Origin of the sequence: Phycicoccus avicenniae (genome assembly GCF_050496545.1) — a bacterium.
GTDB classification, from domain to species: Bacteria; Actinomycetota; Actinomycetes; order Actinomycetales; family Dermatophilaceae; genus Phycicoccus; species Phycicoccus avicenniae_A.
Genome location: NZ_JBNVZV010000023.1, coordinates 1 through 56,039, shown reverse-complemented (window position 1 = coordinate 56,039; position 56,039 = coordinate 1). Strand labels below are relative to the sequence as shown.

General features: G+C 71.7%; 54 protein-coding genes and 1 pseudogene (1 of these 55 running past the window's edge). 29 read left to right on the top strand and 26 right to left on the bottom strand.

Features of this window, described 5'->3' with window-relative positions:
- From ACQZ2A_RS16905 to ACQZ2A_RS16885, 5 genes are all read left to right on the top strand, one after another.
- Positions 1-805, top strand: partial view of a DUF4397 domain-containing protein gene (locus ACQZ2A_RS16905; protein ID WP_430213475.1) — the 3' portion only. Its footprint begins 173 nt before the window's first position; the window shows 805 of its 978 coding nt (coding positions 174-978); its start codon lies beyond the left edge, outside the window; it ends in the stop codon at positions 803-805.
- The gene (locus ACQZ2A_RS16900; protein WP_430213473.1) at positions 802-1,509 is read left to right on the top strand and encodes a class F sortase; all 708 of its coding nucleotides are present in this window, start codon (positions 802-804) and stop codon (positions 1,507-1,509) included. Before ACQZ2A_RS16905 ends, ACQZ2A_RS16900 begins: the two co-directional genes overlap by 4 nt.
- 77 nt (positions 1,510-1,586) lie before the next feature.
- Positions 1,587-2,831 (top strand): carboxylate--amine ligase, encoded by a 1,245-nt coding sequence (locus ACQZ2A_RS16895; RefSeq protein WP_430213471.1) that lies wholly within the window; start codon positions 1,587-1,589, stop codon positions 2,829-2,831.
- On the top strand, positions 2,828-3,568 hold the full coding sequence (locus ACQZ2A_RS16890) for an aspartate/glutamate racemase family protein (protein WP_430213469.1): 741 nt from the start codon (positions 2,828-2,830) through the stop codon (positions 3,566-3,568). Before ACQZ2A_RS16895 ends, ACQZ2A_RS16890 begins: the two co-directional genes overlap by 4 nt.
- 47 nt (positions 3,569-3,615) lie before the next feature.
- Positions 3,616-3,924 carry a hypothetical protein gene (locus ACQZ2A_RS16885; protein WP_430213468.1) on the top strand — a complete coding sequence of 103 codons (309 nt, stop codon included), beginning with the start codon at positions 3,616-3,618 and terminating at the stop codon, positions 3,922-3,924.
- A gap of 16 nt (positions 3,925-3,940) precedes the next feature.
- Here the strand turns inward: ACQZ2A_RS16885 and ACQZ2A_RS16880 are convergent, their stop codons facing one another.
- The 4 genes from ACQZ2A_RS16880 to ACQZ2A_RS16865 form a co-directional block, all read right to left on the bottom strand.
- Positions 3,941-4,624 carry an HNH endonuclease family protein gene (locus ACQZ2A_RS16880; RefSeq protein WP_430213466.1) on the bottom strand — a complete coding sequence of 228 codons (684 nt, stop codon included), beginning with the start codon at positions 4,622-4,624 and terminating at the stop codon, positions 3,941-3,943.
- Positions 4,625-4,743: 119 nt separating this feature from the next.
- Complete coding sequence (gene galT / locus ACQZ2A_RS16875) at positions 4,744-5,862, bottom strand: galactose-1-phosphate uridylyltransferase (RefSeq protein WP_430213465.1); 1,119 nt, start codon at positions 5,860-5,862, stop codon at positions 4,744-4,746.
- Positions 5,859-6,665, bottom strand: coding sequence for a DeoR/GlpR family DNA-binding transcription regulator (locus ACQZ2A_RS16870; RefSeq protein ID WP_430213463.1), 807 nt, complete (start codon positions 6,663-6,665; stop codon positions 5,859-5,861). The genes galT and ACQZ2A_RS16870 overlap by 4 nt, the downstream gene beginning before the upstream one ends.
- A gap of 1 nt (position 6,666) precedes the next feature.
- Complete coding sequence (locus ACQZ2A_RS16865) at positions 6,667-8,655, bottom strand: beta-galactosidase (protein WP_430213461.1); 1,989 nt, start codon at positions 8,653-8,655, stop codon at positions 6,667-6,669.
- 234 nt (positions 8,656-8,889) lie between these two features.
- Here ACQZ2A_RS16865 and ACQZ2A_RS16860 point away from each other — a divergent pair, with 234 nt between their 5' ends.
- The 4 genes from ACQZ2A_RS16860 (at position 8,890) to ACQZ2A_RS16845 (ending at position 14,254) form a co-directional block, all read left to right on the top strand.
- A complete protein-coding gene (locus ACQZ2A_RS16860; RefSeq protein ID WP_430213459.1) occupies positions 8,890-10,233 on the top strand; it encodes an ABC transporter substrate-binding protein in 1,344 nt (447 codons plus the stop codon).
- Positions 10,234-10,347: 114 nt separating this feature from the next.
- The gene (locus ACQZ2A_RS16855; RefSeq protein ID WP_430213457.1) at positions 10,348-11,175 is read left to right on the top strand and encodes a carbohydrate ABC transporter permease; all 828 of its coding nucleotides are present in this window, start codon (positions 10,348-10,350) and stop codon (positions 11,173-11,175) included.
- Positions 11,172-12,098: a carbohydrate ABC transporter permease gene (locus ACQZ2A_RS16850; RefSeq protein ID WP_430213456.1), complete on the top strand. Its 927-nt coding sequence runs from the start codon at positions 11,172-11,174 to the stop codon at positions 12,096-12,098. Before ACQZ2A_RS16855 ends, ACQZ2A_RS16850 begins: the two co-directional genes overlap by 4 nt.
- Positions 12,095-14,254 (top strand): alpha-galactosidase, encoded by a 2,160-nt coding sequence (locus tag ACQZ2A_RS16845; RefSeq protein WP_430213454.1) that lies wholly within the window; start codon positions 12,095-12,097, stop codon positions 14,252-14,254. Before ACQZ2A_RS16850 ends, ACQZ2A_RS16845 begins: the two co-directional genes overlap by 4 nt.
- Before the next feature lie 456 nt (positions 14,255-14,710).
- Here ACQZ2A_RS16845 and ACQZ2A_RS16840 read toward each other — a convergent pair whose 3' ends face one another.
- The 3 genes from ACQZ2A_RS16840 to ACQZ2A_RS16830 all read right to left on the bottom strand — a co-directional run bounded on the left by ACQZ2A_RS16840 (position 14,711) and on the right by ACQZ2A_RS16830 (position 16,266).
- On the bottom strand, positions 14,711-14,977 hold the full coding sequence (locus ACQZ2A_RS16840) for a hypothetical protein (RefSeq protein ID WP_430213453.1): 267 nt from the start codon (positions 14,975-14,977) through the stop codon (positions 14,711-14,713).
- A gap of 132 nt (positions 14,978-15,109) precedes the next feature.
- A complete protein-coding gene (locus ACQZ2A_RS16835) occupies positions 15,110-15,529 on the bottom strand; it encodes a hypothetical protein (protein WP_430213451.1) in 420 nt (139 codons plus the stop codon).
- 497 nt (positions 15,530-16,026) lie between these two features.
- Positions 16,027-16,266: a hypothetical protein gene (locus ACQZ2A_RS16830; protein WP_430213449.1), complete on the bottom strand. Its 240-nt coding sequence runs from the start codon at positions 16,264-16,266 to the stop codon at positions 16,027-16,029.
- 324 nt (positions 16,267-16,590) lie between these two features.
- On the opposite strand from ACQZ2A_RS16830, the gene ACQZ2A_RS16825 reads away from it, so the two are divergent.
- Positions 16,591-16,953 (top strand): hypothetical protein, encoded by a 363-nt coding sequence (locus ACQZ2A_RS16825; RefSeq protein ID WP_430213447.1) that lies wholly within the window; start codon positions 16,591-16,593, stop codon positions 16,951-16,953.
- A 32-nt stretch (positions 16,954-16,985) separates the two neighbouring features.
- Here ACQZ2A_RS16825 and ACQZ2A_RS16820 read toward each other — a convergent pair whose 3' ends face one another.
- Positions 16,986-17,243 carry a hypothetical protein gene (locus tag ACQZ2A_RS16820; RefSeq protein ID WP_430213446.1) on the bottom strand — a complete coding sequence of 86 codons (258 nt, stop codon included), beginning with the start codon at positions 17,241-17,243 and terminating at the stop codon, positions 16,986-16,988.
- 255 nt (positions 17,244-17,498) lie between these two features.
- On the opposite strand from ACQZ2A_RS16820, the gene ACQZ2A_RS16815 reads away from it, so the two are divergent.
- Entirely contained in the window at positions 17,499-17,954 is a 456-nt protein-coding gene (locus tag ACQZ2A_RS16815; RefSeq protein WP_430213444.1) for a HEAT repeat domain-containing protein, read from the top strand.
- Between the two features lie 182 nt (positions 17,955-18,136).
- On the opposite strand, the gene ACQZ2A_RS16810 is transcribed toward ACQZ2A_RS16815, so the two are convergent.
- Positions 18,137-19,531: a DUF222 domain-containing protein gene (locus ACQZ2A_RS16810; protein ID WP_430213509.1), complete on the bottom strand. Its 1,395-nt coding sequence runs from the start codon at positions 19,529-19,531 to the stop codon at positions 18,137-18,139.
- Positions 19,532-19,736: 205 nt separating this feature from the next.
- Between ACQZ2A_RS16810 and ACQZ2A_RS16805 the strand changes: the two genes are divergently transcribed.
- From ACQZ2A_RS16805 to mobA, 13 genes are all read left to right on the top strand, one after another.
- Positions 19,737-21,296: an alpha-amylase family glycosyl hydrolase gene (locus ACQZ2A_RS16805; protein ID WP_430213507.1), complete on the top strand. Its 1,560-nt coding sequence runs from the start codon at positions 19,737-19,739 to the stop codon at positions 21,294-21,296.
- Positions 21,297-21,335: 39 nt separating this feature from the next.
- Positions 21,336-21,812, top strand: a complete 477-nt coding sequence (locus tag ACQZ2A_RS16800; protein WP_430213443.1) for a VOC family protein — start codon at positions 21,336-21,338, stop codon at positions 21,810-21,812.
- 90 nt (positions 21,813-21,902) lie between these two features.
- A complete protein-coding gene (locus tag ACQZ2A_RS16795) occupies positions 21,903-22,916 on the top strand; it encodes an acyl-CoA dehydrogenase (RefSeq protein ID WP_430213442.1) in 1,014 nt (337 codons plus the stop codon).
- Entirely contained in the window at positions 22,916-24,328 is a 1,413-nt protein-coding gene (locus ACQZ2A_RS16790) for a PIG-L family deacetylase (RefSeq protein ID WP_430213441.1), read from the top strand. Before ACQZ2A_RS16795 ends, ACQZ2A_RS16790 begins: the two co-directional genes overlap by 1 nt.
- Complete coding sequence (locus tag ACQZ2A_RS16785) at positions 24,325-25,047, top strand: glycosyltransferase (protein WP_430213440.1); 723 nt, start codon at positions 24,325-24,327, stop codon at positions 25,045-25,047. The genes ACQZ2A_RS16790 and ACQZ2A_RS16785 overlap by 4 nt, the downstream gene beginning before the upstream one ends.
- 81 nt (positions 25,048-25,128) lie before the next feature.
- The gene (locus ACQZ2A_RS16780) at positions 25,129-25,668 is read left to right on the top strand and encodes a hypothetical protein (RefSeq protein WP_430213439.1); all 540 of its coding nucleotides are present in this window, start codon (positions 25,129-25,131) and stop codon (positions 25,666-25,668) included.
- Between the two features lie 81 nt (positions 25,669-25,749).
- Complete coding sequence (locus ACQZ2A_RS16775) at positions 25,750-26,601, top strand: glucose 1-dehydrogenase (protein WP_430213437.1); 852 nt, start codon at positions 25,750-25,752, stop codon at positions 26,599-26,601.
- 144 nt (positions 26,602-26,745) lie between these two features.
- Positions 26,746-28,047, top strand: a complete 1,302-nt coding sequence (locus tag ACQZ2A_RS16770) for an ABC transporter substrate-binding protein (RefSeq protein ID WP_430213436.1) — start codon at positions 26,746-26,748, stop codon at positions 28,045-28,047.
- Positions 28,044-29,009: a carbohydrate ABC transporter permease gene (locus ACQZ2A_RS16765; RefSeq protein WP_430213434.1), complete on the top strand. Its 966-nt coding sequence runs from the start codon at positions 28,044-28,046 to the stop codon at positions 29,007-29,009. Before ACQZ2A_RS16770 ends, ACQZ2A_RS16765 begins: the two co-directional genes overlap by 4 nt.
- A complete protein-coding gene (locus ACQZ2A_RS16760) occupies positions 29,006-29,827 on the top strand; it encodes a carbohydrate ABC transporter permease (RefSeq protein WP_430213432.1) in 822 nt (273 codons plus the stop codon). The genes ACQZ2A_RS16765 and ACQZ2A_RS16760 overlap by 4 nt, the downstream gene beginning before the upstream one ends.
- Before the next feature lie 279 nt (positions 29,828-30,106).
- Positions 30,107-31,600, top strand: a complete 1,494-nt coding sequence (locus ACQZ2A_RS16755; protein WP_430213430.1) for a DUF1800 family protein — start codon at positions 30,107-30,109, stop codon at positions 31,598-31,600.
- Positions 31,601-31,613: 13 nt separating this feature from the next.
- Positions 31,614-33,071, top strand: a complete 1,458-nt coding sequence (locus ACQZ2A_RS16750) for a DUF1501 domain-containing protein (protein WP_430213429.1) — start codon at positions 31,614-31,616, stop codon at positions 33,069-33,071.
- A gap of 23 nt (positions 33,072-33,094) precedes the next feature.
- Positions 33,095-33,685, top strand: a complete 591-nt coding sequence (gene mobA / locus ACQZ2A_RS16745; protein ID WP_430213427.1) for a molybdenum cofactor guanylyltransferase — start codon at positions 33,095-33,097, stop codon at positions 33,683-33,685.
- Between the two features lie 67 nt (positions 33,686-33,752).
- Here the strand turns inward: mobA and ACQZ2A_RS16740 are convergent, their stop codons facing one another.
- The 3 genes from ACQZ2A_RS16740 to ACQZ2A_RS16730 form a co-directional block, all read right to left on the bottom strand.
- A complete protein-coding gene (locus ACQZ2A_RS16740; protein WP_430213425.1) occupies positions 33,753-35,216 on the bottom strand; it encodes a hypothetical protein in 1,464 nt (487 codons plus the stop codon).
- 72 nt (positions 35,217-35,288) lie between these two features.
- Entirely contained in the window at positions 35,289-36,578 is a 1,290-nt protein-coding gene (locus ACQZ2A_RS16735; RefSeq protein ID WP_430213423.1) for a sensor histidine kinase, read from the bottom strand.
- Positions 36,575-37,240: a response regulator transcription factor gene (locus ACQZ2A_RS16730; RefSeq protein WP_430213421.1), complete on the bottom strand. Its 666-nt coding sequence runs from the start codon at positions 37,238-37,240 to the stop codon at positions 36,575-36,577. Before ACQZ2A_RS16730 ends, ACQZ2A_RS16735 begins: the two co-directional genes overlap by 4 nt.
- Before the next feature lie 213 nt (positions 37,241-37,453).
- Here ACQZ2A_RS16730 and ACQZ2A_RS16725 point away from each other — a divergent pair, with 213 nt between their 5' ends.
- A complete protein-coding gene (locus ACQZ2A_RS16725; protein WP_430213419.1) occupies positions 37,454-38,674 on the top strand; it encodes an LGFP repeat-containing protein in 1,221 nt (406 codons plus the stop codon).
- 370 nt (positions 38,675-39,044) lie between these two features.
- Positions 39,045-40,163 carry a tyrosine-type recombinase/integrase gene (locus ACQZ2A_RS16720; RefSeq protein WP_430213417.1) on the top strand — a complete coding sequence of 373 codons (1,119 nt, stop codon included), beginning with the start codon at positions 39,045-39,047 and terminating at the stop codon, positions 40,161-40,163.
- A gap of 1,196 nt (positions 40,164-41,359) precedes the next feature.
- Here the strand turns inward: ACQZ2A_RS16720 and ACQZ2A_RS16715 are convergent.
- From ACQZ2A_RS16715 to ACQZ2A_RS16650, 14 genes and pseudogenes are all read right to left on the bottom strand, one after another.
- Complete coding sequence (locus tag ACQZ2A_RS16715; RefSeq protein WP_430213415.1) at positions 41,360-42,223, bottom strand: phospholipase D-like domain-containing protein; 864 nt, start codon at positions 42,221-42,223, stop codon at positions 41,360-41,362.
- 320 nt (positions 42,224-42,543) lie between these two features.
- The gene (locus ACQZ2A_RS16710; RefSeq protein ID WP_430213413.1) at positions 42,544-43,089 is read right to left on the bottom strand and encodes a phospholipase D family protein; all 546 of its coding nucleotides are present in this window, start codon (positions 43,087-43,089) and stop codon (positions 42,544-42,546) included.
- A 265-nt stretch (positions 43,090-43,354) separates the two neighbouring features.
- Positions 43,355-43,783, bottom strand: coding sequence for a hypothetical protein (locus ACQZ2A_RS16705; protein WP_430213411.1), 429 nt, complete (start codon positions 43,781-43,783; stop codon positions 43,355-43,357).
- 624 nt (positions 43,784-44,407) lie between these two features.
- Positions 44,408-45,205: a hypothetical protein gene (locus tag ACQZ2A_RS16700; protein WP_430213410.1), complete on the bottom strand. Its 798-nt coding sequence runs from the start codon at positions 45,203-45,205 to the stop codon at positions 44,408-44,410.
- On the bottom strand, positions 45,202-46,431 hold the full coding sequence (locus ACQZ2A_RS16695; RefSeq protein WP_430213408.1) for an Nramp family divalent metal transporter: 1,230 nt from the start codon (positions 46,429-46,431) through the stop codon (positions 45,202-45,204). The genes ACQZ2A_RS16700 and ACQZ2A_RS16695 overlap by 4 nt, the downstream gene beginning before the upstream one ends.
- Positions 46,428-46,886, bottom strand: coding sequence for a hypothetical protein (locus ACQZ2A_RS16690; protein WP_430213407.1), 459 nt, complete (start codon positions 46,884-46,886; stop codon positions 46,428-46,430). The genes ACQZ2A_RS16695 and ACQZ2A_RS16690 overlap by 4 nt, the downstream gene beginning before the upstream one ends.
- A gap of 229 nt (positions 46,887-47,115) precedes the next feature.
- Positions 47,116-47,670 (bottom strand): histidine phosphatase family protein, encoded by a 555-nt coding sequence (locus ACQZ2A_RS16685; protein WP_430213505.1) that lies wholly within the window; start codon positions 47,668-47,670, stop codon positions 47,116-47,118.
- A complete protein-coding gene (gene cobS / locus ACQZ2A_RS16680; protein WP_430213406.1) occupies positions 47,670-48,422 on the bottom strand; it encodes an adenosylcobinamide-GDP ribazoletransferase in 753 nt (250 codons plus the stop codon). Before cobS ends, ACQZ2A_RS16685 begins: the two co-directional genes overlap by 1 nt.
- Entirely contained in the window at positions 48,419-49,507 is a 1,089-nt protein-coding gene (gene cobT, locus ACQZ2A_RS16675) for a nicotinate-nucleotide--dimethylbenzimidazole phosphoribosyltransferase (RefSeq protein ID WP_430213404.1), read from the bottom strand. The genes cobS and cobT overlap by 4 nt, the downstream gene beginning before the upstream one ends.
- A gap of 106 nt (positions 49,508-49,613) precedes the next feature.
- Positions 49,614-49,997, bottom strand: a complete 384-nt coding sequence (locus ACQZ2A_RS16670) for a YdeI/OmpD-associated family protein (RefSeq protein ID WP_430213504.1) — start codon at positions 49,995-49,997, stop codon at positions 49,614-49,616.
- Between the two features lie 153 nt (positions 49,998-50,150).
- Complete coding sequence (locus ACQZ2A_RS16665) at positions 50,151-51,059, bottom strand: ANTAR domain-containing protein (RefSeq protein WP_430213403.1); 909 nt, start codon at positions 51,057-51,059, stop codon at positions 50,151-50,153.
- A gap of 178 nt (positions 51,060-51,237) precedes the next feature.
- On the bottom strand, positions 51,238-51,993 hold the full coding sequence (locus ACQZ2A_RS16660; protein WP_430213401.1) for a GAF and ANTAR domain-containing protein: 756 nt from the start codon (positions 51,991-51,993) through the stop codon (positions 51,238-51,240).
- Positions 51,994-52,429: 436 nt separating this feature from the next.
- Positions 52,430-52,975: pseudogene (locus ACQZ2A_RS16655) on the bottom strand (DUF6328 family protein).
- A gap of 321 nt (positions 52,976-53,296) precedes the next feature.
- The gene (locus ACQZ2A_RS16650; protein ID WP_430213399.1) at positions 53,297-54,025 is read right to left on the bottom strand and encodes a TetR/AcrR family transcriptional regulator; all 729 of its coding nucleotides are present in this window, start codon (positions 54,023-54,025) and stop codon (positions 53,297-53,299) included.
- 234 nt (positions 54,026-54,259) lie between these two features.
- Here ACQZ2A_RS16650 and ACQZ2A_RS16645 point away from each other — a divergent pair, with 234 nt between their 5' ends.
- From ACQZ2A_RS16645 to ACQZ2A_RS16635, 3 genes are read left to right on the top strand one after another with little or no spacing between them, the layout of a single operon-like run.
- On the top strand, positions 54,260-55,072 hold the full coding sequence (locus tag ACQZ2A_RS16645) for a mechanosensitive ion channel family protein (protein ID WP_430213397.1): 813 nt from the start codon (positions 54,260-54,262) through the stop codon (positions 55,070-55,072).
- Between the two features lie 37 nt (positions 55,073-55,109).
- Positions 55,110-55,709: a hypothetical protein gene (locus ACQZ2A_RS16640; RefSeq protein WP_430213395.1), complete on the top strand. Its 600-nt coding sequence runs from the start codon at positions 55,110-55,112 to the stop codon at positions 55,707-55,709.
- Positions 55,710-55,765: 56 nt separating this feature from the next.
- Positions 55,766-55,960, top strand: coding sequence for a hypothetical protein (locus ACQZ2A_RS16635; protein WP_430213393.1), 195 nt, complete (start codon positions 55,766-55,768; stop codon positions 55,958-55,960).
- Positions 55,961-56,039 lie beyond the last annotated feature (79 nt).

The window sequence follows — 56,039 nt, the reverse complement described above, 5'->3', positions numbered from 1 at the left end:
CCTCGTCCCCGGCGTCGGGACGATGACGGTGCGGCTCGTGCCCTTCGCCGGCTCCTCGCTGGCGGACGCCCCCACCGGGGGAGTGCCCGAGGCGCAGGCCGAGGGCACCACGCGGGTCCTCGAGCCCACGGTCGGCTACGGCGGGATCGGCGACTACCGCCAGGTGCCGGCCGGGCTGTACGCGGTCACCATCCGCCCCGTCGGCTCCGGCACCGACGGGCCGCCGGTGCTGGCCGGGACCTTTCTCGCCAAGGCCGACACCGCGGTCACCCTCGCCGCGCTGGCGCACACGCCGACCCCCCGCATCGACGTCCTCACCGACGACCTCGACCGCCCGGGCGCCGGCACGGCCAGCGTGCGGCTGCTCCCGGCCGTCCCCGACGCGGCGTCGACCACCGTCGTCGCGGCGGACGGGCCCACCCTCGCCGATGCCGCGCCGTTCGGGGAGCCCACCTCCTACGCCGCCGTCCCCGCCGGGCGCTGGACGCTGCGGGTCTCCACCGCCGGCGGCGCGGAGTCCGCGACCCCGACCACCGCGCCCGTTGACGTCGCGAGCGGCGGGGTCTACACGGTCTTCGTGCTCGCCGACGGCAAGGGCGGCGTCGCGGTCAAGCCCGTGGTCGACGCCGTCGGGCTCGGCTCGGCACCGCGCGAGGGCGTCCAGACCGGTGGTGGTGGTGCGGCGGTGGCGCCGGCCGCCCCGGCCGTGACCGGGGGGCTGGCGCTCGCCGGCGCGGGCGCGACGCTCCTCCTCGCCGTCGGGCTGCGCCGGCGCCTGCGGCCGGTGCCGGTCACCGTTCGGTGACCCCCCGGGAGCGGGTGGTCGCGCTCGCGGCGTCCCTGGCCGTCGTCGGCGGGCTGGGGGTCGCCGGCGTCGCGGCGGCCGGTCGCGAACCGGCCCGCCTGCCCCCGCCACCGACCCGCAGCGCTCCGGCCCCGGCGGCCGCGGCGACGCCGTCGACCCCCGCACCGACGGCGACGACCCCGGACGTCCCGGACGCCCAGGTGGTCCGTGACGCCGGTCCCAACGACGCCTCGCTGCCCGTGCCCGCCACCGGCACCCAGGCTCCACGGGCGCAGCGGCCGGCCCGCCTGCGGATCCCGGCCATCGGCGTGGACACCCCGCTCGTGGACCTCGGCATCGCGAAGGACGGCACGATGCAGGTGCCGGCGGACTTCGCCCGGGCCGGATGGCTGACCGCCGCCCCGGCCCCCGGCCAGCGCGGGCCCGCCGTCATCGCCGGGCACGTCGACTCCCACCGCGGACCGGCGGTCTTCTTCCGCCTCCGCGAGCTCGTGCCCGGCGACGAGGTCCAGGTCGTGCGCCGCGACGGCGTCGTCGTCACCTTCACCGTCCGCGGCTCGCTGTCCTTCGCCAAGGACGCCTTCCCCACGGACCGGGTCTACGGCCCGGCACCCGGGCCGGTGCTGCGGCTCATCACCTGCAGCGGGGAGATCGACCCGGTGAGCGGCCACTACGTCGACAACACCGTCGTCTTCGCCTCCTGAGTGCGGGATTCGGCCGCGTCCGGACGGTGGTGGATGATGGGTGGCCGAGCCCACGGCCCCCGACGAAGGAACCCCGCGTGCCCCCTGCCGCCCCCGCCAGCGACTTCCGCCCGGTCATCCTCGGTGGAGACATCACGGCCTACACCCTCGTGCGCACCTTCCACGAGGCCTACGGCGTGCGCCCGCTCGTGGTCAACATGACCGACGGCGGCCCGATCGCCCTCTCGACCCTCTGCGAGCACGAGTACGTCGCCGGCTTCGAGGACCCCGGCACGTTCGTCGCGGCGCTGGAGCGGATCGGCCGCGAGCACGGGGGCGAGGGCCGCCCGCCGCTCCTGCTGGTGGCGGCCGGCGACTGGTACGTGCGGATGATCATCGAGCACAAGGACCGGCTCGGCGCCTGGTTCACGATCCCGTACATCGACCTCGACCTGCTCGACCGGATCGTCCGCAAGGACGTCTTCTACGGGATCCTCGACGAGGTCGGCGTGCCGTACCCCGCGACCGTCGTCGTCGACTGCTCGGGGGAGCACGACGAGGAGCGCGACCTGCCGTGGGAGTTCCCGGTCGTGGCCAAGCCGGCCGACAGCGCGCTGTACCACTACGCGTCGTTCGAGGGGAAGAAGAAGGTCTACGTCTGCGACACCGCCGACGAGCTCGCCGACACCCTGCGCCGGGTGCGCGCGAGCGACTACGACGGCAACTTCCTGCTCCAGGAGTTCGTCCCCGGCGACGACACGAACATGCGGGTGCTCACCTGCTACTCCGACCGTGACGGGACGGTCCGCTTCGGCTCGGTCGGCCACGTCCTCCTCGAGGAGCACCACCCGCTGGCCATCGGCAACCCGTGCGTCATCATCACGACCGAGATCGACGAGGTGGTCGAGCAGGCGAAGCGCTTCCTCGAGCACATCGGCTACGTCGGGTTCTCCAACTTCGACCTCAAGTACGACCGGCGCGACGGCACGTACAAGTTCTTCGAGATCAACGTCCGGCTGGGCCGCTCGAACTTCTACGTGACGGCCGGCGGCAACAACGTCTCCGAGTGGTACGTCCGCGACTGGGTGCGCCACGAGCCGATGGAGGGGCTGACGATCGCCCGCGGCGAGCACCTCTTCGCGTTCGTCCCGAAGTACGTCGTCAAGCACTACGTCCTCGACGAAGCGTTGCGGGACAAGGCGATCGGGCTGATGAAGGCCGGTCGGGCGAGCGACCCCAACGTGTACGGCCCCGACCTCACCCTCAAGCGCCGCGCGTACAACGCGGCGTACCACCTGAACCAGGTGCGCAAGTTCCGCGAGCACTTCACGGACCGTCGATGACGACCGCCGCCGCCCCCCAGGGCATCCTGGTGCACGGGGTGCCCGGTGGGGTGCTCGGCGGCCTCGGCCCGGCCGCGACCGTCCACTTCCTGCGCCGCGTCGTCGAGCTCACCGACGCCCACCGGGACCAGGACCACGTCGACCTCCTCGTCTGGCAGACCGGCTCGATCCCCGACCGCAGCGGGTACCTGCGCGGCGACAACGAGAGCCCCGAGCCGGCGCTCGTCGCGGCGGCGCAGGCGCTCGAGCGCGCGGGCGCGACGTTCGTCGCCATCCCCTGCAACACCGCGATCGTGTGGGTGGAGCAGATGCGCGCCGCGGTCGGCATCGAGGTCCTCGACACCGTCGACGAGACGGTCGCGGCCGCCCGGGAGGCCGTGCCCGGCCTCGCCCGGCTCGGCCTGCTGGCCACCGACGGCACGCTGTCGGCGGGCACCTACGCGGCGGCGGCGCAGCGGGCGGGAGTCGAGCTCGTCCTGCCCGACCCCGACGTGCAGCGCGAGACGATGTCGGTCATCTACGACGGGGTGAAGGCGGGGAACCCGGTGCCGCGCAGCCGCTTCGACGCGCTGGTGGAGCACCTGCGCGCCAAGGGTGCCGAGGCCGTGGCGCTCGGCTGCACCGAGCTCTCGGTCCTGCGGGGCGAGCTGGGTGTGCAGGACCCCACGGTCGTCGACTCCCTTGACGCCGTGGCCGTGGCGACCATCCGCCGCGCCGGCGGCCGCCTGCGCGTCTGAGCACTGCTCCTCAGGCGCGCCGACCCCGGCCGTGGCACGGTGGGGCGATGGTCCGTCCGCTGCGTCCCTACCTCGTCACCCTCGGTGTGCTCTGGGTGCTCCCGGCCGTCCTCGTCGGCGTCCTGTACCTGGTGCTGCCGCACGCCAACGCCGGCGGCCAGTGCGAGGGGATCGGGTTCGGGTGCACCACGAACCCCGCCGACACCGCGCTCCTGCTGGGGATCCTCGCCTCACCGTGGCTGTTCGCCGCGGGCCTGGTCGGCTGCGCGACCATCGCGGTCGTGCGGGGTGTCCGGGCCCGGCGCGAGGCGGACCGGGCCGCCGACGCACCCGCCGGAGCGGCACACCGGGGGTGATGCCCCTCCACCGCGGTCAGCACTCGGTGTCGAGCATCCCCGTCAGCGCGGTCTTCTCCTTGCTGTCGACCTCGAGGTCGTACTGGTACTTCACCTGGATCCACGAGCGGGCGTACTCGCAGCGCCAGCCGCTGGCCGGTGGCTGCCACTCGGCGGGGTCCTGGTCGGACTTGGAGCGGTTGCTCGACGCGGACACCGCGATGAGCTGCGGGATGGCGAGGTCGTTGGCGAACTGCTCGCGGCGGGCATCGGTCCAGAGGTTGGCCCCGGAACCCCACGCCTCGGCGAGCGGGACCATGTGGTCGATGTCGAGGTCCGAGCTGTTCGTGAAGGTGGTGTCGTCGTAGACGCTGCGCCACGTGCCCGAGGTGGCGCGGCAGGAGGAGTCGGTGCCGACGCCCGAGCCGTCGCGCTTGAGCACCGTCTCGCGGGTGTCGCAGCTGCCGCTGATGGTGATCCAGTGGGTGAACTCGGTGCGGTCGTAGCCGACGTTGTCCTCGTAGCCGACGTGCAGGCCGGCGAGCATCGTGCGGGAGTCCGTGACCGAGGGCGGCGCCGGCGGCAGCGCGTTCGCGGTCGTCGCGACGACGGGCGCGGCGGCCAGGGCCAGGCCGAGCGCGAGGCCGGTGCGGCGCATCGCGGCCCGGAGGCGGCCGGCCGGTCGGCGGGTGGACGGGGGCGGCGTGGTCGAGGTGCTCACGGGCGTCGAGCCTGCCCGCCGACCGGTCGGGCGTGGGCAAGGCCCGGGTGAGGAAGCCGTTCGGATCGGGTCAAGCCCGACCCAGGAACGTCAGGTGCGGGTCTTTCGCTCCGTGACCATCAGGGGGCGAGCTCGCGCAGCCGTGCGGCGACCGCCTCGGGCCGGGTGTCGGTGACCCAGCCCCCGGCGCCGCTCTCGGAGCCGGCGAGGTACTTCAGCCGGCCGGGCCCGCGCAGCACGGACATCACCTGGAGGAACAGGCGGGACACCTCGCGCCCGGTGCGGGCCGGCGCCTGGTGCCACGCGGCGATGTACGGCAGCGCCACGGGCTCGCCGCCGTCGGACACGTGGAACCGGTCGAGCCGGCCGAGCAGCTCGAGGTAGGTGGCGGCGAGGTCGTCGCGCTCGGCGTCGTCGAGGGCCACGAGGTCCGGCACGTCGCGGTGCGGCGCGAGGTGGACCTCCAGGGGCCAGCGGGCGGCGTACGGCACGTAGGCCGTCCAGTGCTCGGAGGTGAGGACCACGCGGGAGCCGTCGGCGCGCTCGGCGGCGAGCAGGTCGGCGCCGAGCAGCCGGCCGGTGCGCGCGTGGTGCTCGGTGGCCCGGGTAAGGATCTCGGCGGTGCGGGCCGGGACGTACGGGTACGCGTAGACCTGCCCGTGGGGGTGGTGCAGCGTCACCCCGATCTCCTGACCGCGGTTCTCGAAGCAGAAGACGTGCGCGACGTCGGGGTCGGCACCGAGCTCGGCGGTGCGGTCGGCCCAGACGTCGACGACGGTGCGCACCCGGTGCGGTGTGAGGGCGGCGAAGGTCGACTCGTGGTCGCTCGTGAAGCAGACGACCTCGGTGCGGCCCAGGGCCGGTGCGTGCAGGTAGCCCGGGGGCGCCTCGACGTTGTCGACGGCCACCGGCGCGTACGAGGGGAACCGGTTCTCGAAGACGACGACGTCGTAGTCGGCGTCCGGCACCTCCGACGGCACGCTGCCCCGGCCGGTGGGGCACAGCGGGCACTCGTCGCGGGGCGGGAGGAAGGTGCGGTGCATCCGGTGCCCGGCGACCGCGACCCAGTCGCCGGTGAGGGCGTCGTGCCGGATGTGGCCGGCCGCGGCGCGCTCGCCGAGGTCGCGGGTGTCGACGGCGGTGCGCGCCGGTGCGTCGGGGGTGTCGTCGAAGTAGATGATCTGGCGGCCGTCCGCCAGCCGGGCGACGGTGCGGCGGACCTCGCGGGTCGCCCTCACCCCGCCTCCTCCGAGCGCGGGCCGCGACCGCGGGCGGCGCGGGCGAGCACGAGGTGCTCGACCCCTTCCTCGAGCACCTGGCGGGCCCGTGTGGGGATGCCGGGGTCGGTGATGAGCGTGTCGACGTCGGCGAGGTCGAGGAAGGTCGAGAGGCCGACGATGCCGATCTTCGAGTGGTCGGCCAGCACGCACACCGAGCGGCTGGAGCGCACCAGCGCGCGGTTGGTCTCGGCCTCGACGAGGTTCGGCGTCGTGAGCCCGGCGGAGCGGTCGATGCCGTGCGCGCCGAGGAACAGGCGGTCGACGTGCAGCCCCTGGAGGGCCGAGACCGCGACCGGCCCGACGAGCGCGTCGGACGGGGTGCGCACACCGCCGGTCAGGACGACGACGGGCCGCACGGGGGAGTCGTGCAGGAGCTGGGCCACCGGCACCGAGTTCGTGACCACGGTGAGGTGCGGGACCTCGCGCACGGCGCGGGCCAGCTCGTAGGTCGTCGTGCCGGCGGAGATGCCGATGGTGGCGCCGGGCTGGACGAGCCGGGCCGCCTCGTGGGCGATGGCCTCCTTCTCGGCCGTCATCAGCGTGGACTTGGCGGTGAACCCCGGCTCGTCGGTGACCCGCGGGGCGACGGCCACCGCGCCGCCGTGGACGCGCTCGAGCAGGCCCTCGCCGTCGAGCCGCTCGATGTCGCGGCGGACCGTCATGTCGGAGACGCCGAGCTGCTCGACGAGCTCGGAGACGCGGGCGGCCCCGCGCTCCTCGACGATGGCGAGGATCTCTCCACGGCGCTGGCTCGCGAGCATCTCAGGCCTCCCGGATGACGGCCGCCGTGCGGGCGGCGACGGTGGTGGACGGCCCGACGTCGCGACCGGAGACGAGGTCGTGCCCCGCAACGGTGAGCGTGGTGTCCGTGTCGGTGTGGTTGAGGACGAAGAGCCACGAGCCGTCGGCCGAGGACCGGCGCACCACCTCGACGCCGGCCGGTGCCTCGGCGGCGGGGGCGACGCCGCCGGCCGCGACGACCTGCTCGACGAGCGCGCCCAGCGTGTCGTCGTCGGGCAGCGTCCCGAGGTACCAGGCCGCGCCCTCGCCGACCGGGCGGCGGGTGGCGGCGGGGCGCCCGGCGAGCGGGCCGTCGGCGTAGGTGTGGAGGACCTCGGCGTCGAGGGTGCGGGCGTCCTCGGACCAGACCGTGCCGGAGCCTCCGCCCTCGAGGGCCACCTGCTCGCCGACGCGCAGCGGGAAGAGCTCCTCGACGCGCACGCCGAGCAGCTCGCGGAAGGCGCCGGGGTAGCCGCCGAGGCGGACGTGGTCGTCCGGGTCGGAGATGCCGGAGAAGTACGTGACGAGGACCTGGGCCCCGGCCTCGGCCGCCGCCGCGACGGCCGAGGCCGCGTCGTCGGAGACGATGTAGAGCGTGGGGACGACGACGACGCGGTAGCGGGACAGGTCGGCGTCGGGGTGCACGACGTCGCAGGTGACGCCGCGGTCGCGCAGCAGCCGGTGCACGGCGTGCGCGGCCGTCGCGTAGTCGAGTGCTGCCGAGGGCATGCAGGGTCCGGCCACGGCCCACTGCGCCTCGAAGTCCCAGAGGATCGCGACGTCGGCCTCGACGCGGGAGCCGACGAGCTCGCCGAGCCGGCCGGCGACGGCGCCCAGCTCGCACACCTCGCGGAACCGGTCGGAGTCCTCGCCGGCGTGCGGCACGAGGGCGGAGTGGAACTTCTCGGAACCGGACCGCGACTGGCGCCACTGGAAGAACCCGAGGGTGTCGGCTCCGCGGGCGACGTGGGTCAGCGAGTCGAGGAGCGTGTCGCCGGGCAGCTTCGCCGGGTTGACCGGCTGCCAGTTGACCGCGCTCGTCGAGTGCTCCATGAGGATCCACGGGGCGCCGCCGGCCAGGCCGCGGGTGAGGTCGCCGTGGAAGGACAGCTCGGCGCGGGGGTGCTCGAGGGCGTCGACGACGTAGTGGTCGGTGCTCACGACGTCCTGGTGCGGCGCCCAGTCGTGGTAGTCGAGGAGCCGGAAGGTGCTCATCGTCATGAAGTTCGTCGTCACGCGGACGTCGGGGGAGTGGCGGCGGATGACCTCCTTCTCGGCGAGGAAGAAGTCGAGGAGGGTGTCGGACCCGAAGCGCGAGTAGTCGAGGACGTGGGTCGGGTTGTTGAACGTGGTGCTGAGCCGAGGCGGCAGCACGTCGTCCCAGTCGGAGTAGCGCTGGCTCCAGAAGGCGGTGCCCCAGGCGTGGTTCAGGGCGTCCGTCGTCGTGTACCGGCGCTCCAGCCAGCGCCGGAAGGTGGCCGCGCAGGTGTCGCAGTAGCAGGGCAGGTTGTGGCAGGCGTACTCGTTGCTGATGTGCCACATCGCCAGCGCGGGGTGGTCGTGGTAGCGGGCGGCCATCCGGTCCGTGAGGGCGAGGGCGAAGTCGCGGTAGAGCGGGGAGGACGGGCACCAGGCCTGGCGGCTGCCCGGCCAGAGCGTGCGGCCCTCGCGGTCGACCGGGAGGATCTCGGGGTAGGCGGCGCTCAGCCACGGCGGCGGCGTGGCGGTGGCGGTCGCGAGGTCGACGGCGATGCCGTGGCGGTGCATGAGGTCCATGACCTCGTCGAGCCAGCCGAACTCGTACTCGCCCTTGGTCGGCTCGAGCCAGGACCAGGAGAAGACGCCCAGGGTGACGAAGGAGACGCCGGCGTCGGCCATCAGCCGCACGTCCTCGTCCCACACCTCGCGGGGCCACTGCTCCGGGTTGTAGTCACCGCCGAAGGCGATGCGGTCGTCGGGCCATTGACGCATGGCCGACAGTGTGGGACCCGCCGCCACCAGATGTCAACAGTTTCCAACATCGGGGCCGAGGGCGGCGAAGGCGCGCCATCCGGTCCGCGAAAGGGCTCAGCGACACCGGATCGTGACGTCCAACCGTGAACAGACCCCTTGACACGGCGGCAGGGGGTGGACACACTCGGTCGGCATTGGATGTTCGTTTCTGATCGAAGTTGTCAGAAGCGCCATACGTCAAAGGAGACACCCATGGCACGCCCCGTCCCGCGCGACCCCCGCCTCGCGAGCACCCTCCCCGCGTCCGTCAGCGCCCTCGGTCGCCGGTCCCTGCTGCGCGGTGCGCTCGGCGTGGGTGCCCTGGGCGCCTCCGGGCTCCTCACCGCCTGCGGTGACGACGGCGGCTCGGGTGGCGGCGCCTCCGCCAAGGCCGGCAACGTGAAGTTCGGCATCAACGAGGCCAAGGGCTCCGGGCCGGCCAACGAGCGGCTCCAGGCCATGGCCGACGCGTACGCGAAGAAGGCCGGCGTCACCGTCTCGGTCAACGCGGTCGACCACAACACCTTCCAGGAGAGCATCACCACCTACCTCCAGGGCAGCCCGGACGACGTGTTCACGTGGTTCGCCGGCTACCGCATGGCCCAGTTCGCCGAGGGTGGGCAGATCGCCGACGTCAGCGACGTGTGGCCGCTCGACGGCATCGGCGACGCCTTCAAGAAGGCCTCCACCGCGGCCGACGGCAAGCAGTACTTCGTGCCGGTCAGCTACTACCCGTGGGCGGTCTTCCACCGGAAGTCGGTCTTCGAGAAGAACGGCTGGACCCAGCCGACGACGATGGACGAGCTCACCGAGCTGATGAAGGACATGCAGGGCAAGAAGATGACGCCCTTCGCCTTCGCGGCCAAGGACGCCTGGGCGCCGATGGGCACCTTCGACATCCTCAACATGCGGCTCAACGGCTACGACTTCCACATGGCCCTCACCAAGGGCGAGAAGACCTGGGACAGCCCCGAGGTGAAGAACGTGTTCTCCACCTGGAAGACGCTGCTGCCCTACCACCAGGAGAACTCGCTCGGCCGCACCTGGCAGGAGGCCGCGACCTCGATGGCCAAGGGCGAGTGCGGGATGTACCTCCTCGGCACGTTCGTCGTCGACGGTGTGCCGACCGAGGCCCAGGAGGACCTCGACTTCTTCACCTTCCCCGCGCTCGACCAGAGCATCGGCGCCGACGCCCTCGACGCCCCGATCGACGGCTTCTGCGTCGCCTCGGGCGCCTCGGACGAGGAGGCCGGCAAGGCCTTCATCAAGTGGCTGGCCAGCGCCGAGGCGGCCGACGCGGCGAACAACACCGCCACCGCGCCGTTCATCGCCGCCAACACCGCCGCGAGCACCGCGAAGTACGGCGAGCTGCAGAAGAAGTCGGTCGAGGTCGTCCAGAACGCCAAGTCCATCGCGCAGTTCCTCGACCGCGACACCAACGCCGACCTCGCGAACACGGTGATCACGGCCTCGCTCCAGGAGTTCATCAAGAAGCCGGACTCGATCGACGCGATCACCACCTCCATCCAGCAGCAGGCCAAGTCCATCCTCGGCTGAGGCCGGGACCGGGAGCCACCCATGTCAGCGACGACGTCCGTCCGACGCGCACGACGAACCAGACCCCGTGTCGAGAAGCGGCGCGGGCCACGGGACCGGCTGGTCATCGGCCTGATGATCGCCATCCCCACCGTCCTGGTGGTCTGGCTGGTGTGGCTCCCGGCCCTGGGCTCGGTGCTGCTGTCCTTCACGAAGTGGAACGGCTTCAAGTTCAGCGCGATCCAGTGGGTCGGCACCCAGAACTACGTCGACATCACCACGATCTACCCGCCGTTCTGGCCGGCCATCCAGCACAACCTGATCTGGCTGGTGTTCCTCTTCGTCTTCCCGACCATCCTCGGCATCCTGCTGGCCGTCGTCCTCGACCGCGAGATGTGGGGGAGCCGGTTCTACCAGACCGCGTTCTACCTGCCCGTCGTGCTGTCCCTGGCGCTCGTCGGCTTCATCTGGCAGCTCTTCTACTCGACCGACCAGGGCCTCATCAACGAGGTCTTCGGGTCCAAGGTCGACTGGTACGGCAACCCCGACGTCAACCTGTGGGCCGTGCTCGTGGCCACCGCGTGGCGGCACACCGGCTACATCATGCTCATCTACCTGGCGGGCCTGAAGGGCATCGACGCCTCGCTGCGCGAGGCGGCGGCGGTCGACGGCGCCAGCGAGGTCAAGACGTTCTTCCACGTCATCTTCCCCGTGATGCGCCCGATCAACATGATCGTCCTCGTCATCGTCGTCATCGAGTCGCTGCGCGCGTTCGACCTCGTGTGGATCGTCAACAAGGGCCGCAACGGGCTCGAGCTCATCTCGGCCCTGGTGTCCCAGAACGTCATCGGTGAGGCGACGCGGTACGGGTTCGGATCGGCCCTCGCCGTCATCATGATGGTCATCTCGTCCGTGTTCATCGCGATCTACCTACGCATCGTCTTCCGGGAGGAGCGCCGATGACCACCGCGACCGCACCCACCGCCGTCCCCGCGACGACGAAGAGCCCCCTGAGCGGCAGTGGGGGAGGGGTCATCAACCGCCGGCGCGGCCGCATCGCGACGGGCATCATGCTCGTGCTCGCGATCGTGTGGCTCTTCCCCCTCCTCTGGGCGCTCTACAACTCGTTCCGCGAGTACTCGTACACGCAGACCAACGGGTACCTGTCCTTCGGAGGGTGGACGCTCGACAACTACAAGGACGCCTGGAGCCGCGGCAACTTCGGTCTGCACCTGAAGAACTCGCTGCTCATCACCATCCCGGCCGTCGCGCTGACGCTCTTCCTGTCCTCGCTCGTGGCCTTCGTCCTGGCCCGGTTCTCGTACCGGTTCAACCTCACCCTGCTCGGCATCTTCCTCGCGGCGAACCTCCTGCCGCCGCAGGCCCTGCTCATCCCGGTGTTCCGGATGTTCAAGGAGATCCCGCTGCCGGAGTTCATGAGCTCCTCGGGCACGATGCTCAATAGCTTCTGGGCGCTGATCCTCGTGAACACCGCCTTCCAGCTGGGCTTCTGCACCTTCGTGCTCAGCAACTACATGAAGACGCTGCCGCACGAGATCTACGAGTCCGCCGAGCTCGACGGCGCGAGCGTGTGGCGCCAGTACTGGCAGCTGACCATGCCGCTCGTCCGGCCGGCCCTCGCGGCCCTCGCCACGCTCCAGGTCACCTGGATCTACAACGAGTTCTTCTGGGCGACGGTGCTCCTGTCGCGGGGTGACAAGTACCCGGTGACCAGCGCGCTGAACAACCTTCGCGGACAGTTCTTCTCGGACACCAACCTCGTGGCCGCCGGGTCGATCATCGTCGCGCTGCCGGTGCTCGTCGTGTTCTTCGCGCTGCAGAAGCAGTTCGTCTCCGGCCTGACCCTCGGGTCGACCAAGGGATGACGTCCACCACCACCGTCCTGCGCGGCGGCGGCACCGCCGTCGTGCTCCACCAGGAGGGGGCCGGGCTCCCGGCCGTCCTCCACTGGGGTGCCGAGCTCTCGGACGCCGACGTCGCCGACCTGGTGGCGATCGGCCCGGGACCGGTGCCGCACAACGCCCTCGACGACCCGTGGGAGCTGACGACGCTCCCGACGCCGGCCGACGGATGGCTGGGCACGCCGGGTGTCGTCGTGCACCGGGGCGGTGGGAGCGCCGCCCCACGGTGGACCGCGACGGTGTCGGGTGGCGGCGGCGAGGTACGGGTGGAGGCCGTCGCCGGGTCGGTGGACGTCCGGCTCGAGCAGCGGTGGTCGCTGGACGACCACGGAGTCCTCACCGTGTCCTCGACGCTCACGTCCACCGCGGCCGAGGGTGCGGCGCCGCTCGACGTCGGGGCGCTCCGCGTCCTCCTGCCGCTGCCGGCCCGGGCCGACGAGGTCCTCGACCTCTCCGGGCGATGGCTGCGCGAGCGGACCCCGCAGCGTCATCCCCTCGCCGACGGCGCGCTCGTGCGCACCTCACGGCGCGGCCGGACGGGCCACGACTCGACGCTGCTCCTCACCGCCGGGACGGGTGGCTTCGGCTTCCGGCACGGCGAGGTGTGGACCGTGCACGTCGCCTGGAGCGGCAACCACGAGCACCTCGTCGAGCGGCTGCCCGAGGGTGCCGGCCGGCACGCGGCCGTCATCGGGGGTGGCGAGGCGCTCGCCCCCGGTGAGGTGCGGCTGGGGCCGGGCGAGTCGTACGAGGCGCCGGACCTCGTGGCCTCGTGGTCGCCCGAGGGGCTCGACGGCCTGACCCACCGCCTGGTCCGCCACCAGCGCGCCGGGGCCGACCCCCGCACCACGCGCCCGCGGCCGCTCGTGCTCAACACGTGGGAGGCCGTGTACTTCGAGTCCGACCTCGACCACCTGCGCGAGCTCGCCGACACCGCGGCGTCCATCGGGGTCGAGCGGTTCGTCCTCGACGACGGCTGGTTCGGGGCGCGCCGCGACGACACCCGCGGCCTCGGCGACTGGCAGGTCTCGCGCGAGGTGTGGCCCGACGGCCTCGGGCCCCTCGTCGAGCACGTGACCGGGCTCGGGATGCAGTTCGGGCTGTGGTTCGAACCGGAGATGGTCAACCTCGACTCCGACCTCGTCCGTGCCCATCCGGACTGGGTGCTCGGGCCGGTGGCCGGCCCCACCCCGCCGTCGCGCCATCAGCACGTCCTCGACCTCGCGAACCCGGCCGCGTTCGCGCACGTCCTCGAGGCGATGAGCTCGCTCGTCACCGAGTACGGCATCGCCTTCGTCAAGTGGGACCACAACCGCGACCTCCACGAGGCCGTGCGCACCGACGACTCCGGCACCGACCGACCGGCCGTCCACGAGCAGACGCGCGCCACCTACCGGCTGATGAACGAGCTGCGCCGGCGCCACCCCGACCTCGAGATCGAGTCGTGCTCGAGCGGCGGCGCCCGCGTCGACCTCGGCGTCCTCGCTCGCACCGACCGCGTGTGGACCTCGGACTGCAACGACGCGCTCGAGCGGGTCGGCATCCAGCGCTGGACCGGGCTGCTCGTCGGTCCCGAGCGGATGGGTACGCACATCGGGCCGCCGCGCGCGCACTCCACCCACCGCGACCTCGACCTGTCGCTGCGGATGCTCGTCGCGCTCGGCGGGCACGCCGGCCTGGAGTGGGACGTCACGACCTGCTCGCCCGAGGACCTGGACGCGTTGCGGGCGTGGGCATCGCTCTACAAGGAGCTGCGGCCGCTGCTGCACTCCGGCGACGTCGTGCGCTCGGACCATCCGGACCCGGCGCTCGTCGTCGGCGGGGTCGTGGCGCCGGACCGGTCCGAGGCGGTGCTCACCGTCGTCCAGGTCGCGACGACGCGGGGCGTGACGCCGGGTCGGCTCCCGCTGCCGGGACTCGACCCGGACGCCCGCTACCTCGTCCGCGTCCGCCGGGAGGCCGGGCTGCCCGAGACCGTGCAGACCGCGCCCGCGCCGTGGTTCGGCGCGGCGCTCGAGGAGGGGGTCGAGGTGTCCGGGCGCGTGCTCGGCGAGGTCGGTATCCCGCTGCCGGTCCTCGCTCCCGCGCAGGGCTTCCTGCTCCACCTCACCCGCCGCTGACGACCATCCGCGTCGTTACGGTGATGACGCGGAAAGTCGGCTCCTGACGCGGATACAACCCCGTCCTGCGCGAGTTTCCCCGCCGTCACCGGGACGGTGGGAAGCCAGTGCTCGACAACGCGACCCTTCACCGTTCGCGGCAGTAGCGCGGGGGATCGGTTCTGTCAGCAGCTCTCCTGGACAGCGAGCATCCTGCCCGATCTTCGTCCCTGAACTCGGCCAGGTCGAAGGTACTCGTCGCTGGCCCATGACCTTGGAGGAACTGCTCAATCCGGGTGAACAGCGCTTGGCGCTCCGCCCCGGAGACCTCCTTCGGATGCATGCCGTAGCAGTGGAGGACCCGGACTTCGGGTCGAGCCATGATGCGCCTGGCGCGCTTGGGTTCGAGTCGGTCACCACGCATGTGCCAGCTCACACACCGATTGAATCGCTGTGTCCGCGGCATGAGCGGAAGATTCAGCAGGACTCCTCAATCACGATGAGCACGTTGTGGCTGCTGCTGCGGAAGTCAGCCACAACGAAGTCAGCAAAGGGCTGCGCACGACCGTCGTAGAAATCCTGAAGCGCGTCCAGCACCTCGGTTGCTTCGGTCGCCGGGAGCTCCAGAGGCTCAGTCCCATACACGTGAAGCACCCGGATGTTGGGTCTCCGCAGCAACCGCCGAACCTCGCGTTCGCCGATCGGGCCGCCCCGCATTCGCCACTCCGTACCGTCGTCGCTCACCCACGAATGATCAGCTACCGGAGACGGCCATTGCTCACTCCAGTCGGGGCCGACGGATACGTTCCTCACCACGCGGCCAGTATCACGGCCGTCGCCGGATGGCGTTCTTGATTAGCGGCAAGAGCGGGCGAGCTACTTGCGCAGTCTGCGCCCCTCCCACGCGTCGAAGGCATTGCGGATGGCTAGGCCTGCGGACAGCGCAAGCTCCCGGCCCGCGTAGAACACCCAGATAGCGGCGAAGATCAGCCCGAGAACGGCTATCGCAAGCCCGAGCGGGGCCGGGAACGCGGGGACGAAGGTCAGGATGCCCCACAGCGCGGCGACGGAGACGCCCGCTGCCCAAGAGGCCCACCTCGCCCAGCCCGGCTCCTTGCGCAGCTCCCACGGCACTTGCGACGCGGCGGCCCGTCTCTGCTGGGCGCCGACGCTGGGGCGGCACACGTCGTTGACGGACCGTGTCCCGGCGCTCTCCTCGTGCGCGCAGGAGGCGCACGCAGCGGGTTGGTGCGCAGCCATGGGATGTCCGCAGCGCTGGCACAGCTCTCCCCGCATGGCACCGATTGTGGCACCCGCACCGTCCGGACTCGAGGGCTTTCCCGTCTCGCGCCGGGCCCCTGCCTTGTCCCGCTCGCTGAGCGTCATCAACAGACGACTCAGGCTGGCGGAGCGATCGACTCCGCGTGGAAGTAGGCGACGACCCTACGGCCTTCTGTGATGACCATGACATCCCCCGCGCGAACGAGGTAGGGCGCGTCATTGGGGACCACTAGCCAGCCGGCAGCCGCCGCGGAGCGCCAAGCTGTTCGGTCTTCGGCGCGGAGAACCACAGACGCGAGGCCGGTATCGGCAGTCGCTGGTGGCACGTATCCGGTCGCTGCGTAGTCCTGGCCACTCGGCGTAGCAGGGGGCCCTGAGTCCCGACCTCCTTGCTCGCGAGTCAGCCACACCACGTATCCGCGGAACGGGAGGGGGCCTTCGATTCGCACGGGCTGACTCTGCCTCACGTCCAGCCCGCGCGTACCTGCTCGCGGCGTTTGCGGATCACGGGTTCAGTCGCGATGCAGGTTTACCAGGAGTGGATCCGTGCCGCCGTTTGGCTTCAACGCAGCTCGGACTGCCTGTTTCCAGTCGTCCCAGCGGGCCGGGTCCGACCGCAGGTACTGCTGAAACAGCACAAGGCCGCTATCGGGGCTGGACTCCAGTGCGACGTACATGTCCGTCATGACGAAGGCGGCTCGATACGCCTCGTCCAGCGTCAAGGTCTCAGGTAAGGGCGAGTCGTCGGCCACTCGAGGATGCTCCCAGTTCCGTGCTCGACCATCACGCACATTCGGCAACTGCGACGACTCCCGGTCACAGAAGCTTGCCGCATACCGGCCAGGGCTGTGCACCTCGCTGCGAGTACAGGATCTTCGCGCGCTTCAGCTGCTCCGCCGGCGACGGCAACCCCGTGCCACCCACTGAGTGATACGACGACACGTCGAACTGGCATGACCTGTCACAGCTACATGGCAGCGCGGGCGGTGTCGGTTCACGCGCACAGGGGCATGAGCGGTAATCCGGAGCCGCGTTGCTGTGGCACGCGACCGTCTCTCGACGGCAGCATGTCCGGCATGCAGGTCAACGTGGTGCGCGTCGCCGACTCCCTTGTCGAGTGCGACTCGCCGGCGGGACGGCTAGTCGGTATTTGGCGTAGCGGCACGTTGCCCGTGGTGGGCCAAGTTCATGACGTCGAGCTCGATCTGCTCGGGCGCCTCGAGTGGGGCAGCCACGTCGACCTCGACGATCGCATTGAAGGTATCCATGGCTCCGATGTTGTCGGACGTGTCGAGGGCGTCGACGGAGAGTGCGTGACCATACGGGTCGCTGGGGCTGTCGTCCTCCTTGGCGTCCTAGGAGACCCCCCACTTGCAGTCGTTGGCAAACGAGTGGCCGTCACCCCAGCAGGTCTTGCGCTGTATCCCACGGGCGTCTGATCAACGCACCAAAGGCGGCATGTCCGTGCGTTTCACTCCAACGGCACGGGCAGGGTTTCAGCGATTCGTTCGACCAAGTCCAGCAACGAACGAGCGCCGCCTGAGACGAGCCGCTCCAGCTCTCCGCATGCTTGATCCAAGGCGTCGGCTGCCAGCATGCCGCCAAGGTCCTCGCCGGCCCTCCAACGATCAAGCTCGGGAGCAACGGTGAGGCAGCGTGCGAGTGTTGCTGCACGCTCGGAGGCTTCGATCAGCGCGCGTTTCGTCGCATCCCACTCAGCGTCGTCCATTTCGCCAGCGTACGGACGTCGCATGTCCAGTCCGCGGGGTGAGCAGATGGGTGAGGTCGGCCGGCCCGAATCGCACCCAGGGGTCCCGGCCCCTCACCGTGCCTTCGACCTCACCTCGGACGCTAGCGGTGCCGCTTGTCAACAGCGAGCGAAAAAGGCAGCAGACGATCAAACGGCTCAAGCACCTCGCGGCATAAGCGCACGGTTGGCCCCGAATTCGTGAGGGTTAGGGGCCGCTTCAGGTGTAATGCGTAGGTGGCGACGTTGCCTCCGGAAGATCAGCCTGACGTTCTGAGGATCGGACCGATTGCGGTCCCAATCATCGAGGACGACGATCCGCGCTACCTCGAAGATCAAGCGGCATGGTCGAGCGCCAGGCGAGCTGCGCAGGCTCTGCATACGTGGGACGAGTTGGAAGGCGGGACTCGGCACGCAGACTGGCGAGTTCGCTGCGAAGCGATAGTGCGGTTGGCTGCTCGGTGGCCCGACCACCCGGGGACGCTGTCGCGACTCCTGGCGCTGGCTTCCGCCGACGCCCAGCCTGAAGTGAGGGGCACAGCCGTCATGCGGCTCGTCGACTTCCCGACGCGCGCCGTTCAGTCCAGCCTCGAAGTCGCGGCTTTCGACACGGATCCCGATGTTCGGTGGTCAGCCAACTACGCACTTCACCAGCATGGGTTGCCGTTCGACGAGTACTGGACCGACGGATGAGGTGCGTTCGCATCGGCGCACCACCCAGCGGATTGCGGCGGTTCCGGAAGTTCCGCGTCTTCAACGGGATGACGCGGAAGTCGGCTGGTGACTGAGATGCAACCCCGCCATCTGCCACCTTCCCGTCATCTCTGGGATGACGCGGAAGTTCCCGCTCATCGGCATGAGCGATGGTTCGACGGTCAGGCGGCGGGGGTGCCCCACCAGTCGTGGTCGAAGGGGAGTTCGTCCCACCACTGGTCGAGGTCGTCGTCGTGCTCGGTGTCGGGTGATGGCGGGTGAGTGTTCGGTCGGGGTGGGGGGAGGGCGGCGAGGGCGCGGTCGTAGGAGCCGTGGGTGAGGTCCCAGATGACGTGGCGGCCGCGTTCGTCGGGTTGGTTTCGGACTTCGGCCCAGAGTCGGCGGCGGTGGACGGTGGTGTGGTGGCGCTGGCAGAGCAGGGCGCCGTTGGTGACGTCGGTGGGTCCGCCGTCGGCCCAGTGCTGGACGTGGTGGGCGCGGGTCCAGGCGGCGGGGGCGGTGCAGCCGGGGTAGGTGCAGCGCCGGTCGCGCAGCCAGAGGTGGTGGCGCTGCGGGGTCGTGAACCGGCGCACGGCCGCGCCGAGGGCCAGGGGTGCCCCGGTGAGGTCGAGCAGGTGCGGGACGAGCGTGGCATCGCAGGCCAGGCGCCGCACGGTCTCGGGTGCCAGCAGGGTGCCGCCGGCGGTGGAGGCCAGGACCTGTCCGGCGCCGGTGGTGGGCTGGAGGTCGGTCAGGGTCATCGTGAGGTGCAGCGTGGCCGGCGACCCGGCCTTGGTCCCGGCCGCGACGCCACTGGCGGTCGAGCAGACCTCGGTGAGGGCTTCGACGCGGCGCTGCCCGGCCGGGCGCAGGTCCTTCTCGCCGGTCTCCTCGTTGGGGCGGGGCGCCGACAGTGGCCCGATCGCGGCTTCGAGGGTGGCGGCCTGCTCCGGGGTCATCCACAGCTGGTACTCCGTCAGGTCCCCGGACTCCACGTGTGGCATCGACAGGCGGGCCGAGGACTCCAACCGGGCCTGTAGGTCGTCCAGGGCGCCGTGGTGGCCGAAGTCGGCGAGCAGCCGCGGTCGTAGCCTCCGCATCGTGGACGTCCCGTGCTCGGCCGCCAGCTCGACCAGGCCGGTGGCCACGGTCGGGAGGGCCTGGTCCTGGAGCAGCGGCGTCAGGCGGGTGACCTCCCGCAGCACCGTGCACCCGGTCCCGGCCTCCAGGGCGCCCTCGCGCACCGCATCCCAGACGATCCCGAGCGGGCTGTCCTCGTCCGGGACCGCACCGCCACCGGTCAAGGCCGACCCGCACGCCGAGACGTCCACGGCGATCCGCGCCACCGACGCCGCGCCGCCCTGCCGCAGCGACGGCGCGTGCTGCCGCAGCCACGCCTGGACCTCGGACCCGGCCACCTCCCCCCGCCGGGTCGCCTCCACCGCGAGCGCGACCCGCGCCGCCGAGGCCAACGCCGCCAACCGGTCGGCCACCGCGAGCAGCTCGCCCAGCTCCGCCCCCGACGCGGCGGTCAGCACCTCACCGAACCCGGTCAACGCGTCCCCGGCAGCCTCCATCACGGAGCGACGCTCCGCGAGTTCGGCTGTCCCCGTTGACATGTGACCATCATCCCACCCACCACTGACAGCGCCCCGGGCCCGAGAGCTCGCCTGTGGACGGAGGCCGGGTAGGACCACACCTGTGGATGACCGAGCAGCCCGCGCCGGCCTCCGGCTGGCTAGGGTGAGGCGATGAGCAGCCCCCCGCCCGCAGCCGTCGTGGCTGGCGAACTCGGTCCTCCACCAGATCTACCCGCAGACCTTCGCGGACTCGAACGGTGACGGCATCGGCGATCTCGCCGGCGCACAGCAGCACCTCGACCACCTCGAGTGGCTCGGGGTCGACGCCGTCTGGTTCAGCCCGCTGTTCGCCTCGCCGTTCGCCGACGCGGGCTACGACGTCAGCGACTACCTCAGCGTCGCCCCCCGGTACGGCACCAACGACGACCTCGCGGCCTTCGTCGACGCCGCGCGCAGCCGCGGCATCCGGGTGCTCCTCGACCTCGTGGCCGGCCACACCAGCGACCAGCACCCGTGGTTCCGCGAATGGGCCGACGACCCGAACGACCACCGGTACATCGGCAACGCGAAGGTCGGCCACCCCGCGGGCATCTGGTGCCCCGTCCCCGGCCGCCGAGGCGGCTACTACCAGCTGAACTTCTACCCCTGCCAGCCGGCGCTCAACTTCGGCTACGCCCGCCCGAACGACGCCGAGCCGTGGCGCGACGCCGTCGACGCCGAGGGGCCGCGGGCCAACCGCCAGGCCCTGCGCGACGTCATGGCGCACTGGTTCGACCTCGGCGTCAGCGGGTTCCGCGTCGACATGGCCGGCTCGCTCGTCAAGGACGACCCCGGCAAGGTCGAGACCGGCCGGCTCTGGGGCGAGATGCGCGACTGGCTCGACACCGAGCACCCCGACAAGGTGCTGTTCTCCGAGTGGGGCGACCCCGCCGTCGCCGTCCCGGCCGGCTTCCACGTCGACTTCTTCCTCCAGTTCGACAGGCCGGCTCTGCGATCGCTGTGGCACACCGGGATCGGCACGCACGACCCCAACTGGTCCGACACGGGTCGCTACTTCTTCGACCCCGAGGGCAGCGGCGGCGTCGACACCTTCCTGCGCGAGTGGCGGGCCGCAGTCGAGGCCATCGGCGTCGACGGCGGACACACCGCCCTCCCCACGGCCAACCACGACTACGCGCGCCTCGTCAACAGCCCGCGCACCGCGCAGCAGGCGCGTGCGGCGTTCGCGCTCGTCGCCACCTGGCCGAGCCTGCCGACGATCTACTACGGCGACGAGATCGGGATGCGCTACGTCGAGGGCCTCCCCGACACCGAGGGCAGCATCCTCTCGCCCACGAACAACCGAACCGGTTCTCGCACACCGATGCAGTGGGAGCCCGGCCCCGGCGCCGGCTTCTCCACCGTGCCCGAGGAGGACTTCTACCTCCCCCTCGACCCCTCGCCCGACCGCCCCGACGTCGCCACCCAGCGGGCCGACGAGAGCTCCCTGCTCCACCTCGTGCGGCGGCTGCTCGCGCTCCGGCACGCGACGCCGGCCCTCCAGCCGGGCGGAAGCCTCGAGGTCCTCACCGAGGACTACCCCTTCGCCTACGTGCGCGGCGGCACCCATCTCGTCGTCCTCAACCCCCGCCGCGAGCCGGCCGCCACCGACCTCCCCGAGGGCTGGGACGACGCGCGCTCCCTCGAGGTCGAGGGCGTGCACCTCGCCGACGGTCGCGCCGAGGCATCCGGCTTCGCCTACGGGGTCTTCGAGCGCGCCTGAGCCCCAGCGGTGTCGGGACCGCGCGGGATGCTGGTCGGCATGGAAGCCACCGAGCACCCCGTCCGCCAGCTGCGCGTCGTCGTCGAGGCCGAGGACCACGACACGGCGGTGCACTTCTTCCGCGACGTCCTCGGGATGCCCGAGCTCGCCGCCTTCGCCGAGGGCGGCGACGACCGCGTCGCCATCCTCGATGCCGGCCGCGCGACCCTCGAGCTCGCGAGCCCGGCTCACAAGCGGGCCATCGACGCCGTGGAGGCCGATGGTGCCGTCAGTCCCCACATCCGCCTCGCCTTCGAGGTCGACGACTCCGCCGCCGCCACCGACCGGCTCGAGGCGGCCGGCGCCCACGTCGTCGCCCGGCCGGTGATGACGCCGTGGCGCTCGCTCAACGCCCGGCTCGACGCCCCGGCCGGGCTCCAGATCACCCTGTTCCAGGAGACCGAGACCGCCGAGGAGCGCACCGCCCGCCTGGGGTTCGGCACCGACGCGGGCCGCGACCGACCCACCGGCGGTTGACGCCGCCGGACCCGGGGTAGGGCCCCGGCGGCAGGTCACCGCTCCGCGCCCGGCGGAGGCGGTGCGGGCCTGCCGGGACGGTGGGCGAGCGTGGGCACGGTGTGGCGGGCCGAGGAGTGGGCCGACGACGCCGTCGTCCTGCCCGCGGAGCAGCCGACCCCCGAGCAGGTCCTCGCCGGTGCCGACCGGTTCGCCCCCGTGGCCGCCGGCCTGCGCGCCGACCCCTGGCGCTACCTCGCCGTCCTCGCCACGCTCGGCAGCCTCGACCTGACGGCCGCCCGCGCCCTGGAGCCCCACCTCGACGCGGTCGCGATCCTCGCGCAGGCGGGCGACCCCGACCTCTCGGCGGTCGGCGTGGACGCCACGAGCACGTTCGGTGTCTACGCCGCCCGCGCCCCCGGCACCGGGCTCGTCGCCAGCCGGGGTCGGGAAGGCCTCGACCGCCTCGACGGGACGAAGGCGTGGTGCTCGCTCGCGACCGTCGTCAGCCACGCCCTCGTGACGACGACGCGGGAGGGGCGCGAGACGATGCACGCCGTCGGCCTCCACCGCCCCGGCGTCGCGCACGCCACGTCGTCCTGGGTCTCCCGCGGCCTCGCCGCGGTCACCACCGGCTCGCTCGCGATGGACGACGTGCCGGCGGTCCCCGTCGGCGACGCCGACTGGTACCTCGAGCGGCCCGGGTTCGCCTGGGGCGGCATCGGCGTGGCCGCCGTCTGGTTCGGTGCGGCCGCTGCGCTGGCCGGCGCCCTGCGCGATGCCGCCGAGCGGCGCCCGCCGGACCAGGTCGCCCTGCTCCACCTCGGGACCGTCGACCACCTCCTGCACGGCGCCCTGCTCTCGCTGCGGGCCGCGGCCGACGACATCGCTGCCGGTCGGGCCGACGGGCCTGCCGGGGCGGTGCTCGCCGCCCGCACCCGCGCCGTCGTCACGCGCGCCGCGGAGGAGGTCCTCACCATCGTCGGCCACGCCCTCGGGCCCGCCCCGCTGACCCACGACGAGGAGCACGCGCGCCGCGTCGCCGACCTCACGGTCTACCTGCGTCAGCACCACGCAGAGCGCGACCTCGCCGCCCTCGGCGCCCTGCTGCTCGAGGACCGCTGATGGACGAGCCGTCCGACCCGTCGTTCCTCCACACGGACCCCGGCACGCCCGAGCACGTCTGGCTCGCCGACCCCGGATGGTGGCGGATGCCCCTCGTCGACGTCGATGCGCTCACGGGCCGGTTCGACGAGCTGCTCGTGCTCGCCGCCCACCCGGACGACGAGTCGCTGGCCGTCGGCGGCCTCGTCGCCGCCGCGCACCGCGGCGGGCTGCCGGTCCGGGTGGTCGTCGCCACCGACGGGGAGGGATCGCACCCGGGGGCGAGCGCCTGGCAGCCGGACGCGCTGGCCGCCGTCCGACGCCGGGAGGTGGCCGCGGCCGTCGAGGCCCTCGCACCGGGCGCCGTCGTCGAGCACCTCCACCTCCCCGACGGCGGTCTCGCCGACCACCTCGAGGAGCTCGGTGCCGCCGTCGCCGCGAGGCTCCGGCCCACGACGCTCGTCCTCGCGCCCTGGACCGCTGACGGCCATCCCGACCACGACGCCCTCGGGCAGGTGGCCGCCGACGCCGTCGCGACGGCCGGCGCGACGGTCGCGCACTACCCGCTCTGGTTGTGGCACTGGGGCGCTCCCGCCGACCTGCACGCCGACGTCACCCGCCCGGGCGCCGCCGTCCCGCACGTCGTCGAGCTCGCCCTCGACGACCTGCACCGCAAGACGGAGGCGCTGGCCCGGCACCCCTCGCAGACGCTCCCGCTCGGCCCGCTGCCCGGCGACGGTCCGGTCGTCACCGATGCGGTGCTCCGGCGGGCGCGGCGGCCGGTCGAGGTGCTCCTCGCCCGCCCCGGCACCCTCCCGGTGCGCTCGGCCCGACCGGTCGGCGTCGTCGCCGAACCCTTCGACGCGATGTACGCCGAGGGCGAGCACGACCCCTGGGGCTTCGAGGGCTCGTTCTCCGAGCGACGCAAGCGCGTCCTCACCACCGCTGTCCTCCGCCGCCCGAGGTACCGGAGGATCGTCGAGGTGGGTTGTGCCACAGGTATTTTGACGCGCGAGCTGGCGTCCCGTGCCGACGAGGTCGTCGCCCTCGACGTCAGCGGGGAGGCCCTCGCCGTCGCCCGGCGCGACGCCCCGCCGACCGTCCGGTGGGTGCACGGCGCCGCCCCGCGCGACGTGCCCGAGGGGGAGGCCGACCTCGTCGTCTTCTCGGAGGTCGGCTACTTCCTCACGCCAACCGAGCTGCTCGAGACCCTGCGACGCGTGCGGAGGAGCCTCGCCCCCGGCGGCGAGGTGGTGCTCGTGCACTGGCGGCACCCGACGGAGGGGGTGCCGCTCGACGGCCCGACCGTGCACGACGTCGCCCTGGCGGCGCTCGCGGACCTCGGGCACCGCACCCACCACGAGGACGCCGACGTCCTCGTCGACGTGCTCGGCGGTCCGGAGTCGGTCGCCGCCGTGGAGGGGCGGCGGTGAGGCTGCGGCACGTCGTCGTCGCGGTGCCCGCCCGCGACGAGGAACAGCTCCTGGGCCGCTGCCTCGCGAGCCTGGACACCGCCCGGGCCGCCCTGGCATCGGTCCGCCCGGACCTCGCCGTGCACGTCGTCGTCGTCCTCGACCGGTGCGTCGACGGGTCGGCCGCCGTGGCCCGGGCTGCCGCGGTCGAGGTGGTCACCGGGGACCTCGGCTCGGTGGGCGCCGCCCGGAACATCGGGGTGGGCGTGGGCACGCGGGCCGCGCTGGCGGCCGGTGTCCCTCCCCAGGCCACGTGGGTGGCCACGACCGACGCCGACACCGTCGTCCCCGGCGACTGGCTCGTGCAGCACGTCGCCCTCGCCGAGACCGGGGTCGATCTCGTCGTCGGCACCGTGGTGCCGGACGAGTCGGTCGACCCGCGCGTCCTCGTGGCCTGGCGGGCCCGCCACGAGCTGGGCGAGGGCCATCGGCACGTCCACGGCGCCAACCTCGGCATCCGCGCCGACGCCTACGCATCCGTCGGCGGCTTCGCCCCCGTCCCGCTCCACGAGGACGTCGCCCTCGTCGAGGCGGTGCGGGCGAGCGGCCGGCCCTGGGTGGCCACCGACCGCGCCCGGGTCCGTACCTCGGCGCGCACCGTCGGGCGCGCTCGCGGGGGTTTCGCGAGCCACCTGGCCGCCCTGGCGGCCGTAGGTGTCCCGAGGGCCGCGGGCGGGTAGGTCGTCCCCGGCCGCCCGGGACCCCGGCGACGGCTCCGTGCGCCCGGACCCGCGGGCGCCGGCGACCGGCGGGAGAGCGCGATGACGGCATGGAGCACGGCGGTGCGGGCGACCCACCTCACGACCAACGCGGCGTGGTTCGGCGGCTCGCTGATGGGTGCCGTGGGCCTCAACCCGGCGGCGGCCGAAGGTGATGACGAGCGGCAGCGGGCCGACATCGCCGACGAGGGGTGGACCCGCTGGGGCCCGGTGCAGGGGGCGGCCGTCGCCCTCCACCTCCTGAGCGGCGTCGCGATCCTCGCCGACAACCGCCGCCGCGTGGCGCACCACCGCCCGACGACCGTCGCGGTCGTCCTCAAGACCGCGCTGACCGGGGTGGCGGTCGCCGCGGGCGCCGAGGCCTACCGCGTCGGGGCGGCCTACGGGGACGCGCGCGAGCAGGCCGACCACGACGAGGACGCCCGCCGCCGCGCCAGGGCGCTCGGCGAGCGCCTCCGCCTGCTCCAGTGGGCCACCCCGGTGACGACGGCAGGCCTGCTGGTCCTCGACGCCTACCTCGGTGAGCAGCAGCGGGGCCTCGCCGGCCTCCTCGACCGCCCGTCCACCGCGCCCGGTCGCTGACCCCGGCGCCAGGACCCGGATGCGTGCCGCGCGCGCGTTCGGGTAGGGACCGGACGACCGCCCCGACCCGAGGAGGACCCGATGAGCGCCACCATCCCCGCCCAGTCCCAGGACTGGCCCGGCCGCACCGACGCCCTCGACCCGCGGCCCGACCACGGCGAGGAGTCGTGGACCGGCCGGGCTCGGCTCACGGGCAAGCGGGTGCTCGTCACCGGTGGTGACTCGGGCATCGGCCGCGCCGTCGCGGTGACGTTCGCCCACGAAGGGGCGCGCGTCGTCCTGACCCACCTGCCGGAGGAGGCCGACGACGCCCGCGAGGCCGTCGCCGCGGTCGAGGCCGCGGGCGGTGAGGCACACGCCGTCGCCGCCGACCTGCGCACACACGACGCCGTCCGGGACCTCGTGCAGGAGGTGCGCGAGCGGCTCGACGGCCTCGACGTGCTCGTCTGCAACGCGGCCTACCAGATGACGCACGACGCGCTCGAGGACTTCCCGCCCGAGCAGGTCGAGCGCACCTTCGCGACGAACGTCTTCGCGACTTTCTGGCTCGTGCGCGAGCTGGCGCGCGACCTCGAGGAGTCGGCGGGCAACGTCGTCGTCACGACGTCGGTCCAGGCCTACCAGCCGGCCGACCACCTCCTCGACTACGCGGCGACCAAGGCCGCGCTGACCAACCTCGTCGTGAACCTCGCCCAGGAGCTCGGGCCCCGCGGCGTGCGCGTCAACGCCGTCGCCCCGGGCCCGATCTGGACCCCGCTCATCCCCGCGACGATGTCCGCCGACAAGGTCGAGGGGTTCGGCTCGACCACGCCGCTCGGCCGGGTCGGGCAGCCCGTCGAGGTGGCCGCCGCGTACGTCTTCCTCGCCTCCGACGAGGCGAGCTACGTCTCCGGCACGGTGCTCGGCGTCACCGGCGGCAAGCCCGTCTTCTGACCCCTGCACCGGCGAGGTTCGACAGCCGGGCGTCCGCCGGGCACCGACCGCCGCCGGTCCGCGCCCCGCTGGCTAGCGTCGGCGGGGTCCGCGGTTGAGCAGCCAGCTGGGGCGCGCCCCCGTCGTCCTCACCCGGAGAACCTCATGCCGCTCACCCGCCGCCAGCTCCTCGGTGCCGCCTCCCTGGCGTCCGCCCCCCTCGCCCTGTCCGCCTGCGCCGGCTTCTCGACCAAGGGCGACGAGCCCGCCGCCGCGTCCGGCACGCTCGCCTTCACGACGTGGGGCACGGATGCCGAGCTCGCCGGCTTCCGGTCGGCCATCAGCGCGTTCGAGAAGGCGAACTCCGGTGTCTCCGTGCGCCTGAACGCCGTGCCGTACGAGCAGATGTTCACGACGATCGACGCCCAGCTCCAGGCCGGGACCCCGCCGGACGTGTTCCGCGTGCCGTACTACACGTTCGGTGGCTACGCGGGCCGCGACCAGCTGCTCGACCTCACCCCGCACCTCGACAAGAGCGTGGCGGAGCGGTTCACGCCCGCTGCGTGGCAGGCGGTCCTGCGGGGCGGCGCCCCCTACGGCGTCCCGCACCACACCGACACCTCCGCGATCCTCTACAACAAGCCGATGCTCGCCGCGGCGGGCATCACGGAGGTCCCGACGCGGCTCGAGGACGCGTGGACCTGGGACGAGCTGGCCCGGGTCGCCGGTGCTCTGCGGCGCGAGCTGCCGGACGCGAAGTACCCCTTCGTCTACAACTGGCAGGGCAACGGGGTCACCCGCTGGCTCAGCTGGCTGTTCGAGGCCGACGGCCGCTTCCTCGCCGAGGACCTGACGACGCCGGCGATCGACTCCGACGCCGGCCGGGCCGCCGTCGAGTTCACCCAGTCCTTCTTCCGGCAGAAGTGGGTCCCGCCGAACAGCTCGGTGAAGTCCTCGACCTACGCGGCGGACATCTGGTACTCCCAGACCGCCGCGATGACCTGGGCCGGTGCCTTCCTGCTGCCGGACGCCGACGCCACGCTCGACTTCGAGTGGGGCGCGACCTTCTCCCCGCGCCGGGCCCGCTCGGCCGGCGACTTCGGCGGCAACGCCCTCGTCGCGACGAAGCAGGCGAAGGACCCCGCGCTGGCCGCGTCCTTCCTCGACTTCGTCACCGGCGCCGACCCGATGCGCGAGTTCTGTTCCGGCGCATCGTTGTTGCCGACGCGCAAGGACCTCGTCGAGTCCGGTGTCGACTTCGCGGTCCGTCCCGAGCTCTCGCCGGTCTTCATCGGGCAGGCGAGCAGCGTGCAGCCGCAGGACTCCGGGCAGGTGGCGTCCCCGTCGATGTCCGCGATCATCACGGTCCTCAAGGACCAGCTCGAGGAGGCCTTCGTCGGCGGCCGCTCGGTCGAGGAGACCATCGCCGGCCTGACCCGCGGCATCGCGGACGCGACCTCGCGGTGAGCACGACGCCCGAGCTGCTCGCCGGGTCGCCGGGAGCCGAGGGTGTCCGGCCCCCGGCGGACCGGCCGCGCCGTCGACGGCGCCGGGGGAGGGGCGCCCGCCGGGAGCAGGCGGCGGCCCTCGGGTTCCTCGCCCCGACGCTCGGGCTGCTGGGGCTCTTCGTGTTCGTCCCGCTCGCCGGGGCTGTCGTGCTCAGCCTCCAGCGCACCAACGGCTTCGGCGCCGGCACCTTCGTCGGGCTCGACAACTACACACGGCTCGCGTCCGACCCCCTCTTCTGGCGGGCCGCGCTCAACACGGTGCTGTTCACCGCGATCGTCACGCCGCTCTCGATGGGCCTCGGTCTGCTCATCGCGGTCCTGCTCGACTCGGTGCTGCCGGCGCGCGGACTCTTCCGCGCCGTGGTCATCCTCCCGATGGCCGTGTCCGGGGTCGCGACGGCGCTCATGGGCGTCCTCGTGCTCGACGAGAACAGCGGCATCCTCGACACCGTGCTGCGGGCGGTCGGGCTGCCGGCCGTGCCGTGGCAGTCCAGCGGTCCGGCCGCGTTCGCCTCGGTCGTGCTGGTCACCCTCTGGTGGCGCGTCGGCTTCAACATGCTGATCTACCTGGCCGGCCTGCAGGGCATCGGTCCCGAAGTGCGCGAGGCCGCCCTCCTCGACGGGGCGAACGCGTGGCAGCGGCTGCGCCACGTCATCGTGCCGATGCTCGGCCCGTCCTCGTTCTTCCTCGTCGTGCTCAACGTCATCTACTCGTTCCAGGTCTTCGACGTGGTCTTCGTCCTCACCGGCGGCGGCCCGCGCAACGCGACATCGGTCCTCGTCACGTACGCCTACGACAACGGGTTCGTCGTCCGCGACCAGGGCTACGCCTCGGCCATCGGCGTCGTGCTGCTGCTCGTGAGCCTCGTGTTCGTCGCCGTGCGCTGGCGGCTCAGCCGGACCCGGGACCTCGCCGGATGAGGCGCCGCGACCGCTGGCTCCCGGTGCGGCTGCTGCTGGCCGTCCTCGTGAGCGCCGTCCTCCTCTTCCCGCTCTACTGGATGGTCGTCGTGGCGTTCTCCTCGCGCGCCGAGCTGCTCGGCGGGGACCTGCGGCTGTGGCCGCGCACGTTCACGCTCGTGAACATGGAGCGGGTGTTCTCGGCCTTCCCGGTGCTCACCTGGGTCGGGAACTCCGTGGCCATCGCCCTGACCGTCTCGCTCGTCACGGTGGCGGTCAGCATGCTCGGCGGGTACGCGTTCGCGCACCTGCGCTTCCGCGGCTCCGGGGTGCTGTTCCTGCTGGTCGTCTCGACCCTGATGATCCCGCTGCAGGTGATCATGGTGCCGCTGTTCCGGCTGGTCACCGGGCTCGGCCTCCAGGGCAGCTACTGGGCCGTCATCCTCCCGACCGCGGCCTCGGGGTTCGGGGTCTTCCTCGCCCGCCAGTTCGTCCTCGCCATCCCGCGCGAGCTCATCGACGCCGCCCGCATCGACGGGGCCGGCCACCTGCGCGTCTTCTGGCAGATCGTGCTGCCGCTGAGCCGTCCGCTCCTCGCCGTGCTCTTCTTCATGACGCTGCTCCAGTCGTGGAACGACTTCGCGTGGCCGCTCATCGCGCTCCAGGACAACGAGCTGTACACGCTGCCGATCGGGCTCCTCTACCTCCAGGGGCAGTTCGGCTCGGACTACGGCGGGACGATGGCCTTCGCGCTGGTCAGCGTCACCCCGATGGTCGTCCTCTTCCTCGGGTTCCAGCGCTTCTTCGTCCAGGGGTTCGCCCGCAGCGGCATCCGCTGAGTGCCCCCGAACCCCCGGGGGTAGGGCCCCGGTCAGGGGAGCGTCAGGACTTGGTCAAGAGATGGCAATCCGACGGCCGGGCGGGACGGGGCGGGGTGAAACTCGTTGCGGAGGTTGCGTCGGCACGGGGCGGGGCGGTCACCACCGCTCCGCCCCGTCACCTTCGAGGAGTTGCTGCAGTTGTCTCTCGCACCCAGCACACCGCGACCGGCCCTCGCCCGGGTCCGCGCGTCCAGCGTCCCCAGTCGCCCGCGCGCGGCCGTCGCGTCGGCGCTCCCGATGCTTGCCAGCCCGCTCGCGCCGCGGCTCACCGGCATCAGCACCAGCCCGGAGTGGGTGATGGCCCGCCGCGCGGCCCTCGGCTCCAGCTTCGTCGTCGCCGACGAGATCCGCCGCGTCGGGGTCCCGGCCTGGCTGAACGCGCAGTTCCGCCCGGACACCATCGCCGAGCCGTTCCTCGCGCAGGCGGCCTCGAAGTACCCCGCCATCTGGTCGACCACCCCCGAGGGCGACGCCAAGGCCGGGTACGGCGGCATCTCCGAGGGGATCATGGCCGAGCAGATGATGCGGGTGCACGTCCTGCGGCCGGTCTACACCAAGCGCCACCTCCAGACGACGATGGCCGACTTCTGGCTCGACTACTTCTCGCTCCCGTACGCCGAGAACAAGATGACGGGGCAGGCCCGCCAGCTCGACGCCCTCGCCCGGCGGATGGCCTTCCGGACCTTCTCCGACGTCCTCGTCGCCTTCACCTTCAGCGCCGGGATGCTCTCCTACCTCGACCAGTACGGCTCGAACCGCGCCCACCCCATCGAGAACCTCGCCCGTGAGGTCATGGAGCTCTACTCGGTCGGGGTCGGCCACTACACGGAGGCCGACGTCAAGGCCGCCTCCAAGCTGTTCTCTGGTCTCTGGGGCGGCACGCGGGCCGACGGCACCGTGGCGCTCGGCGTGCACGAGGCCAACCACTGGTTCGGGGCCGTGACCATCCGCGGCCGGCGCTACGCGAACACCCCGTGGAACGGCGGCACCACCTCCGGGCCGAAGGACATGGTGCGCTTCGTGCGCGACCTCGCGAACGACCCCGTCACGCGGGCCGCCGTCTGCCTGCGCATCGCCCGTCGTTTCGTCAGCGACTCGCCGCCGGCGGCGATGGTCACCGCGATGCAGAAGGCCTGGGTCGCCAAGGGCGGCAGCATCGAGCACGTCCTGCGGGCGATGTTCACGCACCCGACCTGGCTGAGCACGGCCGGGCAGAAGTGGCGGCGGCCGGCCGAGACGTGGGCCGCGGTCGCCGCGACCGCCGGCGTCCAGTGGACCCACACCCGCCGACCGGCCGACCTCACCGACAAGCCGGTCCCGACGACCTACGAGGCGATCAAGGCCGCCGGCCAGCCCGTGCGCGACTGGCCCTCCCCGCAGGGCATGCCGGACCGGAGCACCCACTGGATGGGGACCGCCTCGGTGCTCGGTGGGTTCAACGTCGCCGACGCCGTCCTCTCCGACGCGGACCCGCACCTCACCTGCCCGCGCGACCTCGCCGGCCGGCTCGGCATCACGGCGTCGATGACCTTCGCCGACGCGGCGATGCGCATCCTCGAGCGGGTCACGGGCTACCGCGTGCCGGCCACGCACGCGCTGGTGCGCACCCTCGCGGTCCGCCTCGCCGGCGGTGGCGCCCCGGCCCGGCTCGACGCCCCGATGGGCACCGTCGCCGGTGTCGAGCGGGCCGTGCACGCGGCCATGACCAGCCCCCTGATGTTCCTGCGGTGACGGAGACCTCCCCATGACCGACCACAGCTACCTCCTCGACGACGAGATCCTCCCGCTGCACCACCACGACGACGACCGCAAGGACGCCATCGCGGTGCCCGGGCCCGACGGCTCGCTCACCGTGCACACCGGTGCCGGCGCGCAGGACCGCGCGTCCCGGTCGGCCACGGCTCCGGTGGCCGACCTGGTGACCGAGTTGTCGGAGAACGGGATCGCCGGCGGCTGCGACGAGCAGCGCCGGAGCCTGACCCGGCGCACCACGCTGCGCGGGGCCCTGGCCGCCACCGGGGCGATGCTCGCGCCGTCGGTGCTGCCCCGGTACGCGCTGAGCAGCGCCCACGCGGCCACGCGCGGCACCGTGATCGTGGTCTTCATGCGCGGGGGCGCCGACGGCCTGTCCATCCTCGCCCCGCTCGGCGACCCCTGGTACGGGCGCCGGCGGCCGGCCGTCGCGCTCGCGGACGCGCAGACCCGTCCGCTGACCTCGATGTTCGGCCTCAACGCCGTCGCCGACCCCTTGATGAAGTACTGGGACAGTGGGCAGCTCGCCTTCGTCCACGCCACCGGCAACACCTCCCCGACCCGCTCGCACTTCGAGAAGCAGCTGCTGTGCGAGAGCGGTGCTCCCGTGGCGACAGCGTCGGTGCGCAGCGGCTGGCTGGGGCGCCACCTCACCACGGCGGGGGCCGACCAGTCGACCTTCCGCGCCTTCACGATGGGCGGGGCGAGCGCCTATGCGCTGTCCTCGACCCTCCCCACCCCGGCGATGGCCTCGCTCGGCTCCTTCGCCGTCACCTCGGCCGACGGGGTGCAGGAGCAGGTGACGAGCGACATCCGCGAGATGTGGGCCGCGGCGGGCGGACCGGCCGAGGCCGCCGCCACCCGGACCCTCGACGCCGCCCGGCAGGCCACGCAGGCCGCCACGAAGAGCGGGCCGCCGACGGTCTCGGGGTACGGGGGCAGTGCCTTCGGCCAGGCGATGGGTGAGGTGGCGCGCGTGCTGCGCGCCGGCGTGACGCCCGAGGTCGTGTGCGTCGACTCGTACGGGTGGGACACCCACGTCAACATGCGTCAGGGCGACGGGCGGGTCCTCCCGTACGTGCTCAAGGACTTCGCCTCCACCCTCGACGCCTTCGTCACCGACATCGGCCCGGAGGCCATGTCCCGCACCACGATCGTCGCGATGACCGAGTTCGGCCGCACCGCCGACCAGAACACGTCGGGCGGCACCGACCACGGCTTCGGCTCCACGATGATCGCCCTCGGGGCGGGCGTTCGCGGTGGGCGCGTGCTCGGCCGCCACCCGGGCCTGACCGCCAGCGCGCTGAACGGTGGCGCGCTCGCCATCGCCACCGACTACCGCGACGGCCTCGCCGAGCTGGTCTCCCAGCGGCTCGGCAACGGGGCGAACCTGGCGACGGTCTTCCCCGGCTACACCCCGAAGCCGCTGGGGCTGTTCACCGCCGCCTGACGCCGGGGTGCCACACTCGGCGGATGGCCGAGGTGCGGGGGTGGGACGAGCGGACCGACGTGACGGCCGTCGTCCTCGTCGGGGGCCGCTCCCGCCGCTTCGGGTCCGACAAGCTCGCGGCTCCGCTCGATGGGACGAGCGTGCTCGACCGCCTGCTCGCAGACCTCCCGGCCTCCTGGCCGCTGGTGCTCGTCGGGCCCCGGCGCGACACGGTTCGGGACGACGGTGTCTGGACGGTCGAGGACCCGCCGGGGGGTGGTCCGCTCGCGGCGGTCGCGGCCGGGCTGGCGGAGGTGGACACCGATCTGACGGCCGTGCTCGCGGGGGACATGCCGTACGCGGCGGAGGCGCTGCCGCTCCTGCTCGCGGCCCTCGGGACCAGGTCCGAGGAGCCGGCGGTCGCGGCGGTCGCGGTCGACGAGGCGGACCGCGCCAACCCGCTGCTCGCCGTCTACCACCGCGCCGCTGTCGCGCACGTGGTCACCGGGGTCGCGGCGGGGGAGCCCGCGCGGCGCCTCCTCGAGCTGCCGCACCGCCGGGTGCGGGTCGCCGGGGCGGCCGCTCGCGACATCGACACGCGGGCCGACCTGGACGACCTCACCGGCCCCCGCTGAGCTCCGACGACGGATCCGGGCAGCCCTGTCCTGCAGGGCTGCCCGAGCCGTCAACATCGCCGGGCGACTACGGCCGGACGGTCCAGGTGCTCGTCGCATCCTGACCGCTCGCCCGCCGCCAGGCGTCCAGACCGACCCGCTCCGTGCCGTTCCAGACGAAGACCGCCTCGGACGCGGGCACCGGCCCGCCGTAGGAGTTGCCGTCGAGCACCAGCGCCCGGTTCCTGGCCGCGGTGCCCGCCGGCCGGACGCGGCTCACGAGCAGCGGGTAGGCGGGGTCGGTCGCGGTGACGGTGTTGCCGGAGATCCGCGTGTCGTGGACGAAGTACTGCAGCAGGACCTCGGGTGACCCGTCGCGCAGGGTGTTGTTGTTGCGCAACGTGTTCCCCGTGACGGTGATGTCGTACGCCTCGCCCCGTGCCGTGTCGTACCCGCCGAGCGCGACGCCGGTGTACCGGCTGTCGGTCACCGTGTTGCCCTGGACGAGAACGCCGTTGGTGCGACCACGCGCCCACTCCGACGCGACCTCGATGCCGATGTCGGCCTGGCGCACGGTGTTCTGCTCGATCGTCACGTTCAGCGCACCGTCGAGGTAGATGCCGCCGGCGCAGTTGCAGTACTGGCCGTCCTCGAAGTAGGCCGGGTTGCCCTCGCTGCGGATGCGCGTCACCGTGTTGTCCGCGATCCGGCCGTTGCGCGCCCGGTTGACGTCGGTCCACCGGGCGGCCCCGCCGATCGTCCCCTCGAACCCGATGGCGTCGATGCCGATGTTGTTGGTGTCGTGCACCGAGTTCCCGGTGACCGCGAAGCCGTCGACGTTGCCGTTGAGCACGACCGCCTCGCTCGCACCGAGGACCAGGTTGTCGACCTCGTTGCCGCTCACCGTGACGTCCCTCATCGCGGAGGTCGCGGACCGCCCGTAGACGGCGATGCCGTGGGCGTTGGTGTCGAAGCTGCCGAGGGTCGGGTTGTCGTTGCCGAGGTGGTGCACGTGGTTGCCCACGACCCGCAGCCCGGCCGTGGCGCCGGTGGCGTAGATGCCGACGGGGGTGGCCGCGGTGGACCGGGTGCGGTACCCGGTCACCGTGAGGCCCTCCACCGCCACCCGCGCGCCGTTTCGGACCTCGACGACCCCGGTGGTTCCGGCGGGGACGACCGAGCCGGTGAGGTCGAGCACGGGCTGCTCGCCGGCGGCCGCGCGCACCGTGACGTCGGTGCGGTTCGCCAGCACGATGCGCTGGCCCCGGTAGGTGCCGCCGCGGAGCACGACGGCACCCCCGGCGGCGCCGAGCCGGTCGACGGCCACCTGGGGGGTGCGGAGCGGAGCCGACTCCGTCCCGGCCGCCGCGTCGCTGCCGGTCGGGCTGACGTAGAACGTCGTCGCCACCACGGCGGCGGAGGCCGTGCCGGTCGCCGGGGTGCCGGTGGCCGCGGCCGTCCCGGTACCGGTGCAGGACAGCATCGCCATCGCCAGGGCGACCGGGAGGACGGTCGCCGGCGGGCGCAGGATGCGGTGTCGGATGGGTGACATGGGGTCTCCTCGTCGAGGGATCAGGGAGCCGCCACCGTCCCGCACCCTCGATGACGCCCCGATGACGCGGTCTCAGGCGACGCCGGCCCCGAGGAGCGGCAGCACGAGCGTGGCCGCGGCCCCGCACCCGTCGTCCCCGGGGCCGAGCTCGAGGCGGCCGCCGTGCCGGTCGGCCACCCACTCGACGAGGGAGAGCCCGAGGCCGGTGCCCGGCCCGGACCCGGCGTAGGGGAGGCGCACGTCGAGGTCGTCGGGGAGGCCGGGGCCACGGTCGACGACGCGCACGAGTGCCTGGACATCGTTGCGCCGCACCTCGATCCGGACCATCTCCTGGGGGCCGCCGTGCAGCACGGCGTTCTCGGCGAGGTTGCCGAGGGCGTGCCGGAGCAGGGCCTCGTCGCCGTCGACGACCACCGCCTCGTCGACGACGGCGACCACACCGGGGTGCCGCAGCTCGAGGTCGGAGGCGAGCCGGTCGAGGCGCACGGGTCGTCGGACGAGTGGCACCTCCGCGTTGTCGATCCGGGCGGCCAGGAGCAGGTTGCCGACGACGGTCGATGCGCCGTCGGCGTCGCGCAGCACAGAGCGAGAGGTCGACCACGCCGGCGAGCCGGGCGGCTGGCCGGTGCCCAGCGCCTCGGCGGCGGCCCGGACGTGGGCCAGCGGGGCCTTGAGCTCGTGGGCCGCCGTCGCGAGGAACCGCTCGCGCTCGGCGGCCGCGTGCACGGCCGGGCGCAGGCTCCGGTCGGTGAGCAGCCAGCCCAGCGCGGTGAACAGGGCGAGCAGACCGGCGCCCGAGGCGAGGATCGGGACGAGCAGCGGACTGGTCCGGGGGCGCGCCCCTCCCTCGACGGCCAGCGCGACACCGGCCACCCCGTCACCCGAGAACCAGGGCATCGCCGCCACGCGCCGGGTGCCGGTGGGGAGGGCGACGTCGGCGAGCGAGCCGACCTCGGCCGTGTCCGCCCGGGCCCGGTCCACGAGCGCCTCCAGCGGCCGCAGGGAGGTGGGGCCGTCCGCCGCGGGGCGCGAGTCGTACAGCACGGTCGTGGGGCCGGACCCGGCGGGACCGGCGAGGACCAGGATGCGCTCGGACCCTTCGACGACGTCGTCGTCGGACACGGCGTCGGTGCGCGGCAGCTCGTCGTCCCCGAGGTAGACCAGGGCCGCCGACCGCGAGGCGACCCCGAGCAGGTCGCTGTCGGCGCGCTCCCGCGAGAGCTGGACGTCGCGGGTCACGAGCACGATGCAGGCCGACCCCACCCCCAGGGTGACGACGACGACCACCGTCGCCAGCAGGCGCCGGCGCAGCCCGCGCAGGACCCGGTGCTGCGGCGTGCCACGGGTGCCGCCGACCGTCACGCGTCCTCCCGCGCCACGTACCCGGCCCCGCGCACGGTGTGGATGAGCGGCGGGTCACCGAGCTTGCCGCGCAGCAGCCGGATGCGGACGTCGACGACGTTGGACGACGGGTCGGCCAGCTCGTCCCAGCAGTGCTCGACCAGCTCGGAGCGCGAAACCACCCGTCCGGCGTGGCGCAGGAGGTGCTCGAGCAGGGCGAACTCCTTGGCGGTCAGCACCAGCTCGCGCCCGCCGCGCGCGGCCGTCATCGACGCGGGGTCCAGCGTGAGGTCGGCCAGCGCGACCACGGGGGCGGCCGCGGCGCGGGGGCGCCGGGCGAGGGCGCGGATGCGGGCCAGCAGCTCGGGGAGCGCGAAGGGCTTGGTGAGGTAGTCGTCGGCGCCGGCGTCCAGCCCGTCGACCCGGTCGGGGAGGTCGGCGCGGGCCGTGAGCAGGATGACCGGGGTGCTGTCGCCGCGCCCGCGCATCCGGGCCAGGAAGGGCAGCGAGTCGCCGTCTGGGAGCATCCGGTCGAGCACCACGACGTCGTAGTCGTTGACCCACGTCTTCTCGTCCGCCGCGGCCACCGTCGCGGCCGCGTCGACGCTCAGCCCGCGCTGCGTCAGGGCAGCGCCGAGGTGCTTCCCCAGGCGTTCGTCGTCCTCGACGATGAGCAGCCGCATGCGGGCAGTGTGGCAGCGCCGCGCCGACGGGCACCCGGGCCCCGCGAGGGCGGCACGACGGGTGGTCCGCCCGCGGCGCCGAACGGTCCCGGGTCCCGGGCAGCGGTCGGCATCCGCTCGGTCGCTCCGGGAGCGGGAAGGGGACCGGGTATCAACGACGGACCCGCCGGCTCTTCGGACGTGGAACCGCCACATCGCCCCCCAGGAGGAGCCATGCCACCGCCCGACCAGACATTCCACGAGCGCCCGCCGATCGCGCTCGGCCCGATGATCGAGAACATCCGCGAGGCCGATGCCGCGCTGGCCGCCAAGCAGGGCGAGCCGTCCGTCGCCGCGCTGCTCGGCGGTCCACCCGCCGCCGACGACGCGCTGGCCGGAGGCGCGTGGCGCCGCCGCTTCCCGGGCGCCGACCTGTACTGGGGCCACGACGTCGGCGCCCACGAGGTGCACGGCGACATCCGCGCGAAGTACGACGTGCTCGGCGGCCCGACCGGGCTGCTCGGCCTGCCCGTCACCGACGAGACCGGCACGCCCGACGGTGTGGGTCGGTTCAACCACTTCCAGGGCGGCTCGATCTACTGGACGCCGCGCACCGGTCCCTTCCTCGTCCACGGCGGGGTCCGGGACACCTGGGCCGGCCTCGGCTGGGAACGGGGGTGGCTGGGCTACCCCGTCGCGGACCAGAAGACCCTCACCGGACTGTCCCCGGGCGACCACCCGACGGTCGGCTGGACGCTCTTCGAGAATGGTGCCGTCGTCCAGACCAAGGACGGCCACGCGCCGGCGGTGCACGCCGACATCACCCCGGAGGACCTCAAGGCGGTCGTCCGCCGGTTCGTCGACGACGGGGTGCGCGCGTCGCCGGACAACGTTGGGCTGCACCCGCAGTCGGAGATCGTCGGTGTGTCCGACTGGTCCTGGGACTTCCGGTCGTCGACGCCGAGGGCGGTCACCTACGCCGTGCACGGCTTCCACGACAACGGCCTGTGGGCCGACACGGACTTTAAGATCCTCCTGACCCTCTCCTTTGGGCTGGTGTGGGCCGACAGCACGGTCGAGCCCGGCACCAAGACGGTCGTGGCGCGGCTGCGCGACGTGCAGGTCGTCGGCGAGAACAACGCGGCGCTGGGTGGCGGCGTCGCCGAGGGCCCGGTGGTCCGCGGCGTCCGGGACGCCATCCGGGGCAGGTTCTTCCGCGGCGGACCCGACCCGGCCGCCCCCGAGGTGCCCGACGGTGCGGTGCGGCTGACCGACTTCCGGACGGGGGTCAAGCAGACCGGCGACGGCGACACCGACGTCATCGACCTGCAGGTCACCGCGCAGGGCGGCCTGCAGGTGCTGCTCAACCCGCTCCCGCTGTGGCCTCCGGTCGATGCCGGGCTGCTGCGCCGGCTGGTGGCCCAGAACACCCTCGATGCCTTCGTGAACCCCTGATCGTGTCGCTCCAGGACGTCCCCGTCCACCGGCGGTGAGGTCGGGGAGAGGCGCCTCGCGTGCCGGGGTCGGGGTAACAGGACGCCGCGGGTCGAGCCACCTCGTCCCTCGGTGCCTCGACCCGCTCCCGGCATCCTGTCCCCCGACAGCGCGAAGGCCGTCCGACGGAGTCGGACGGCCTTCGCTGCTGTCGGGGTGACAGGATTTGAATTCCTCACGCGGGGGTGGACAGAAGGGGCCACCCGTGCCCTTTAGTCCCCTGAACTGGGACTTTTCCACAGACGCTCCAACTCCTTCAGGACACGGACGGCCGGAAGTAGCCTCCAGTTATGCCCCAGTTATGCCCAAATCCCGCAGGAGGCGAGGAGGTATGACGCGAGCCAAGCGCGACTTCGGCAGCATCCGTCGGCGCTCGAACCGTCGCTATCAGGCCTACTACGTGGGACCCGATCAAGCGACGCATCGAGCTCCCTCGACCTTCGAGGCGCGCGCGGATGCCGAGGCCTGGCTCGCTGACGAGCGTCGCCTCATCCAGCGTGACGAGTGGTCCCCCACACGGTTTCGGCGAGCTCGCAGGCAGAGGGCCTCCCAAGCCTTCGGTCCCTACGCGGAGTCGTGGCTGGCATACCGCGACATCAAGCCGCGAACGCGCGTCCTGTACCGCCGCCAGCTCGACCGGTTCATCCTGCCGGCGTTCGGGGACGTGGCGATGCGCGAGATCACACCGACCGCGGTGCGGATCTGGCACAGCGGCCTCGATCCGAGCAAGCCCACACAACGCGCCCACGCCTACGGTCTCCTGCGTGCGATCCTCACGACCGCTGTGACCGACGAGGTCATTGCCACGAATCCCTGTCGCATCCGTGGAGCGGGGACATCCGCCTCCACCCGCAGGGTCGAACCCGCCTCCCTCGAGGAACTGCGAGTCGTCGTCGACCACATGCCTGAGCGGTACAGGGCGCTCGTGTTGATCGGCGCCTGGTGTGGATTGCGGCTGGGCGAGATGTCGGAGCTGCGACGCTCAGACCTCGACCTTCGGCTGATGGTTCTCAGGGTGCGCCGCGGTGTCGTGCGCGTTGAAGGCCAGGTGTCAGTAGGCCTTCCGAAGAGTTTCGCCAGCATCCGTGACGTCGCGATCCCGCCTCACCTGATCCCCGTGATCGAAAATCATCTCGAGCGCTTCGTGAGGCCTGAAACGGATGCGTTGGTGTTCCCCTCCGTGGGTGACCCGTCCATCCAGGTACACGCGAACACGCTGTACAGACATTGGTATCGCGCACGTCTGGCGGCGGGCCGTCCAGATCTGCGAATCCACGACCTACGGCACACCGGAGCCGTGCTGGCGGCCCAAACGGGCGCCACCTTGGCTGAGTTGATGGCGAGGATTGGCCATTCCACCCCCCAGGCCGCTCTGCGCTACCAGCATGCAGCGCGAGGGCGGGATGCCGAGATCGCGGCGGCTCTCTCTCGCCTCGCCGAAGGCAGGTGACGGCCTCGCCACCGAGAGGCCTTCGATGCCACGCGCTAGTCGTTGAACGAGCGCGCGGTCTGCCTCAGGCTCTTGTGAGGGTCAAGGGTGTTGGACGGCTCTTGTCGAAGGCAGGCTAGCCAGCGATGTGCAACGCACAGCGTGTCCGTTGAACCCACAGATCCCGCAGGCGCGCCGAACCCGTCTCAGTGCTGGACATCGTCACCTAGTCCGACGGCGAGCAGGCCTGAACCTCTCGGGCCTTCGGTCCTGGCTCGCCTTCTGACAGCGGCGCCCGCTTCGTTGCGAGCGCTCAACGAAGCGCACGTGGTCGCGACATCGCGACGCGGCACGACCGGTCTGAGGGGACTTGGGCATCGTGTGGACATCTAATGGCGCATCGTTGAGGACTGACATTGTGGCTAACGCTCCGCGGAGGGTTATCAGCAGCCAACCAACCCCATGCCTGAGTGACAGGCGACTTCCCTGCAACCGGTCGTTCGCTTCAAGTCACCGAGTAGCTAGCGATCCGCAAGACCCAAGGACGCACGCGCGCTGACAACTGCGCGGACCTCGCGAGCCTGGGCCCACTCGATGGGAGGGCGGGGCTTGCTCAGAGCAGCGTGGTCCACCAGCAGCGGTTGTCGACGGAGCGTGAGCCAGTCGGCAGATCCTGGCTACATGCCATTGAAGCCGTCGCCGGTGTCGATGTGGCGTGGTCGGCCCGCCTTGGTGCCCGGCAGATCCTCTTGTCGAGCGGCCCCCTGCGACCCGCGAGCGCGGTCCAACCCGAAGGCCGCGAGCGCAATCACGGCCAACGTGACAACGAGAAATAGCAACCACATGAGGTTCGCCTTCCTACTCGGACGTCCCGAACTCAGTGTGAGACCTGTTGCCGTCATCGACCATGGCCCGACCGAACTAGCCCCCGATCGCTGGGTGTCGCTTCGGGCTCGCCGCGACCCCAGCGGAAAAGTTGTGCGCTTTCCATGTGGCCCGCTCCGTCGCGACCGTCCCCGACAGCGGTTCACGATCTGAGGTGAACGGACTCGTCAGAGGGTCCTTCGCGACTCAACCCGGGCTCGCGGGCTGCCTTCGAGCTGGTAGCGCCGGAGCAAAGAGGGAGGAGCGAGACCCAACGCGAGCAGTTCCTGTACGGGTCGCGTGCGCAAGCGGCGCCGCTTGCAAACGGGGTGTCACGGACGGATGTAGCGGCGTTACTCGGCGGCTTCCCATCCGTCGTCGAAGCGGCTGACGAGCTGACTCGTGATCTCGGCGCTTTGGAGGATGACCGAGACGTCGTCGAAGCCGGCGAAGGACCCACTGGACCAGTTGTGGGATCCGAGGACGACCCTGTCGAGGTCCACGATCACAAACTTGGAGTGCAGTAGTCGGTGGGCAGGGTCTTGGCGCACGCGGACACCCCCGGCCTGTAGCAGCCGGCGAGCGCGGATGTTGACCACATTGGAGTTGTACGGGTCCTTCGGTCGGTCGCGGTCGAGCAGGACGCGAACCTCGACGCCACGGTTGACGGCGCTGGTGAGGGCGTCCATGAGTGTTTGAGTGCGCTGCCCGGCAGCGATATGGAACATGCAGACGTCGATGGCCTGCGACGCAGAATCCAGAAGATTGGTCAGCGAGAGGGGGTACTGACCGTCGGACAGGACCGATACGTCGCTGGGCTTCCACTGCAGAGCGTCGAGGGCTTGGCGTGGGGTAACGCGAGTGTGGCTGCGTGACGAATGAGCGGGGCTCGGGTGACCGGCGCACCAAGTGGCCAGCGCTTCCAGTGCTCCGAGGATCGCGTCGCCGCCGGTCGTCGCGACAGCGCGGTCTCGGACCGCCAGAAGGGCTTCGGTAGCACCTGCTGAACGGGGGACTGGACACGGGTTGGTCGTGTCGAACGCCAGAACTCCAAGAAGGCGGGCGGCATCTCTCGATCCGAGGCCGTCCACTCGTGCGGCGAGATCGTCCGCATCGGCGTACGGTCCGCCGGTGCGCCGTTCACGCACTATGCGTTCTGAGAGAACCGCCCCGATGATGGGAAGTTGTGCCAGTTCGCCAGCGCTTGCCCAGTTCACGTAGGTGATCGGAGACGAGGTCGCGTGCTCGATACTGCGGGTTGGGCTCGGGGTCCGGCTAACGCCGGACGGCAGGCGCGTGGCCGGCTGGTTGTGGGCGTGTAGGTAGGCCGTGCAGGCGTCGCGTAGTAGGTGTTCGGCCACGACGCTCAGATCTGGTTCTGTGCGTGAGACCGGCACGCCTCCGGCGGAACGAAAGACAGCACCGAGCGCACGTCGAGCGGGATCGAGAGTCGAGGGGGCCGGCTGCCCGCCCGCTTGGTACAGCGCAGCCGCGAGTCGGCTCGTTGCCAGCTCGGCCCAGTCCCATGTCGAGGCCATCACAGCCCCCCGGCCCGATGCCACTGGTCCTCGAACTTCTCGTGCAGGACACCGGCAAGCGCAGGGGAGTCGATGGCGACGCTGTCCTGCATCTGGGTTCCGGAGAAGGCACCCGGGGTCCAGTTGTGTGATCCCAGGAGCGCGATGTCGTCGGTGATGAGGAACTTCGCGTGGCTGCCGGTGGTGGGTGAGGCGGTGAGCCACCGCGCGGGCACGTTTGCCGCTATGAGAATGGCCCGGGCGGAGACCGCTGCTTGGGCGATGGGGAAGTTCTCGCGTGAGCCGCCGAGCACAACGCGCGTGTGCACGCCGCGCCAAGAAGCCGCAGACAGTGCCTCCACGAGGTCTTCGGTCCCCGCGTCTTCCTCGCCGGTGAGCTCGACGATGAACATGCTGAGCAGGCAGCGGGAGCGGGCCGCGTCGATCAGCGCGCGTGCCACCCCGGGATAGGCCGCGTCGCTGACAAGGGCCGCCCGAGCCGCGCCGGCCGATACGTGATTTGTCATGTCAGCGCCAACCGGCGATTCCGGCTTCGTCGAGTGCATGCCGGTGGGCCGCGTCTAGAAATGTGATCAAGGGGGGAATGCCCGGCCACCCTGCCTCAGCGATCGCCTGCCGACGGCGCAGCTCGATCCGGAACCGAATCTGGCGAGGAGTGGGAGGTGTGGGGATGTCCGCGAGGAGTTCATCGAGAAAGACTTACGTGGCCAAGAGCGCGATCAGCCGTCGGCGGTAGTGGATGAGGGCTCGGCGCCGTTTCTCGGCTCGCTCCCAGCACAGGGTTTCGCTTGATGTCAGCGTGCGCATCGCTCAACCTCCCTTGGACATCCACGGGTAGCTCGGCATGTCGCTCGGGGCGCCGGACTCCGTGGGGTTCTCGCAACCCTCGGCCAAGTCTTGCCCCACCCCAAGTCCGACGCTGCCGACCTCCCACTCTTCCTGGAAGTCGGGCATCTCCCATCCCAGCTGCTCCACCGTTGCGTGCAGCCCTTCGTGGATGGCCACGTTGATCGCGTCCTCAGCGTCACCAAAGAAGATGTCGGGGTTGAGGTGCACGGTGTCGTCGTTCGAGGTGTAGACACCTGCAGCGTCCTCGTACCCCGGTGGCATCTCATCGCTCCAGTTGGGGGCGTCGAACCCCCAAGACTCCAGCAGGTCGTTCACGAAGTCGCGCAGGTCCTCGAACTGCCCAGAGTTCGGCCCGTCGTCCCATCCATCGAGGACGTCGCAGATCCCCATCGGGAAAGTATCGAGCCCTGGCCGGGCTCTGTCCATGCCCCGAAAGAACCACCACGAAGTCCGTCGCCAAAGGTGCGAGCACGCTCGCCCAGAAGGGGTCGGCGCGCTGGGACGAAGGAACGTCGAAGAGTGAGGGCCGCACGGTCTTCGCTGCTCAGCGTCACCGCCTCGTCGTTCGGCAACAACCGTCGGCCTCCAAGCGTCGAGTCTCACGGCGCTTCGCCGTGCTCGTCCGTTACCGATCGGCGCCGACCTGTGGGGCCAGTTGCCTCTCCCGCCCTCAGAGCCCCGCCTGTTCTCATTCCTGGTGCTCACCAGGATCGACTCTGGAAGGGCCAACGCCGAAACCATAGTGGCCTTCGATCCTGAACCGACCGGGCACCGGTGGTCCACCACGAGAGGTTGCCCGACATCGCGACTTTGCTTCGGCACGCGTAGGGGCGTCGAGATTCTGCAGGCTGGCGGCTCCGTGACCGGCCTAACGACACCTGGAGAAGCGCGGAGATCGTGTACGGCGTGGTCGAGTTGTTCGGGGCCAACGGGGACCGACCTTGGCCTCTTACCTCGCAACCCACCAGCGGACGCGCCGAGGGCCACCGAGGACGACCTCGAGTCGACAGACCGTCAGGCTGACAGCGTGATGCGCCGAGTCGCCCAGTCCAACGACTGCACTTGCTCCCATGCCGACTCGGTGTCGTGGCGGTGCCACCGACGCAGTGCCTCGCCGAGCAGGAACGGCGCCATGGCCTGGTCGTCACGGTAGCCGAGCCCACCGCCGAGGCGCCGCGGCCCGTGCACCACGGAGGTGACGACCAGCGTCCCGACCCGCGACTCCCGGGGTGAGTCCTGGGCCGCCCGCACCTCGACGACCCGGCCGCTCTCCGAGCCGTCGTCACGGACCACCGCCGCGCCGAGCAGGTCACTGAGCAGACGGGCGCCCACCGGCAGCGTCAGGGCGGTGTCGTCGCGGGGGTGCGGGGCGAGGTCGCCGCCGAAGCGGTGCTTGCCCCCTCGGGCCCCGGGGATGCGACCGACGAGGTGGCGGCGCAGCCAGAGCTCGGCGTGGTCGCTCGCCGCCAGGTACTCCTCGGCCCAGCCGTCCACATGGACGGCCGACCCGATGGCCAGCACGTGGTCGAGAGGCAGGACGAGGGGACGCGGGTCCTCGGCTCGCTCGAGCCGGCGCCACACCGCTCGTCCCCACCGCCCAAGGGCACCGGGCTGGCGGTGCGACCAGGCACCCGGACCGCGCAGCACCGCCGTGGCGACGAGCCGTCCGTCGCGCTCCTCGAGGGCCACGTCGTCGACGTTGCCGAGCATCTCGAGCTCCCGGCCGAGCAGCTGGTGGTCGAGCAGCCGGAGCCCGAGCGAGAGCGGCGAGCCCGCCTCGAGAGGGCTACCGGGGGCCGGGTCGCGGGTCATGCGCCCGCCCCCGTCAGCAGCATGAGCGGGATCGCGGCCAGCGACGCCACGACCACGATGACGAGGTAGCCGGTGCCGAGCGCGTTGGCCAGCCGGCCGTTGACGTGCCGCCCGAGGTAGGTGCGGTCGTTGGCCACGACGAGGATGGGCAAGTAGGTCAGCGGTAGTGCGAGGGCACTGAACACGACTGAGTACTCTGTGACGAGGACGGGGTCGACGGTGGTCAGGAGGATGCCGACGCCGGCGATGCACGAGAGCAGCACGACGGTGTGGAAGCGCGCCGCCCGCAGCGGCTCGACGAACTTCCCCCACTGCCACCCGAAGTACTGCGAGACGCTGTAGCCCACGGACAGCCCGGTCTCGCACGCGGCGCCGAAGGTCGCAGCGAAGATCCCCACGAGGACGAGGACGAGCCCGAGGGTGCCGACGCCCGATAGGACGGGGAGGGCCACCTGGCCGAGGTTCGTGACCTCGATGCCGTGCGGCCGCAGGACCACCGCCGCGGCGGCGGCGATCGCCAGTGACAGCAGGCCACCGAGGGGAAAGCCGATGAACACGTTCGCGCGCATGGTGCGCAGGCTGTCCGGGCCCCAGTGCTCCTCGACCCCGCCGGAGGAGAAGAAGAACACCTCGTACGGTGTCATCGCGGCACCGAAGAGCGCCACGGCGTAGTACCAATAGGTCGTCCCCTCCTCGCTGCCGGGCACCGCGGGGTGGAGCGCGCCGGCGGCGAGGTCCCCCCAGTCCGGGCCGAGCCGCCAGACCGTCACCGCGAACACGATCAGGCACAGTCCGGCGAGACCGAACGCGTTCTCCAGCACAGAGAACCGCACCCGCCACAGGACCACCCATACGAGGACCCCCACGACCGGGACCCACAGGAGGTAGTGGATGCTCGTGGCCAGCTCGAGGGCCAGCGCCACGCCGCCGATCTCCGCCGTCAGGGTGAGGAAGGTGACCGCCATCGACCCCATCAGGGCCAGAAGGCCGACGCGCGGGCCGAGGCGCTCCCGGATCAGGTCGAAGGTGGCACGGCCGCTGACCGCCGCCACGCGTCCGCTCATCTCCGCGAAAACGCAGATGCCCAGGACCCCCACGGCGACGACCCAGGCGAGCGAGAGGCCGAAGCGCGAGCCCACCGTCGCGTTGGTCACGAGGTCACCGATGTCCACGAAGCCGCCGATGGCCGTCAGGACGCCGAGCGCCACGGCGAAGAGCCGCTTCACCCCAGCTCCTCGGCGAGGGCCTCGACCATGGCGGTGGCCGAGCGCAGCCCGGCGAGCGCGGTCCGTGTCGCGTCACGGTCCGAGCGCTCGACGGCGATGCGGAGCTCCTCGACGGCGGACGAGGCCTCGTCGAGCGCGTCGTTCGTCCGCTTCCGCAAGTCCTCGGACCGGGCGTCCGGTGGCTGCTGCCCCGCGAACCACTGGGACTCGGCTCCGACACCCTCCTCGCTGTCGGAGACGACGACGGACGTCACGGCGTGGGTCGCCCGGCCGTCCATCCAGAGCCCACCGGCCAGCTCGGCGGTCCGGGCCTCGCTGAGCGTGGACTCCAACGAGGCCTCAACGGCTTCCCGGTACGTGGTGAGGTCCATCGACGAGCAGGACGTGAGACCCAGGCAAAGCAGGACCATCAGCGGGATGCCGCTCAGGCTCGGGAGCCGCCCTGTCTTCATCACCCTGAAGGTCTATCGCCACCGAGGGTCCGACCGGGCCCTCGCGAGCGGACAGATTCCGACAGCCGGGAAAGGCGGGTGCTGACTGCTCGCCCGCCTTTAAGGACATCTCGCCGCGTGCGAGCCGACGGAGGACGTCAAGCAGATCGCGACTTCGGTCCGGTCTGTAGGCCATACCTGTGCGGTTCCCATGCAACCAGCCGGGGGTCCAGCGGCGACGGCTGAGCCGCAGTTACCGCGACGGGCCCTCGACCCCGGACATCCTGAGGCCCAGGACTCCACCGAAGGGCACGACGGTCGTCCAAGGGGTCGGGTGTCCGCCGTGGGCGAGGGCGGCCCGTATGACACCGAGGTGGGAGACGACGACGTCTCCCGGGCGGCAGGAGCCGAGGCCGGTCGCCACCCGAGTGGCCAGGTCGCTCACGCTCTCGCCGCCATGACCGCGGTACCGGAGCAGGTCGGCCGCCCACTGGTCGAGCTCCGCGCGGGGGATGTCCTTCCAGAAGCGTCCTTCCCAGGACCCGAAGTCGATCTCGGCAAACCGAGGGTCGACGACGATAGGGAGCCGAAGGTCGTCGGCCAGCAGCTGGGCGACGACGCGGGCGCGACGCAGCGGGCTGCTGACGACCCGCACGGTGCGGTGGCTGGGTGACTCTCCGGTGCCGGCAGTGAGCCGGTCCCGCAGCGCCGCGACGGCCGAGGCTGCCCGGCCCGGGTCGACCGCGAGGTCGGTTCGGCCGTAGCACCGACCCGCAGCCCCCTCGGGTTGCGGGTGTCGCACGAGCATCACAGGCACGCCAAGACCCCAAGCAGAACGCCCAGCTCACTGCACTGTTGCACCGCGCCCAGGCAGTCGCCGGTGTACCCGCCGAGCCGGCGCTCGTATAGGCAGCGCATGCCCAGGTGCCCCACGGTTGCACCGGCGGACCCGACGAGAGCTGCGTCCCATCCGGCGACGGCACCGAGCACCACCAGACCCGCGGCGGCACACGCGAGGTTCAGCGTTACGCCCAGCCCTCCGGCTCCCTGCGCCACGGGTTTGCCGGTGCCATGGTCACGCAAGTAGCGCGAGGTCTCCACGGCCAGGACGACCGATGCGCGGCTCATGGTATGGCCGGCCACGAGGGCCACGGCGGCGGCGCCCGCGGTCATCGACCCGAGCGTTAGGACCTTGGTCAGGAGGACGAGAACGAGCGCGACGGCACCGTAGGTGCCGATTCGGCTGTCGCGCATGATCTCCAGTGTTCGCTGACGGGTGCTACCGCCACCCAGCCCGTCTGCGGCGTCGGCCAGGCCATCCTCGTGAAAGGCCCCGGTCAGCAGCAGCACGGCGCCGGTCGAGGCCGCCGCGGAAACGAGCGGCGGCAGCACCAAGGAGGCGAGCCAGAGCACCCCGGCGCCAACACCGCCGATCAGCAGCCCGACGCATGCGAACCAGCGGATGGTGGCGGCCTGTGCCGCCTCGCTCCACGCAGGCCGGCCGACGGGCACGCGGGTGAGGAACTGGACCGCGAGACGGATGACGTCCCACTCCCTCACCCGGGCTCGATCCCTAGGTCCTCGAGGTCGGCCATGCCCGTCAGCATGGCCGCTGCCGACTGCAGCAGAGGCACGGCCAGCAGCGCTCCGGTTCCTTCGCCGAGCCGCAGCCCGAGGTCGAGGAGCGGATCGGCTCCAAGGGCCTCGAGCACGGCAGCGTGTCCGGCTTCGGCGGATCGATGCGCGAAGACGAAGGCGGAGCGGAGGGAGGGGTCGATGTCGAGCGCCGCGACCGCCGCGGCCCCGGCGACGAACCCGTCGACCAGCACGAGTCGGTTGCTCCGGGCGGCGCCGAGCATGGCGCCGGCCATCATGGCGATCTCAAACCCTCCGACCTCGGTGAGTGCCTGCTCGGCGGGCAGCTGCACTCCGCCGGTCGAAGTCCGGGCGGTGATGTCCGCAGCGCGGGCGACGCGGGCCACGACGCGCTCGAGGACCGCACGCTTTCGGGCGAGGGAGTCGTCGTCGATGCCCGTGCCCCGGCCGACGAGCGACGCCACTGGCAGGCCCAGCACCGTCGCGCAGACCAGGCTGGCGGCGGAGGTGTTGGCGATGCCCATCTCCCCGAACGACGCGATGTCGGTATCTGCTTCTGCGCCGAGGGTCAGTCCGGCATCGAGGGCGGCTCGGCACTGGTCGGGCGTCATCGCCGGGCCGGTCACGCTGTTGGCGGTGCCCGAGCCAATGCGGCGTGAGACGAGCCTCGGGTGGTCGAGTGGCGGACCGGATACACCTGCGTCGACGACCCGCACCTCGGCTCCCACCACGCGGGCAAAGACACTGGCTGCGGCCCGTCCGTCGAGGAAGGTGGCCAGCATGAGGCGGGTCACCCCGGCGGGGTACGCCGAGACGCCCTCGGCCGCGATGCCGTGGTCAGCGGCGATGATGGTGTGCAGACAGCGCGCGGCGCTGGGGGTGGTCGTGCCTTGGAGGGTGCCGAGCTGGACGGCGAGGTCCTCAAGTCGGCCCAGCGACCCGAGCGGTTTCGTCTTGCCGTCCACCAGGGCCCGGAGTCGATGCGACAGCCGGGAGTGGTCGGTTGGGTCCCGCGTCAGAGAGTGCGCACCGGAAGGCGTCCGCGTCATGGAGGTCACCGTAGTGTCACCCGTCTCGTGCCTGTCAGGGGCCAGGTCGTGCGCAGCCCACTGCGGGTTGTTCCTGCGCGAGGTGCGGCCAAGCCCGGCCGCGTCATCAGGATCGCGGGCTTCGAATGAGGGCCTCGATACGGGACAGTCGGGTCCGAGGGCTGGATGCATCGAGGACCGGGCGCAGGAGCTGCCGTCGCCGGGGAGGGGAGAGGGACTCGAACCCGGCGAGCACGTCTGCAGCGATCAAGGCCTCTCGGACGTCGTCCGGGATCGGTACTTCGTCGGGATCGACGGGGCGGAGGCGGCAACTGACCAAGTCACCAGGCCTGGCGTCGAGGCGGCGGAGGAGGGCTCGCCCGACATACACGAAGCTGTGGGGGATGACGTCCGCTCGGTTCACGCCGACGTTTACTGCGACACCCTCGAGGGCGCCGTGCACTCGACGGGTACGGGCATGTCGTGCCGCAAGGGCGAGGTCGTCATCCATCCTCAGGACCGTGTAGTTGTTGCGCCCCCACGGCAGCACCTCGAGCACAGAATCGAATTCGAACCACCGATCTGGGTCAGTCATGGGCAGCCCGGCGCTCGGATTGCTGGGGGAGCGGATCAGATCCACCACGATGACGGACAGGGTGACCGGTCATCGGTCAACCGACCCCGGGTTCGGGTCGTTGTGCCATGTCACGAGCAGCCGGTCACGGCTCAACGGGTGAGCCGCCAGCTCGACGAGACCCTGCACGCGGCCAGCTGTCGTGGTCTCGACATACGGTGTCCTCGGTCCGAGGTAGGGCTGCTGAGTGGAGAGTGCGGTTGCGTAGACATCCCATACCCCGCTCTCGAGCAAGCCGGGGTAGAGCCCGAGGAGGCGCCGCCCCGTCATGGTGGCGGTGCGCCGACCATCCAGGTCGACGGCCGCGGGATTCGCGTGCTCGACCAGGAGGTCGATCATGCGGCCGTCGGGGTCGCGCACGGCCGCCAGCAAAAGCGCAGGTGTCAGCATCATGTCGATGACCCGGTGGACGAGGAACGGTTGGTCCGGGTCTGCTTGAGGTCCTCGCGCGTCCGTCACGATGTCCGCGGCTACCTCGACCGCCTTGCGGTTCTGGTTCTGCGACAGGCGTGAGAGCTCGTCGAAGGCCTCGTCGGCGTCCAGGCCGTAACGTGCCATGAGGACGCCCTTGGCCTGGTCGAGGACGGCCCGGCGGGCCAGCGCGTCGGCGGTGCTAGGGCGGAGCGGTACCACCCAACCGGGCAGCACGTCGGCTCCGGCCGACGCTCCGTCGAGCAGAACCGCCGTGCTGAAGCGACGCCCGCCAAGAGCTGGCCACGCCAGGTCGATGAGACCGCCGGCGGCGCGGGCAGCGCCGCACGATTGCTGCAACCGCTCGAGCAGCCTCGCACCAGGTGTGCCGCCGTCGGATGCCAACGCCTGTAGAGAGTCCCAGGGGCCACGGCCGGCTTGGTCGGCCCAGCGCAGCCGGTCGGCGCCGGGGTCCCACGTGACAGGACCCCCGGCCGACCGTCCAGTCGTGGCGTCTGGGGCGCTCACCGGCAATCACCTCCCTACCCGAGGATGGCAGAGTCGGCAGTTCAGGTGTGAGCCGTTCTTCTGGTTCGTGGTCCGTGCAGGATCGACAGGGCACCGACGGGATGGGTGAAGCGGGGACGGTCGGCCCTCGATGTCACCATCAGGCCGCCTGTGGCGGGTCGGGGTGCTGAGTCCACCATCAGGTCGCGCGGGCGGCGGTGCCGGGTGAACGCGGCGAGATGGTCGGTAGCTCGCCGGTGTCCGCCACGTCGGCGGCAAGGTCGCGCAGCTTGACGTTGAGGTGCTGACTCGCTGTCCGCAGGAGTTCGAAGCCGGTGTGCCGGTCGACCTGATGGCGAGCCATGAGGATGCCGACCGCTATGCCAATGAGACGGCTGCTGTCGAGCGCGCGCTCGAGATTGGCGACATCGCCAGCACGGAGTGTCTGCTCTAGGGATAGGGCTACGTACGGCGCGAGTATTGAGCTGACGCCGACATCGAGGTCGTCGAACGCGCCGGGCGAGGGTGCATAGAAGTTGAGCGCCCCCCGGTCCCCGCCGGAAAGGTCGAGGCGGACGGCAAGCATGCTGGCCACTCCCTGTTCCTTGGCGCAGCGCGTGACGAACGTCGGCCATCTGGCGTCCGCGACCAGATGCGGGCTACGGACGACATCGTGCCCGGTGGCGGCGTCGAGGCAGGGCCCCTCGCCCACCGAGTACTGCAGCGTATCGACGGCTCTCGGCAGCTCGTCGGTGGCGGCGATCGTCCTCGGACCTCGGTCCCGTCGGATGAGGGTGATCCCGGCGTGGTGGCTGTGTGGGAGGACCTCCGCAGCCAAGGCCACTAGCCGCTCCGGTTGCAGGCGACCGTCGTGGGCGAGGCGCTCCCGGAGCTGGCCGAGGAGCGGTGACCAGGGATCGGGCGCGGGCGCGGTGTCTCTGGTGGGGTCGAACATGAATCATCCTGACGTACACCTGGTCCTGGCCGTTGTTGCGACCTCCAGATCAGCTCCGACATTACGGCACGACAGTAGGGACCGCCCAACGTGCTCGGACCACGGAACGAGAGCCAGCTGAGGGCGCCGTCGGCAGTCTGAGTGCGCGTCGTCCAGCCCTAGGAGGCGAGGGCATGCTGCAGGACGTCGTCGACGTCCGGGGCTGTTCTGGCTCCAAGGTTGCAGGAGTTTGCGAGGCTCCGCTGCGAAGGTCTGGCCGAACGGGCTGAGGCGCAGTAGCCGACCACGGCCGCGTGAGGGGTCAGGGTGCGACTTTGCGCACCTCTAGGCGCACCGGCCCGGTGACAAGGTCCCGCCTCCTGGCGGATGGTGCCGAGGCGCCGCATCAACTTGGCCCCGTCCGTGCGCTGTCGTGCGTCGGGGTCACGTGGCGTCTCTACCGATCGGGTTCTGTGTCCGCCCCCGGCGGTGGGTTGGGTGGACTGTTGTCAAAGCGATCGACCAGCCGAGGAAGCGCCGCCCAGAGGCCCGTGAGGACAATGAGTGCCACGCCGCCCGCGATGAACGACTCGGTCGCTCCGACGACGACGTCGACGACGAGAGTGACGACCCCAGATACCGTCAAGCTCAACGTCGCAAGCCCGGCAATCGCAAGTCGGTTCCCCGACTACACAAGTAGCTCCCGACGTCGTCGGCGGAAAAGCACTCGGTGGAACGCGACCGGCGCCACAACGAGCCCGGTGCACAGGACCGACCCGAAGAGCACCGCGAGGTAGAGACCTCTCTGGAAACCGGTCAAGCCGTCGAACCGAGATGAGAACGGCACCGTGAGGAGGAGCCCGGTGAGGATCTGGACACCGGTCTGGGTGACCCGGATCTCTTGGAGGAGCTCGTCCCAGTTTCGAGTCAAGGTCCCTTGCGAGGGTGGTGCGTCGTCGGCGCTCTTGTCTGCTTTGCCGCGGCATCCGTCGCTTGTGGACATGGGCTATTGCGGTCCTCGTGGTCGTTGGCGAGCTGGCTCTTGAGCGCCGGCGCATGGTCGGAGATGCCGTGGCCGCGAGAGCCCCTGTTTTCGTCCGGCCACCGTAGTCGGTCGCGGTGCCATCGCCTGGCCTGGTCGCGGCCTAGGCACTGGTGCTCCTCAGGTGCTGACGATGGACAACGTCGTTCTACCCCCCCATGACTGGAGGATTGCGCGTGGAGGGAAAGCGTTGAAGCCGATCGTGCTCTGCCAAGTCGCCGAGTCATGCACGGGCCGGTCAAGCGACGGGATCTCGAGGAGTAGTGGTGCACTGTGACGTCGTCACTGCGAAAGCAGAAGGTCGAGACGATCGAGCAGTGCCTCGAGAGCACGCTCGAACTCTTCGTCGGTGTGGTCCTCCGACAGCAGCGCGGCAGTGCGCATGATGGAGGGGTAGTCCTCGACGGAGGGGCCGTCACCGGGTGGTCGGATGTCGGCACCGCCCTCGTCCAGTGGCTCCTCCACGGGTGAGGTGGTCGCGCCGAGGGTGGAGACCTCGAGCAGGAGGTGGCCGAGCAGAAAGCTGGTGAAGATGCGGTAGGTCTCGACAGCTTGCGCGTCGGTGAACCCCCGGCGGGTGAGGCCCTCGAGGAACTGATCGACCACCCGCAGGCTGCGCAGCGGCGGGCGCAGCCATGGCGCTGCCGGGTGCCGGGTGGCCACGAGTGGGAACACGGCCGGATGTGCCGTGGCGACGGCTCGCACCGAATGGGCCATCCACTGCAGGAAGGCCTGCCACCCATCGGCCGGCTCGAGGACCCGGCCGGGGTCGACGGCGATGCGGTCGACGAGCGTGTCGACCACGCCTTCGAGAAGGTCCTCGCGCCCGTTGACGTAGCGGTAAAGGGCCATCGCCTCAACGCCCAGGCGCCCCCCGAGCGAACGCATGGTCAGCGCCCCGAGTCCGTGGTCATCGATCATCGAGATGGCCTCCTCGATGATTTCTTCGCGGCCTAGGGCGCCTCGCGCGAAAGCCCGCTCTTCCAAGGTGTCGCGCTCATGGTCACTCACCGCTTCTCCCTTCGACCCTCTGTGTACGACCACCGTGCCACTACCCGGACCCTCTCGGTACGACCATCGTGCCACTACCCGGAAGGTCGGCGCCCGACGCGTGCATGCGGGCCATAGCCCTGCACGAAGGCGTGGTTTACAACGTAAACGCGAGGGGTAGAGCGTCGGGGTCGCGCCGACCGGCGCCGAACCCACGCGCCTCTCGGCGAGTGGGACGACCTCGAAAGGGAAACCATGACCGACGCACTGTCCGACGCGCTGGCGGCTGTAGCCACCTTCGTCCCTCGACTCTTGCTGTTCCTCGTCATCCTCGTCATCGGGTTCATCGTCGCCAAGGTGCTGTCCAAGGCCGTGGCCACCATCCTCGGCCGGGTGGGCTTCGACCGAGCCATCGAGCGCGGCGGCGTCGGCCGGGTCCTGGAGTCATCGAAGTACGACCCCTCGGACATCCTGGCCAAGCTCGTCTACTACGCGGTCTTGCTCTTCACCCTGCAGCTGGCCTTCAGCGCTTTCGGCCCCAACCCGATCAGCGAGCTGTTGACCGCGATCATCGCCTTCCTCCCCAAGGCCTTTGTCGCGATCGTCATCATCGTGGTCGCCGCGGCGGTCGCGGCTGCCGTCAAGGGCCTGATCCAGAACACCATCGGCGGCCTGTCGTACGGCAAGACCCTCGCCACCATCGCCGGAGTCTTCATCCTCGGGCTCGGCATCATCGCCGCGCTCAACCAGGTCGGCATCGCCACCACGGTGACCACCCCCGTCCTCATCGCCGTCCTCGCCACCATCGCCGGGATCCTCGTCGTCGGCGTGGGTGGCGGTCTGGTCAAGCCGATGCAGTCGCGCTGGGAGGACTACCTGAGCAAGGCCGAGGAGGAGGCGCCCCGGATGCGGGCGCACGCCGCCGGCGCCCCGAGCGTCAAGGAGCAGGCCCAGGACGCAGCCCAGCAGGCGCGCGTCGGCACTCAGCGTGCACGTCGTCCGATCACCGGCTCCGCCGGGCAGGGGACCGCCAGCCCGGACCCCGCCTCTGCCCCGCACCGCCCGTGACGGGCCCACCGGCCCATCACCTTCGGAAGGACCCGCCATGGAAAATCGAGACACCATCCACGACACCACCGCGAAGCGGCACGACGTCGTGCGCGCCGAGAAGGAACAGTTCGGAGGGATCAAGTTCGGCGCCGCCTTCTTCGGGTGGTTGACCGCCACCGGCACCGCCGTCCTGCTTACGGCGCTGGTCGCCGCCGCCGGCGCAGCCGTGGGCGTCGCCACCGACACCGACGTGAGCACAGCGACCGACCAGGCCACCAGCGACCCCGGCACCATCGGCCTCGTCGGCGGGATCGCCCTGCTCGTTGTGCTGTTCGTCGCCTACTACTGCGGCGGGTACGTCGCCGGTCGCATGTCCCGCTTCAACGGCGCCAAGCAGGGTGTCGCGGTCTGGCTGTGGTCGATCGTCATCGCCCTGGTCCTCGCCGCGGTCGGCGCCGTCGCGGGCGACCAGTACAACGTCCTCGGCAAGCTCAACAGCTTCCCGCGGCTCCCCGTCGGCGAGGGCGACATCGGCACCGCAGGGCTCCTCGCGCTCCTCGGTGTGGTCGTCGTCAGCCTGGTCGGCGCCGTCCTCGGCGGACTGGCCGGGATGCGCTTCCACCGCAAGGTCGACCGAGCCGGGCTCGGCGACTGACCCACCCGTCCGGGCCGACCCGGTCCGGCCGATCGACACCCAACGAAGGAGATCACATGCAGCTCGACAAGCAGCAGATCATCGACGCCCTCAAGAACCGCGGCGACCACGACCAGGCGCAGCAGGCGCAGGACGACCTGCCGGACCAGGTCGACACCGACCAGCACTCCGACCTGCTCGCCCGCTTCGGCGTCGACCCCGGCGACCTCGGCGGAGCCGCCGGCGGGCTCGGCGACAAGATCGGCCTCTGAATTCCTGGGGTGGGGGGGGGGGGGGGGGGGGCGGGGGGGGGGGGGTGTGTGGGGGGGGCGGGGGGGGGGGGGGGGGGGG

Excerpts from the sequence above, each read along its gene's own strand:
- ACQZ2A_RS16865 (WP_430213461.1), bottom strand. The coding sequence starts at position 8,655 with ATGCGTCAATGGCCCGACGACCGCATCGCCTTCGGCGGTGACTACAAC.
- ACQZ2A_RS16700 (WP_430213410.1), bottom strand. The coding sequence starts at position 45,205 with ATGACCCGCGACCCGGCCCCCGGTAGCCCTCTCGAGGCGGGCTCGCCG.
- ACQZ2A_RS16885 (WP_430213468.1), top strand. The coding sequence starts at position 3,616 with ATGGTCCGTCCGCTGCGTCCCTACCTCGTCACCCTCGGTGTGCTCTGG.
- ACQZ2A_RS16775 (WP_430213437.1), top strand. The coding sequence starts at position 25,750 with ATGAGCGCCACCATCCCCGCCCAGTCCCAGGACTGGCCCGGCCGCACC.
- ACQZ2A_RS16670 (WP_430213504.1), bottom strand. The coding sequence starts at position 49,997 with ATGGATGACGACCTCGCCCTTGCGGCACGACATGCCCGTACCCGTCGA.
- ACQZ2A_RS16755 (WP_430213430.1), top strand. The coding sequence starts at position 30,107 with ATGCTTGCCAGCCCGCTCGCGCCGCGGCTCACCGGCATCAGCACCAGC.
- ACQZ2A_RS16685 (WP_430213505.1), bottom strand. The coding sequence starts at position 47,670 with ATGCTCGTGCGACACCCGCAACCCGAGGGGGCTGCGGGTCGGTGCTAC.
- ACQZ2A_RS16855 (WP_430213457.1), top strand. The coding sequence starts at position 10,348 with ATGATCGCCATCCCCACCGTCCTGGTGGTCTGGCTGGTGTGGCTCCCG.
- ACQZ2A_RS16660 (WP_430213401.1), bottom strand. The coding sequence starts at position 51,993 with ATGTTCGACCCCACCAGAGACACCGCGCCCGCGCCCGATCCCTGGTCA.
- ACQZ2A_RS16705 (WP_430213411.1), bottom strand. The coding sequence starts at position 43,783 with ATGGGGATCTGCGACGTCCTCGATGGATGGGACGACGGGCCGAACTCT.
- ACQZ2A_RS16720 (WP_430213417.1), top strand. The coding sequence starts at position 39,045 with ATGACGCGAGCCAAGCGCGACTTCGGCAGCATCCGTCGGCGCTCGAAC.
- ACQZ2A_RS16835 (WP_430213451.1), bottom strand. The coding sequence starts at position 15,529 with ATGCGGGGAGAGCTGTGCCAGCGCTGCGGACATCCCATGGCTGCGCAC.
- ACQZ2A_RS16810 (WP_430213509.1), bottom strand. The coding sequence starts at position 19,531 with ATGGAGGCTGCCGGGGACGCGTTGACCGGGTTCGGTGAGGTGCTGACC.
- ACQZ2A_RS16710 (WP_430213413.1), bottom strand. The coding sequence starts at position 43,089 with ATGCACTCGACGAAGCCGGAATCGCCGGTTGGCGCTGACATGACAAAT.
- ACQZ2A_RS16800 (WP_430213443.1), top strand. The coding sequence starts at position 21,336 with ATGGAAGCCACCGAGCACCCCGTCCGCCAGCTGCGCGTCGTCGTCGAG.
- ACQZ2A_RS16645 (WP_430213397.1), top strand. The coding sequence starts at position 54,260 with ATGACCGACGCACTGTCCGACGCGCTGGCGGCTGTAGCCACCTTCGTC.
- ACQZ2A_RS16825 (WP_430213447.1), top strand. The coding sequence starts at position 16,591 with ATGCAGGTCAACGTGGTGCGCGTCGCCGACTCCCTTGTCGAGTGCGAC.
- ACQZ2A_RS16750 (WP_430213429.1), top strand. The coding sequence starts at position 31,614 with ATGACCGACCACAGCTACCTCCTCGACGACGAGATCCTCCCGCTGCAC.
- ACQZ2A_RS16770 (WP_430213436.1), top strand. The coding sequence starts at position 26,746 with ATGCCGCTCACCCGCCGCCAGCTCCTCGGTGCCGCCTCCCTGGCGTCC.
- cobT (WP_430213404.1), bottom strand. The coding sequence starts at position 49,507 with ATGACGCGGACGCCTTCCGGTGCGCACTCTCTGACGCGGGACCCAACC.
- ACQZ2A_RS16870 (WP_430213463.1), bottom strand. The coding sequence starts at position 6,665 with ATGCTCGCGAGCCAGCGCCGTGGAGAGATCCTCGCCATCGTCGAGGAG.
- ACQZ2A_RS16845 (WP_430213454.1), top strand. The coding sequence starts at position 12,095 with ATGACGTCCACCACCACCGTCCTGCGCGGCGGCGGCACCGCCGTCGTG.
- ACQZ2A_RS16790 (WP_430213441.1), top strand. The coding sequence starts at position 22,916 with ATGGACGAGCCGTCCGACCCGTCGTTCCTCCACACGGACCCCGGCACG.
- ACQZ2A_RS16635 (WP_430213393.1), top strand. The coding sequence starts at position 55,766 with ATGCAGCTCGACAAGCAGCAGATCATCGACGCCCTCAAGAACCGCGGC.
- ACQZ2A_RS16850 (WP_430213456.1), top strand. The coding sequence starts at position 11,172 with ATGACCACCGCGACCGCACCCACCGCCGTCCCCGCGACGACGAAGAGC.
- ACQZ2A_RS16780 (WP_430213439.1), top strand. The coding sequence starts at position 25,129 with ATGACGGCATGGAGCACGGCGGTGCGGGCGACCCACCTCACGACCAAC.
- ACQZ2A_RS16760 (WP_430213432.1), top strand. The coding sequence starts at position 29,006 with ATGAGGCGCCGCGACCGCTGGCTCCCGGTGCGGCTGCTGCTGGCCGTC.
- mobA (WP_430213427.1), top strand. The coding sequence starts at position 33,095 with ATGGCCGAGGTGCGGGGGTGGGACGAGCGGACCGACGTGACGGCCGTC.
- ACQZ2A_RS16740 (WP_430213425.1), bottom strand. The coding sequence starts at position 35,216 with ATGTCACCCATCCGACACCGCATCCTGCGCCCGCCGGCGACCGTCCTC.
- ACQZ2A_RS16890 (WP_430213469.1), top strand. The coding sequence starts at position 2,828 with ATGACGACCGCCGCCGCCCCCCAGGGCATCCTGGTGCACGGGGTGCCC.
- ACQZ2A_RS16725 (WP_430213419.1), top strand. The coding sequence starts at position 37,454 with ATGCCACCGCCCGACCAGACATTCCACGAGCGCCCGCCGATCGCGCTC.
- ACQZ2A_RS16640 (WP_430213395.1), top strand. The coding sequence starts at position 55,110 with ATGGAAAATCGAGACACCATCCACGACACCACCGCGAAGCGGCACGAC.
- ACQZ2A_RS16730 (WP_430213421.1), bottom strand. The coding sequence starts at position 37,240 with ATGCGGCTGCTCATCGTCGAGGACGACGAACGCCTGGGGAAGCACCTC.
- ACQZ2A_RS16860 (WP_430213459.1), top strand. The coding sequence starts at position 8,890 with ATGGCACGCCCCGTCCCGCGCGACCCCCGCCTCGCGAGCACCCTCCCC.
- ACQZ2A_RS16820 (WP_430213446.1), bottom strand. The coding sequence starts at position 17,243 with ATGGACGACGCTGAGTGGGATGCGACGAAACGCGCGCTGATCGAAGCC.